Genomic DNA, 57,671 nt, shown 5'->3' on the forward strand with positions numbered 1-57,671 from the left:
CTAGTTCTGCTTCAGAGTATTTAGAAGGATCTAGTTGGATACCTCCTTTTCCTCCGCCATAAGGAAGTCCGGCTAACGAAGTTTTCCATGTCATCCACATAGCTAAAGCTCTGGCAGCATCAATATCAACAGTAGGATGATAGCGTAGACCACCCTTATAAGGACCTAAGGCGTTATTGTGTTGAACTCTGTAGCCTGTAAAAATTTCCACTTCACCGTTGTCTAACTTAACAGGGAAATGCACTACAATTTCGTTGTTAGTGATACTTAAAATTCTTTTTATATTAGGATGTAGATCAATATATTCAGCAGCACTATTAAATTGCTCTAGTACATTGTCCATCATGTTTCCGCCAGAGGATTTCTTTTTCTTCTCTATTTGTTTTGTGAGTGTTGTCATGTTTTAATTTTAACAAGTTTCTAAACTTTTATTTTCATTTATCTATTTTTCTGTGAATGGTTGTCATACAACTTTTTAAACCATTGCCATTTCTTGTTCTAATTCTTGTTTTGCAGTTGTATGTTCTGAACTTTGCTCATATTCTTGTGAATATTCGCTACAAGACCAGACTTTACTCTTTAGTGATGTTAGTACACATCCATTTTTATGATGGCAATCATTGCAGATACTCATAGTATTTGGTTTCATTAGATTTACAATTTTTTTTACATCGACTATAAGTCAATCTGCATGCCAATACCAAACACTAGGTTATTAATAAGCCCTTATTTAAGTATAAACATCAGTTAATCAGATATTTATTATTTAAAGTAAGATTTTGGAAAGAAATAGCAATCGGTACAATATATCCCAGGTGGGTGATTTTGTATCGATTATAAACAGTTTGGTCTAGTTGAATTAAAAGCGGCTAAACTTCAGAATTTGAAGCAGAATTCCGGCTTTTGATTTTCAGGTCAAAATAGAACCAGCAACCGCTCAAAAGATTTAGCTAGGATTTCGTTGATTACTAAGTATGCTCTAATCTTCAAGTTTTAATCGTATCGTTTTACGATCGATCCCTAAAATTTCGGACGCTTTTGTTTTATTATTGTTAGTTGCTTGTAGTACTCTAAGAATATGTTGCTTTTCTACTGCTTTAAGCGAAAGAAGTGTTTCTTCTGGAAACGTAATGTCATATTTAAGTGAATCGGGGAGATGCTCAACATCCACTTTACCGTCGCTCATTATCACAGCTCTTTGTATCACATTCTCCAATTCTCGTATATTTCCAGGCCAATCATAGCGCTCTAAAACCTTTAAAGCTTGTTGTGATAGTTGGATGAAGCGGTCTTTGTATTCTAACCCGTATTTTAAAAGGAATTTTTCTACCAATAGTGGAATATCTTCTTTACGTTCCCTTAAAGGAGCTACTGCAATTTCAACTACTGTTAGTCTATAGTAAAGATCTTCTCTAAACGCTTCTTTTTCTATCATAGCTTTCAGGTTGCTATTGGTGGCAGCAATAACACGAACATCTATTTTCTCTGCTTTTTGAGCACCTACTTTTACCACTTCTTTTTCTTGAAGTACTCGCAAAAGACGAGACTGAACAGCGGTAGAGGCATTCCCGATTTCATCTAAAAATATGCTACCTCCGTTGGCTGCCTGAAAAAACCCATCTCGATCTTTGTCTGCCCCCGTAAAAGCACCTTTGGTATAGCCAAATAACTCACTTTCTAACAGATTTTCTGGTATGCCACCACAATTCACGGCTATAAATGGAGCTCTTGAAAATTTACCTTTGTAATGAATAGCCCGAGCCACCAATTCCTTACCTGTTCCGCTTTCTCCTTTGATAAAGATGGTAGCCTTATTGTTTTTTACTCGTTCAATAATTTCTATGATGGATTGTATTTTATCTGACTTTCCTATAATCTCACCATAGGTGTTGTCTTCGAGCTTTAGTTCTTTAGTGTTTGGAACATCAGAGTTATTTTCAGTTTTTATTGATTTATGTATGGCAGTTTTCAACTCTTCCTTAGTGAATGGTTTTGTTAGGTAATCTACAACGCCAGATTTGATTGCCTCCAATGAATCCTGAACCGAGGGATATCCGGTAATAACCAAGGTTGGTAGTTTGGGATAATGTTCGGCTACAAATTTGATGAGCTCAGAGCCATTTATTTCGGGCATTTTTAGGTCAGTGATGAGCAAATCAATCTTGGTATCTCTCAAAATTTGTACAGCTTCTTTAACTGAAATAGCTTTGTAGGTATGAAAATTCCAGCTTTGCAGGTGTCTCTGCAATAACTCAAGGATATCGATATCATCATCAACGATTAATATATTTTCTTTTTTGAGTTGCATTTTAATGAGATTTTGGAAGTTGTACTGTAAAAATAGCTCCTTTATCCTTTCTATTTTTTGCAGTGATCGTGCCTTTATGACTAGTAACAATTCCATGCACTACACTCAATCCCAACCCAGAACCCTCACCAGTGGGTTTGGTAGTAAAAAATGGCTGAAAGACTTTCTCCATAGCTTCTTCTGGAAATCCAGGGCCTTCATCAGATATTTTTAAAATAATGTGATCTTTAGATTCTGACACTTCTATGTTAACCAGACCGTTTTCAGGCGAAAAATAAATGGCATTAATCACTAAATTAAAGATGATTTGAGTGAGTTGAATTGTATCAGCTTTCAAAAATAACTCCTCATCTTTGATATTTAATTCATATCTAATTTTTGATTTTTTGAAGGAAGCATCCAGTAAATTTAAAGCGCTCTTTATGTTTGGAACAATATTAACTTGCTTCATTTCCTGAGGCATTTCGCAGGCAAAAAACATCAACTTTTTGACGACTTCTCTGGAAAAAATGGTGTTTTCAATAATCTTATCTACATCACGACTTATTTCATGCTCATCAGATAATTCATCTTTTAATAATTCAGAAAAACCAAGTATGTTGGCAAGTGGTGTGTTGAGCTCGTGCGCAATACCCGCAGTAATTTCTCCAAGAATAGACAACCTGTCGGCTCGCTCCATTTGTCGTTTTAGCGATACTTCATTTTCAAGAATTTCCTTGCGTTCTAACAGCGTACCTATTTTTAAAGCCACATTGTCTAGCAATTGCTTTTCTTCTTTTAAGAAAGAACTTTTATTATCATCTAAATAAGCAATAATGTGTCCGGCGGGCTTGTTGAATATGAGAATTGGAGAATTTAGATTTATGTCACTGCCAGGTAGGAGAGCAGGGGATGAATAATTGTTTGTCTCAATGAAAATTCGTGTCTGCTCGGGGAATTGAAAGCCTTTTTTTAAACTTTTGGAAATAGCTTGAAAAGTTTCATCCAGTTGTTCAAAATCAACATTAACAATAATGGATGATACCTCATACAAGCAGGTCAATTCTTTGATGCGTTCTTTTAGGGCTTCTTCGGTGGTACTCATCCTGTAAATCTTTTAAAGCTGGTTTGATGTTTTATAACTAAATATGAAAATTATAATTCAAACCCTGTTTGTCTGATAACATTCAGCCAATTTACAATTTAGATAAATTATGAAACGATAAGTCATCATTTAATTTTCACAGCTGCAGAGAATGTAGAAGTGTTTATATAGATAATTGACATATCAGGATATTATACTGATATTAACTATTTCAAATGATAGTATTTAATCTTTTTTCGCTGAAGTATTGATGTTTTTAACACGACTTACTTTATCATTTTTTGAAAGAGAAAGACGTACAATACTGTTTTCAGTTGCTTTTAATTCGTGCGGAATGCCGCCGTCCAGCGCAATAATACTTCCTTGTTTTAGCTCATGCTTACCTCCGTGAACACCAAAGACTATTGAGCCTTTAAACACTTCCACAACTATGGGGAAGGGGGTTTTATGTTCTTTCATGATTTGCCCCTTTTGAAAAACAATCCGTATTTCTTTAGAACTTTTTGTTTCCAATAAGACTTGAATCGCTGGTTTATTGTCGTTATAATCCAAAGCTTCGTTAAGTGATGCTATTTTCATAGTGTAATATATTAAAATGAGTTATTATTCAATTTGAAGATTGATATTTTATTTATTGGCAACGCCAAAGAGTTTAAAAACTCCCGCTCTTCAAAACCAGATTCACAGATGGAGTCAAGTATCTATCAGAAGTTGCTGAATGTTTTTGGCTTGTAACCGATGCTTCGGTAATCGCAAAGAGCTTAATGGGTAAAAGCGAGTTTATTACCATTGACTTTAAACGATTATCTAAAGCAGAACAAATCAAATCTATTACAGAAGCTGTAATTCTTTACAGTGATGGAAATAATAATTTATTAGAAAAACACGGCTACTTTGCTATGGATTTTCCACTGGATGAATTGCGCTTATTTTTTGTAAATGATACGCTTATGTTACCTAGCGAATATTAATACAAATGATCCTTTGACGGTCTAATTTTTAAAACACCTCTGGTATTCAGAGGTGTTTTTTTATCGCTTGCTTTCTGGTATTCAGAAAAATGCATTATCTTTAATTTGCTGAAAATTCAGCATTAAAATTTAATAGGGATATCTACTTTCCACTTTCGCCGATATCCTTAAAGCGAGAACACTAACATTACGGAAAAATTAGTTTTCTAAACTGGCAATGGGTTGCTGATGTTAATCAGAAGCCCTATTGTATGGATTTTTGTCCCCGTTGGGGACGAAAAGGAAAAGCAAGAGGGTAACACGCTGCGCGATGTTACGGATTCCTTTTCGTATTTAAATGACTGATAATTAGTCTTTTATGAAACAAGTAAAATTCTAAAACTCAGGAATTTGCGACAAATGCCTTCACAACTCCCATGTTTAGGGAAGTTTTTGCGACAAATCGGCGAGATATGAACTCTTTTACTGGCATTAGATTTAAAAAGGATACGGCCAAACGCTTTCAAAACTTTTCACGTCAACACTTCAAATCTCACACTGAAGCTTTGGAAACTATGTTAGACTTTTTCCAGGATAATGAGATCTCTCCTAAAGAAAAATTAGGTCCATCAGCTAAAACATTAGAGACTAAACTTTTGAAACGTATCAATGCGGTCATTGCCATTATGCGGGATATGGAAAAGAGTCAAACTAAACCTACTCTGGCCATGTTAGAATCTTTATTTCAGGCTGAAAATCAGCCTCATAAGCCTTCTAAGCCCACTTTGATTGTAGAAAAGATAATAAAAGAAAAGAATAAAAATAATTAGCTCAAATAGGCTTACTAATCTTTTAAACTTAGACACATGTACATAAGCATTACACCACAGAAATTAGGAGGTAGTTATTCTCAAAGCTCTGCAGATTTTGTGGCTTATCTTGAGAAGGAAAACCTAGACTTAACCACTGATACTTTAGTCAACGATGACTCTAATCTAGAGTATTTCTTCAGTCAACATGAAGACCAGGTTTCTGCAGGTGAAGTCATCAAAGCCATTGACACAAACACGGCTAAACTCAAGAAAACTGAGCCTAAATTCTATTCGATTACTGTAAGCCCTTCTAAGTATGAGCTAAAACGCTTACAGAATAATACAGAAGATTTAAAACGTTATACGCGTGAATTGATGAAGGAATATGCGGCCTCCTTCCACCGAGAAATCAACGGACGACCCATCTATGTTGATGATATTAAATACTTCGCTAAAATTGAACATCAGCGTCGATTTAAAGGGACGGATTGGCAGATCAAAGAAAATCAACCCTATGCTTCTCAAATTCTTGAGCTAAAAACTGAGCTAAGGCAAATTGAAGAGGGGAGGAGGGAAGGCGATCTAAAGACTTTAAAACGTAAAATAGCGGATTTAGAACACCAAGCTCCACATCAGCAAAACGGTAAGCGCATTGTTCAAGGTATGCTCAAAGCTGGTGATCAGAGCCACATCCACATCATCGTCAGCCGAAAAGATGACTCCAACTCCTATAGTCTTTCTCCTGGAAGCAAGCATAAAGCTTCTGTTGTAAAAATGCACGGGAAACAAATTAAACGCGGCTTTGATCGTGATAGGTTTTATGAACGTGCTGAAAAAACCTTTGACCGACTCTTTGCTTATCAACGTAACTATGTAGAAACCTACAGAGCAAAAAAGGATTTCATTCAGTCTCCTCATATTTATTTTGCTTCTCTGATGAAACTGCCTAGTAATGAAAAAGCAATGGCATTTAAACTAATGCGAGAAAGGGGAGTTCCAACACTTCCCAATATTCCAACAAGCAAGGCACAACTAGCACTACGAATTTTTAAACGCTTAAAACGAGGTGCCGAGTTAGCTATTAAATCAAGTTCTATAGGCATCTAAATCAAATGGAAAATTTAATGTCAATACTTATATTCATTGCATTAACTAGTGCTGTTTTCTATGTGATGTATCGCCTCTCTAACTATGCTTTTCTGATTAATTGTATGTTGATTATTTTAATCTTAGCTTATCTGTCAAATGACCAGCCATGGGTGGTAATACTTCTCTATATAGTCTGTCCACTTTTATTGATCAATACAGTTTGTTATGTCTTTTTACATAAGGAAACTCCTTCTAGTTCTACAGAGAAAAAATATCAAGTTCGTTTTAATACCGTTAAAGGAACATTTAAGCTAGATAATATAAAGCGGGGAGCTTCTATTATTGGCTCTGCTGGTAGTGGTAAAACTGAAAGTGCGGTATATGGCTTATTAAAACATTTCCAGACCCACGGCTTTTGTGGTATCATTCACGATTATAAAGATTTTGAATTAACCGAAATGGCTTATCCCCTTTTTAAGCATGGTCACATTCCATTTAAAATTATTTCATTCGATACCATCAATCATAGAGTTAATCCCATTGCTCCGCGTTATTTGGAGAATGAAGAGAGCGTTAATGAAGTATCAAGGGTGTTGATCGAAAATCTCTTGGAACAACGAGAATCGGGGACCACAGGGACGACTAAATTCTTTAATGACGCTGCTGAAGGTTTGATTGGTGGATTGATTTGGAAGCTTAAATCAGATTATCCTCAATTCTGTACACTGCCTCATCTCATTGCGATCTATCAATACCTCGATACCGATAGCTTAGTACAGTTTCTGAAAACCAATACAACCTCAAGAGCAATGGCTGATGCGTTTATCAGTGGCAAGGATTCAGAACGCCAAACGGCTGGTGTTAAAAGTACCCTGGCCAACGCCCTCAAGCGTATTAGCACTCAACGTATTTTTTTGACCTTGTCTGCTGATGAAGTGCCACTAAACATCAATAATGAAGCGAATCCTGCCATCATCTCCATTGTTAATAATCCCAAGTTTGAAACCTCTTATTCTCCTGTGATTGCAACCCTAGTGCATACCATCACTAAACAAATGAGTGTACGTCACTCAAAGCCATCTTTTTTAATGATGGAGGAGGCCCCGACCCTTCGTTTACTGAATATGCATCGCATTCCAGCGACGCTTAGGAGTTATAATATCTCAACGGTATACGTGATGCAGGACAAAATCCAAAACGATATGATGTACGGAGATAAGGCTAGTAAGGCCATTTTAAGTAATTTGTCCTACCAATTTTTTGGTAAAGTTAATGATCCAGATACGGCCAAATACTATGAGCGCTTTTTTGAAATCATTAAAGATCCCACCAAAAGTGTAAGCAGAGGTCATAATCTTGATTTTGACACTAGAGTGACTACAGGTGAAAAGGAAATTCCAAAAATCCGAGCGGATGTATTTTTTAGATTGAAACAAGGCGAATTCATAACCTATGCCGATGGAATAGATAAGAAAGTACACTTTAAGTTGCCTACAATAAAAAGAGAACTACCATCCTCTAAACAGTTTTCTGAGTCTGACCTTGAACTTAATTTTGAGAGGATCTATACTGAGGCTAGATCAATCTTTGAATAACCGTTTATATAGTTTAATAAACAGTTATATCAAATACGTAAAAATCCTTAACCTATTATACATACTTAATTATTCGACCCCCAGAGTTTTTATAATAGTGCTATTTAATACACTATCATATATTTTAATCTATGACTGGTCTTGAAAAAGAAACCTATAAAGTGTATTAAGAAACACTTTTGGATGTATTTATCATTAAATAACGTATATCGATGTCCGAAAGAGCATCATAATGCACTTCAATAGAGTTATAAATCAGCATAAACCAAGGAGAGAAACCCTTAAAGAGTAACAAAATACTTTCGTAATATTTAGATGGTTAAAAATCGTTCAGGTATTTCATCAGCTTGTTATAGCGGGCCTAGAGGATCACAAGCGCTTTGTCAGACATGTTTGGGGATTTAAGGGACAGTTCTTTACATTTAAAGGATCTGGTATAGATTTATGGCTTTGAAATCAATTAATTCAGAAATAAAAGAAAAAAATAACAAGAGTAAATTTTACTTCTAAGTTTTAAACAAAGGTAAATTTAATGTATATTTACCCTCGTTTTAATCACACGAGTACTAATTACCTATATTTTAAAATGAAAGATTTTAATAAAAGTATACCCTATAATAACTTACCAATGCTACCTCCTAATGCGATCTTAGAAACCACTAGGGTATTACGTAAAACCATCGAAGCGAGTAGAGCTTTAGCTCAACTTAATGGTATGTTAACTAACTTGCCAAACCCTACATTATTTTTAGATACGATTCATTTACAGGAAGCAAAAGCTAGTTCTGAAATAGAGAATATCATTACAACTAATGATGATTTATATAAAAGTTTAGTTGCTGATAAAAAATTTGAGAATTCTGCAACTAAAGAAGTTATCAGTTATAAAGAAGCGCTTTGGAGAGGATTAAAACTCATTGAAGACCGACCTTTTATTTCAACCAATCTATGTATTGAAATTGTACAAACCATCAAAAAAAATACGGCTGGTATTAGAGCAACTCCTGGTACATCCCTAAAAAATATCAAAGGAGAAATTATTTATACTCCTCCAACTGGTGAAGCCGTAATTAGAGAAAAATTAGCCAATCTTGAGACTTTTGTAAACGGTGAAGATGAAATAGATCCATTGATCAAAATGGCTATTATGCATTATCAATTTGAAGCCATACATCCATTTAGTGATGGCAATGGCAGAACAGGGCGAATCTTATTATTACTTTATTTGAAGCTCAAAAATTTACTAGACTCACCTGCTATTTATTTAAGTGATTTCATTATCAGGAACAAAGCAGACTATTATAAAAAATTACGAAAAGTTACCGAAAACAAAGATTGGGAAGGGTGGATACTTTATATGCTTGAAATGGTAGAGTATACTGCTAATAAAGGATTAGAACGCCTAAAAGATGTCACTAGATTGATGCAGGAAATGACTGCAGAGATTAAAGAAAAATTACCTAAGGTATATTCTAAAGAGCTTGTTGAAATACTTTTTCGATTACCCTATACCAAAAGAAAGTTTTTAATAGACGCCGAACTAGGTACGCCAAAAACTGTGGGGAATTATCTCATGGATTTAGAAAATGCTGGGTTTTTAATTTCTGAAAAGGTGGGTAAAGAAAAACTTTATCTCAATCATAGATTAATGGCTATTTTGGAAACTTCATAAGTTGAACTGAAACAAACACTTAAAACTATTTCTGAGATTAATTTTTACCGGCCTCAATTTAAACCTATGGTTTGCTTAAACATATCTTACTAAGTAAGTGGATAGGAATTCACTAATCATTAAATCAAAAATTTTGATATTTAGAAGTGTGATTTGTAAAGCGAAAAAATTTTAATTTAAAAGATATGGTAGTGAGATAAAATTGTGTATTATAATAAACATTTTAGGTTTTTTTCTTATATTTGTGTATTATAATAAACATAAGGATGATAGACGCAGTGACTATAAAGGAGGTAAAACTACAGCTTGGTGAGCTTTGTAAGCAGAAAAGACAAAGTTACGACATGTCTCAGCAAGACTTGGCCGAAGCGCTGGAATTATCAAGATATACCGTACAGAAATTCGAAAATGGTAAAAATGCCACCCTAGATACCGTCTTAAAAATCGTCAACCATTTTGATTTATTAGGGAATTTATACCAGGCCCTTAAAGACTTAGAAAAGAGTAACGACATAAATTCATTGTATTAAGATGGCTAAAAATAAAATCATAGACGTTATTTTGTTTGGTCAGGAAATAGGCAAAGTGGGTTATGATATAGATAAACAGGCTTCTTATTTTCAATACAATCCGGCCTATTTGGAGTCCAATCAATACTCCAAAATATTCCCTTACATATTTAAACGAATAAAACCAGTTCAGGTATTTAATCAATTTGAAGGAGAAACCTTCAGAGGACTGCCGCCAATGATTGCTGACTCTCTGCCGGACATGTTTGGAAATATTATTTTTAAAGAATGGTTTGAAGCCAAAAATAAAGCGCTCAGGAAAATTACGCCTTTGGAACAGCTGACTTATGTAGCCAATAGGGGAATGGGGGCGATCGAATACCAGCCATCGGCAAAAATCCCAAAAACATCAACGATTCATATCGATGAGATCGTGGAGGTCTTAAAAAAAGTGTTGGATGTAAAAAATGATACGACTGCAGAAGCTTTAAATGATGCAGCCCTTTTAAATATTTTCAAGATAGGAACTTCGGCTGGGGGTGCACGGCCCAAAATATTGATTTCAGAACATAAAGAAACGGGGAAAATAATTCCTGGAGATCTAGAGTATTCAGACGCATACAACCATTACCTGGTCAAGTTATCTATGAATGAAGACTGGGGCTACAACAAAGAAAAAGTAGAATATGCATACTACCTCATGGCTCAGGAAGTAGGGATAAACATGATGCCCTCAAAGTTAATAGATAATAAACACTTCGCCACCTTACGTTACGATAGGCAAAATGGAGAAAAACGTCATGTACTCACCGTATCTGGCCTCACGGGCTGGGATTTTAAAAAGCCAGAGAACAGTAACTATGAAAATGTATTTAGGTTAGCTTTAGATTTAAAAGTATCTCATAAAGACATTATCGAGCTGTTCAGGCGTATGGTGTTCAATGTGATCTATTATAACATAGATGATCATTTGAAAAACCATTCATTTATCTATAATAAACAAACGAACAACTGGTCCTTATCTCCGGCATACGACATTACTTATCCGTTAAATATTAACGCCAATTACACCAATATTTCCAGGGCCTTAGCAATTAATGATAAGAGAGCAGACATCACCCTTGAAGATGTGCTGACCATAGCAGAAGCCTATGCCATCAAAAATCCAAAAGCTATTATTAGTGATGTACAAAAAGCAAGGCGAAATTGGTTCGATATGACCAACCAATTAGATATTCCACAAAAAATAGCTTCGTCTATAAATAAAGAATTTAAAGATCTTATTTAAAATAGATGGTTAAATAAGCCCAAAAAGCCCATAAAAGGGCTTTTGGCTTTTTTGCAAAGATAGTTTATGGTAAATACTAAGGAAAAACTCCTGTAGTCTTAATTCGGGTTATTGATAAATCGATGTGATATATTCACTTTCAAATTTCTCTCACCATAACGTTCGTTGAGTTCCAAAACGGCTCTGCGATCCTTTCCTAATGAGAATTTAGGAAGGACGTAAATTAACTTTACCGTTTCATTGGCCTCTACTTTTGAAGGTAAATTATATTTAAAAACGGGTTCTTTGTACAAGTCCTGCAAGGATTTCTTTTTCCCTTTTTTTCTGGTTTCTACAGAAAATCTTAGGAAATTAAGATCATAATCCAGGCTGGATTTATTTTTGATCTCAATTACAAAGTAGAGTTCTTCTTGATCAAAAACAATGTTCTCAACCTTTAATACGATATCTTGTTTTCGATTCCTGATTCTACCAATTCTTTGATTTCTTTTGATCAGATAGGAGCTGAAATACCTATAGTAATAGCTTCGATTGTTCAATTGATCTACTTTCTTTTTTTCAGTAACCCTGCTTAGATCTGCTGAGGCTTCATGACCAATACTGCTAGAAGGTGGAATAAAGTAATTGAGTTTATCAAGCTCTTTCCTGTATTTAATAACATAGGAAAATACTGTACCATCGTTATTCACCACTAGTAGATTACTCTCCTTTCCTGGTTTCGCTTGTAGTAATCCAAAATATTGGCCCTTCTCGCGATTGTAAGTAAAGACAAAATTTTCTGAACCTGTTATTCCTTGACGAATAGGATCCGGAAAGAATAAAGCGACGTTTTTGGTATCGTTGGCATAAATGGTGTCAAGCATATTAAGGCTGTGATTAGTCTGAGATAAGCCGTGCTTTGACAGTATGATGAAAAAAATGGTTAACGCTGTAGTGATGATTTTAGTTTTCATGGGTAAGTGTTTTAGTGATTTATAATTCAGGTTTTAGTAAGACTTCATAGTTATTGAGAACTGTAACTTTTACATTTCGATTATTGCGTTGAAATATGTTTTTAAACCCACTGACTTGTGGCATTCCGGCAATGTTGATATCATCCACCATATCTCCAATAACTTCTGTCGATAATTGAGCTCTAAAATTATTTTCTACATAAATTCCTTCACTCCCGTCTTCAAGATCAAAGGCCTTGAGCTCTACAGGATGATTCATGATGCTTTGAATTTCAATTAGCACTCTATTCGGCTGAAAACTTATAAAACCATAAACAGGGGTATTTCTGGGGATGTATTTATTCTGTATGGTCATAGCCTTAGTCAAGCGCATTCTTAAACGTGAGTTTGCTTTTACGACTTGATTTCCGTCAACAACTGCATGAAGAATAGGATCTGTTTTATCCAGAAATATGAGGTCTTTGGCTTTAGGATTTGAAGCAAAGAATAATTGGTGTTCCAACCCCATTTCTTTGGCTTCTGTTTTAAGCTGTTCCTTGAGACCCACTGAGTCAATTTCAATTTGACTAGGGTTTTCAGACTTTTGTTTTCCTAGATTCTGATAGTTAACATTAGAATATCGACTCCTCTCAACATTAGTGATACTATCCAGGAGTCGATCTTTTTGAAGGTTGGCTAAATTAGAATTGTAAAACCCAAGAGAATCGATTAGGTTTTCATCGTATACACTTGGTGCATTCGTCTCTCTTTCCTCTTTTATGTCATCAATGGCATCCAGTTTGGAATTGTATTCTTTTTGCTCCTCTTTTAATTCTGGGACAGCTGTCTCTTTAAGATTTAATTCTTGAGATTCATCTTCTCCTATAACTAAAAAGGAATAGGAAATGATGAAAATGACGACTGTCATTAGAACAGCTGTAAACACAATTTTGTTTTTTTCTATTTTCATTGTTCTTGATTTTAGAGTTATATAATATTTTAAGTCTTAATTCTTTTAAGTGACTTTTCGAAATATTCTGAAATGAGTAAACCGTGTGGATTATTTGGGAAATGACGATCTACTATCATGAGACGGCCAGTAGAGATAAGCTCATAGCGATCTATTGAAGCCCCACGATTGATTTCAAATACTGTGGTTGTTTGAAATCTATAGTCATCGCCTTGTTCTTCTATCTTAGAATCAATGCTGACTACTTTTTGGACTAAAGAAAATTGTAATAACCGATTATACACTCCATCCGCTTTCTTTTGGCGATAAAGGTTGTCTACGCTACTATTGCCTAACCAAAGCGCCTTCTTCAAGTTTTTTTCATAATTACTTGCGTTAATATTGTAGAAATAGGTGTGAAAAAGGTCAAGATGAGCCAACGCTTCCACCTTAAAATTTTCCTTTTGCGTAACCAATTTTAAGGGAATAATACTTCCGTCTGTATTAATTGCAAAAGCGCTATTCATGGCCTTTCTGTGAATTGAATATGCGGTATATAGAGAAATTGAACACGATATAAACGCGAAAGCAACTACTGTTAGGACTATAAACCGATTCGTTTTTAATACGCTGTAAATGTTTTTATAGGAAACTTTCATTCTTGATAAGATTAACTGGTGAATAATCTGAGGGTAAAGGAGGTAGCACGTTTATAGAGCTTAAATTTTAGAAATACTATGAAGCCTATCGATCCTAATTGAATCACAGGAGCAAAAAAGCCCTGACCCACATCAGTCCCAAAAAGATTTGACCAGAAATTAGTGTTGATTTCATTATAGAGTGCATTAACAAACACATTAACTAAGAAAAATGCAGGCACTAACATGTAAACCGCTGCATATAATTTGAAAAATGTATAGCCTAAGGATCTGAACTTTTCAAATACTGCTAGACTGAGCACAAGTGGAAAAAAAGTTTGCATGATGCCTAAAAGAAAAAAGCGCTCAGCTAAAAAAAGAGGGTAGATGAAAAGATCAAGGATCCACAACAAGATGCCTATAACAAAGGCTACTAATTTAAATCCATACAAAGGGGTGACCAGGGCTTCATATAATAGTGTCATCGCATTTTTGGTAGCATCTATCAAATTGACATCCTCCTCTATGGATATCTCTTGTAATTGAAGCGGAATTAAAGCTGGAGCAGTATCTCGAAATTGATTCTCTATAGAAACTAGTATGTTATCGAAAAATCCTAGCACCTGAGTAGAAAAAATAACGACGATAACCACTGCAAAATTTTTAGCTAATTCTGAAGGGTTTAGCCCCCAAGTATAGCCCTCATTTTCAGCAACACCTTCATTGTACTTTTTTAAAATATTGATGAGAAAGAATAGAACAGCTAGTGCTTTCATTCCTCCGATGGTGTATTGTGAAAAATCACTGTCTTTGATGGTTTGGAATACCGCATCTACATATTCCAGGCCGATCCCTAAAATTATTCCGGAAGTCATTTTTAAAACCCTGTTTCTCTGTTATTGATTTTATCCTGCATTTTCCGAAAGGAAATAATATCTCGATAGCGCTTCGTTTTTAATGTAATAGTAGAAACCATTTCAATGGATTCTAATTCCTTTTGTTTTAAAACTCTTGCCCGTTCTGCATCACTCATTTTTAAAAAATCACTTGATAAGACCTGGTCTATAAAGTCCATCGTTTCTAGGGAATTATCAATGATGCTATTGAATGAATTGGTAACGCGATTGATTTCTTCAGGCTTGATGTAAGGTGAGCTTAAGATATTTTGTAAGTCACTTTGCATGACACTGATCAAACGCTGATTGTTACGCCCAATCTCCCTCACGGCTTTCAATTGCCTAACCACCGTATTGACTTTCTCCAAATTTTCTTTTTGCTGCTTTAAAAATTCAACTGTCTTAATCAGTTGTGTCGTTTGCTTTGCAGATTCTACTAGCGATTTTACTAAACTGACAAAATTGGTATTATCGTAAACCGGCATTCCTTGAGCGTTCGCTTTTTTCTGCATCAGGAAAAACAAAGCGATGGTGATAATTACAAGTTTTGATTTCATAGGATTATAGTTTAGAGGTGAATTCTTTTATGGCCTTTTCCATGTCATTAGTCTTTTCATAGAGCTTCATGATTTCTTCATTTTCTCGTCCATCGGTTAAGTAAGCAGCGTAGACTTCTTTAGGAACTTCCAGACGAAACACATTGCTTTCTTTTCCGATTTTGATAAACATTTCGGTGTATTTTCTTGATCCAGTAAGCTGGTTTTTTATCGATTTCAATTGGTTCATATCATGACTAGTCAAATGAAGTCGCTTGACTAGTTCTTCATAGCCTTTTTCATTATTCAGACTATAAATGACTTGTGTGTTTTCAAGTATACTGGATGAAGTAGAATTGTTAGGAAGCTGATTAATCGATTGTAATATGATACCTATCGCACCATTTTGCTTACGTATAGCTTGATAGTAAAATTCAACACTTTCTAATACGTTTTCAAATTTGAGCTGTTTGGCAAACTCATCAAATAAAATAATTCCCTTTTCAGCTCGGTTTTTCCAAATGGTTCGTTGTATGGCCGTTTTGATCAGCTTAAGCATCACTGATAATATTTTTTTGTTGTCTTTAACTTCATCAAGTTCGAAAACAATCAAGCGTTTATCCTCGATCTTATAGGTTTGATCTTCGCTGACTTCAAACAAAAAACTATAGATGCCATCTCCCACGTACTCAGACATGACGTGTAAAAAACTGGTGATATTGAAATAATCTGGATGAATATTGAGCTTATTTAATAGGTCTTGCTTATGTTGATTTATAAATTGATAAAAGCCGTCTAGTGAGTGATTGTCGTCTGTATTTTCATAATAATACCGTAGTATCTTTTTGATCGAAACTGATTCTGCTTTGGTTACTTCTAAATCAGAAGCAAACAGTTCAAAGAGGAAAACGGATAACTCTTCTAAACGCTCAGGGGAGAGATCCTTTGCTTCATTGATATAGAAGGGATTGATCCCTAGATTTTTTCCGCTTTCGTAGCGAAGTACGGTGTACTGCTCGGGATATAACTTCGCAAATTTGGTATATGACCCTCCTAAATCAATAATAACCAGACGCACTCCGCTTTCGAAATACTGTCGAAGGATGTTATTGGCTAAAAAAGATTTCCCTTCACCAGTTGGAGCGAAAATGGCAAAATTTCTAGCCTTGATTCTTTTCTTATCCTCATCCCAGACGTCTTTCAAGACTGGAATGTTATGTTCCCTATCATTAAAGATGATTCCTGTTTGATCGGACTTATAATTACTGTTATTGATATAAAGACAAAGAGCATGCTTTAAATCTGTGACATACAAATCATCATTCGAGAAATTAGATGAAAAGCAGAAGTAACTATTGAGGAAATAATTTTTTCTTTCCTTGCCTCTAGGATAATAGGGGATAATGTCCAAGTCTTTAAACTCTGTTTTAATTTTTGAACTTATCCTGTTGAGGTCCTTGGGAGTCTTATCCCAGAAAATGACGTTGAAATGTCCTCGTATAATTCGAGCGTTATCATCTGCATTAATTTGATCCAGTATATGTTGAATCTTCTCGAGAACTATTTTGTTTTGTGAGCCAAAATTGGAGCTTTTACTTAGCTCTTCTACTTTTTTGTCCAATAACTTGCGCCACTTATGCTTATCATCTAAGTAAAGTATTTGATTCACAATATGGTTCTCGTTTAACGTAAGCCCTAAGCCATCAACAAAGCCTTGATGAAATATAAAATCATCTGAAGTGAATTTCTCATTAGGCTTGCTACTCTGTACACTTTCGCCAAAGCACAGTTCGCTATTGATGGCTAGGGCATCAAAATAATTTTCTCCAATATTGACGTGGTTATTGTCAAGTATAATGTCAGTATCAAATCCTGTATTGAATCCATTAAAATAGGTGTTTGTCAATTCTAGAATCTGCTCTCTATCGAGTGCAGTGAAGTTTAATTTTCGACTATTGTTGACAAATGAAATGGAGTCACTAACTGAACTGATAAAACTTTTTAAGTTGTTTTCTAGCTCTTTAACTTTAGTCTTTGAGACTTTGAGCAGAGGGTTAACGTATTTAGGGTTATTAAGAGCTTTGTTTTTTGTGACTATGAAAAATAAATAACACTCATGATCAATGTAGTCTCTCCCTCTAAAGTAGTCTCGCGTAGCTTTTTCTAAAAATGTACGATTCGGGAGTTGATCCGAGGAAAACGATCTTTTTTGATAAACATCTTGTTTATGGATTACTGTTCCAACCGGTAATGATTTAAAGGCTTGAAACCAGGATCCATGAATGTCCTCGAAGTCTTTTTCAGAGAGAGAATACACTTCTGGAAGATGTCCTTTATAGCAGAGAACAATGTTTCCATTGTTGGCAAAAACAATATTGTCCTGGATGTCAATGATTGGATGAACTGCAGATAAATTGATCTTAGTCATAGCTTAAGTTGGAATTTCTTTTGTTACTAATTGTTTTTGGAAATGCCTTTCCTAAATGGAACAACTGAGGTTGATGTGTTATTTTGGTTAACACACCATATAATGACGTATTAGCAAGTACTACAATACTTATAATGCTCAAACTAAAAGAGAAGATGATCAAGAGTAGAGATGCAATAACAGAAATCATCATTAATGCAAATAGGGATAGGGGTAAACCAAAAATGACTGCTTTTTTCCTGATGTTTTTATATACCTTATATTTCTTCATCAGACCACAATAGTTACTAAGTAGGTGAATATTCCAACAACAGCTCCTGCGATTAAAACAAAGACAAGAACGCGGGTTATACCTTTCTTTAAATCTGCATTCTCACCAAAAAAATGTCCAGCATTAAATAGAAAACCTACCAGAAAAATGATACCCAGTAAAATGGGAAACACATTTCTAATCGTATTGGAAACATCTTGAACTGAATCTTCAATTCCACCAATTTGAGCAAATAGAGCTGGGGAAAGCATCAATAAAATAATTGAGAAATAAACTGATTTTTTCATAGCGTTAAAGTTTAATGTTATGATGTTTTTTAGCTTTTTAAATTTACATATATTTGAATATAAAGCATTGAAAATCAATATTTTAAATAAAAAATAATATTTGCATTTGATTGAATTTATTTGATGATATTTTGCATCAAATTCTATGGCTTTTTGAAATCGTAATGACCAGAATTGAAAATTTGAAGTATAAAAAAGAGCTCGAAAACGTCAATTTTTTGGTTGAAGTTGAAAAAAAGTGAATGGATTCTTTTTTATAAATCATCCGAAACTGATACAACTTATGTGAAATTATCAAAAGCACTGATATTCAGATTTAAATTGATTTTCAGAACTAAATTCTAGTAAGACCAAAATGTTAGATCTCAAATTTGTAGAGTCAATTTTGTAAAAGACTAATTATATTCAATTCAACGATTCAGTTATGAAAGAATTAAGCACAGCAGTCATCATTTTGATCAAGGAAATTATCCAGGCTATCGGTGAGTGTATTAAAGCGACGAAGTCAAAAGCTCAATAAACAAAGCTTTACCACTATTTTCGTTTATCTACAGCCTCTTCATCAAAAGCTATTAAATTGAATAGCTCTCGCATTCGGCTTCGTACTCGATTGCCGTAGCGTTCTTCAAGTTCTTCTGCATTAAGATTAGTTGTAGCATGTGTTTTAATCTTTTTTCTGGATTTTAAATACAAATCGTAGCGCGACAGAAGGACTTCTCCCATAACGTTTAAATCTTTGCCATAAAACCTGCCCGAGGGCTCTACACCTAAATCATCAAAACAATACAACTTAGAATTACCGAAGTCCTCCACAGTTTTAAAGCCTAAATGATTAAATCCAAATGTGACATTACGACAAGGGATGACTTCATAGGGGCGTTGCAATGGAACGATATGCCGGAGTAATTTCATCAAACTGGTTTTACCACAGCCTACTGGGCCCGACAACAGAATCCCTTTTGTTGGATCAATGCCGTATTTATCGCAATTGGTTTTATCACGGATAAAGTAATTGCAGAGTTTGATAAGAATTGACTCGTCGTCTTTGTAAATTTTAAACTTCTCACCGAAGAGGAGTTTACCTTTTTCGTTCAAGTAGATGAGAATTTTATCAAAATCATAGCGAACGTTTTTCCCATCAAATTCACCCAGAGAATATTCTTTATCTCCTTCCATTATTTTAGAGGGGTTGTCCATAATTTTTGTGTTTAGTAGTCCGTAAGTTGTCCTCAATTTGGGACGCTTGCTTTTTGTTTGTTTCGTTTTTTTCTGCAAGTAATTCGGTTCTATCCATCCAATTAATCGCTAGGCCATGCCAGTCTCTAATGGGTTCCCCGTCACTGGTCTTCCAATGCTTAGCTTCATAATGGTTGAAGAATTTTTTTGCTTCATCGATTTCAAATCCATTTTTTTCAAAAAAAAGAAAAACAGCCTGCCTGCCTTTTGGCTGTTTATTAATATTTACCTGTTTGTTATTGTTTATATTAGATACCAACGCTTGTCCACTGATGGGACGGTGTGGGTCCACTACTTGTCCAGTAGTGGGACACTGGTGTCCTAGTTGTGGTTCATTTTTGGGACTGTAGTGTTCCGCAAGTAGTTCTAGTTTGGGATCGTAATGTCCCATATCTGTACCACTATTAGTATCAAGAACAGACATCTTAATCTTACTGCCTTTGAAAGGATTATTCGATGGAAAATACCAGAGGTAACTCCAGGCATCTAAATCGGTCACACATCTGTGATAGGTTGATTTTGAACCTAATTTGGCTAGTCTCATGATTTCATGTCTACTGACGTAAAATTCATTTGCAAAACGACAGCTGTTCCACTCCTGAAACAAAGCCATGTATAAACTGATATGGGAAGGATTTAGGCGATCGTCAGAGTGGAATTTTTGAAAAGCTGCGTTGAGAAGCTTTATGTAATTCATAGCCTTAAGAATTAAAATCGTGATGAACCCGATTGGCTTCCATGACGCTTTGAATTTCTGTGGCATCATAGTAAATAATTCCTCCTACTTTGGTATAGGGTAATGTCCCATTAATCCTCAAATTTTGTAAGGTTCCTGGACTTATCTGTAATAAATCCATCACTTCTGAAGATTTCAGGTATTTTTTTAATTGTCCTTTACTTTGTTTTGTAAGAAGGATTTTGAGTTCTTCAAGTAGTTCTGTTTTAAAATCTCGAAGATCGTCTGAGGTGATAATTGATGTTGGCATAATAAAACAAATTTTATGGCTAACACATTCTAATTGATAGTGTCTAGCCTGGTTTAACTTTTGTTCTATAAAATTGATGCTTTTTAGCTGGCATCATTCACCACATCACTCGTAGTACGTTAGAATTTAACTTTTCATTGAAATTGATTGATAATACTACTATTTATTGATTTTAAAGAGGTTTAGCTTATAAAAAATCTGATTGTAATTTAGTAGGTAAACTTGTTCGTAGTTCCTATTGACGTCGACAATTTATTTTTCATCGTCTTGCCGCATTTTGGCCTCTAAATCACTAGCAATTTGGTATAAATATTTAGTCCTGGGATCTTTTCTGGCCTTCATTTCACTATAGGTTTTATAGTAGTTATCAAGTTTGATATTAAAGAAATCTTCAAAAGCTGAAACGATGGTTTTTAGGTCAACTGTTCCGTGGTTAATATCGCCTTGTTGATAAAGGCCGTAGATGATTTCTACCAAGGATACTTTAGAGCCAGACCAGACCAGTAATTTAGGTTGACGCTCACGAAAGTTGCCACTGCTGCCTGGTTGAATACGTTCTAATTTTTCTCTGATGTAATGAATAAAGCGATACAAGGCTTGAATCTTAGCCCATAACATATCGTGACTTGTTGAAAATTCTGGATTTTGATAGTAATTGATGCTAGGGCTAAACGAGAAGTCTCGTTTCCCTTCACGACTGAAAAATTCATGATCTAAGTAATTGTGGTTTTGCTCCATATAATTGACAAAGCTATTATTGGCCGAAAAAAACTTATTTATTTTTTTAATCTCTTTTTTTAAAAAACGTACTTTGAATGAATTTCCAGCTTTAGGCAGAGATAATTCACAAGACCTGACCTCGGTGAAATAAATCAGGTAACTCATAGGGAAAGGCTTGATATTTCTAAAAAAATCAATTTCAGAAGTAGCATCTTCAAAATCTTCTTTATCAACTTGTTTTTGAAGAGCCGATAAGGTCTTTATACATAAGTTTATGCCGTCATCAGCCTTCTTTAAATCAGGTTTATCTGACCTAATGATAGTTTCGATCTTCTCTCCAAATGTCGACATAGCCTTCTCAAACATGAGATTCGTTTTAAATGAAAACAAATAATACCGTTGCTGCGCTTTTTTCAATATGGCTTTTTAAAGGGGCACTATTAAAATCTGTATTTAGTCTAATCTTTCCTTAACCAGTCTAAGGCCTCTAGTGCAAAATTGTCACGGGCTTGTATGTAAGCACACTTCTCGACAATTTTTGCACCTACTTTACGCTTTTCAAATCCAGCGGTTAGTCCAAAATCAATTCTGGACTGGCTTAGGTCTTTGGCTCTAAGTATGGTTTGGAATAATAGCTGCCTATACACATTGTAGGTTCTTGCATAATTATAATCCATGCCTACTATGGCTGGCGCATAGATAGCATTTGAATTTTTGTAGCAGAACATAACTCCTGCTAATGTTCGCTCAGTGTCTTTTAAATACAATGAGATAAATTCCCATTGAGGGGATGAATTCATATGCTCAAATAAAGCATAAGGATAACTAAAGGTGTTTAATCCAATGTTATTGGCTTTTACAGCTTGGTAAAGTTGAAAGCTTTTGTCCAATTCAGTTTTTGAAAGGTTTTGTTGGATCTGGATTTCAACCTGGTCACGGTAAGCTTCAATATCATCTCTATAATGCTTTCGTGATCGCTTACTAAGGGTATTTATATATTCCTCTTGAGTGTTCCATTTAAAATTGGAGTATACTGCGGACTCTGGCATTGCAACTTGTACAAATCCCTTTTTATGCAAAAAGGATTTTATGGACTCATTTTTGGTTGGGAAGTCTCTGAGTATAACATATTGAGCATTTAAGCGCTTTTCTAATTTTTCTAATTGATCTAAGAATAAATTAAAGGCCTCTTTCCAATAGGGTGAACCTTCACATAGATAAAGATGATCTCCTTCTGTGATCATGGAGCCTAAGCAAAGACAGGTGCTGGTATGATAATAAGGTTTATCTTTTCTAATCTTTTCAAGGGCAATGGACACGGATTGTGGCGCAAGCATATCCTCTTTCCAAATTCCGAAGGAGACAAAAGTGGCGAACACGCATTTTTGGTTCTCATCTTTGACCACAAAATAATAAAATTGATTATTGTGTTCACGATACTTTTGATCGCTCATGATCTTTTCTAAATCTCTTAACCCATTCCAATCGTAGAAGCCATTCTTTCCTACAGTAGTGTTCCATAATTCAGTTTCGATTTCAGTGATAGAAGAGAAACTCTGCAAGTTGAGTTTTGAAGACCTAACCTTAGATCGGTGAGTAGGTTTAGTTCTTTTTCCAAAGGCAAAATTGATGCGTTCCAAGGTAGTTCCTGTCTCTTCTAAGGCTTTAGGGAACTCTTCAGCTAAAGCATCTGTAAGTGCTTTGATTTCTTCCTTTTGATTATGCCTAGAGATGGTAATTCGCATCCCCGTATTCTTTACCGGAACAGCAGGAAAAAAGCCGATGTTGACATAGAAACCTAATCTCATAAGTCTGCTCATGAGATTAAATCCTGTTTCTGGCATACCTGCTCCAATATAAAAGACGGGAGAATCATTATCAACGATTATCGGTAAATCTGTTTGGCTAAGACACTGATTGAAATACGAAATACGTTTTGAAAGTTCATCTTGCAGCGTATAGATCTCATCGCTCAGATGGATTTTTGCAGAGGCTATTGCAGCTCCTACAGACCCAGGTTCCAATTGTACTGAGAAGGTGAGGGGACCGCCGAAATTTTTGACGCGTTGTTGAATTTCCTTATCCTTACAAACCATTACAGCTCCACTGGCTCCAAAAGTTTTACTCATGGTGCCAAATAAAATCACCCGATCTGGTAATTTTTTTAAAATGCTCATGACATAGCCGCTTCCGTGTTTTCCTTTCCAGCTCATACCATGTACATCATCAAAATAGATATGAAGTTGAGGATATTTATCACAAAGCATCATTAATTCTTCGATTGGAGCATAGTCTCCAAACATAGAATACATGCCATCGGCCATGTACCAAATCTTTTGACACCTGGATTGGAGCTTTTTAATCTTATCCTCCAACATGTCTAGGTTATTGTGCCGAATCATTTCAACAGGGACTGATCTCAGTTTTAAAGGAGCAACTGCACTTTGCAAACTCCAATGGACCTGGTGGTCCAGGATAACTCCATCTCCATCATTGACAACCGATGGTATAACTCCGAAATGTCCCAGAGTACTGTTTTTTGTTATGACTATCGGGTGACCGTATATTTCAGTCATCAAACTTTCTAATTCTGCATAAAGCGGATGTGATATATAAGACTTTGAAAGAGGGAATTCTGTTCCGTAATTTTGAATGGCCTCAATAGCCCCTTGTTTTAATCGCTCATCTTGTTCCAGTCCTAAATAGCCTGTGGTCCCAAAGTGGAAAAGCTTTTTGCCTTTGATTTGCACTTGACGACCATTCATATAATCTCCTTCGGCATAAAGATGAATAGCTCCCGATTCTTTTGCATTGGTCATCACTGATACCACAGTATCGAGTAAGTTGTTGTGTTTAATTTTTGCCATATTCCTAGAGTTTAGTCTAGTGAAACTATAAAAAGATTCTGTTAGTCAGACGTTTAGATAGAAAATATGCCTAAGAAGTCAAATCTTATATTTTAAAGTCAAATACTTTCAAATGCTACCAAAATATGCGGTGTGCCACGATATCTTCATGTATATATTAAGTAATCGTTATTAATTTTTTATTTAAATTGTAGAAATAATAGGGGACATTCCATGAAAAGAGGAGAAAAGTATGCACACTTCTGGATAGAAGAGGGCATTCTAAATTTTGTTTATAAACCAAATGCTGTAATTGATCTCGAAGCAGCTAAGGCCGTTGTAAAAGCAAGAATTCGTTTTCAAAATGAAATCTCCTATCCTATACTTTGTGACATCAGACAATTAAAATCAGCAAGCAAGGCCGCCAGAGAATACTTAGCCGAAAGCGGGTGTCTCAAAGCTCTTGCTGTTGCTATTGTAATGGAGAGTGCGTATTCAGGAACATTATATAAAGCTTATGTCAATATCAGTAATCCCTCAGTACCCACACAGGGATTTAATACCATATCAGAAGCTTTAAATTTCTTAAATCAATTCAAATAGACTCCTTTAAACTTATGCAGTTATGTCTACAACTGATTTTAAAACTAGAGTTCATCAAATTTTAGAGTTCATAACTGAAATCACTCTTGGCAATTATACGTATACGTTACCCCTAAGAAACCAAAAAGATGAATTAGAACAAATAGCAGTATCTCTGAATACGATGGTTGAAGAAATTGATACAGCAGTTCATCAAATTAACCATGAAAAAAGCAAAGAGGTTATAGAAAATATAGTTTTTAACCTCGATTGTAACTTTCACATCACCTCTTATTCCACTAATATCAAAGATATTCTTGGGTACTCTGATCTGGAGATTTTAAATAGGCCTGTCAAATTTTTAATCAACGGCGACTCCAATTTACCTGAAGACTTGCAAGACCTTTTAGAACATACCTTAGAGAGCGAACCTCCATTCAGAGTTGAGTTTAAGCACCGTGATGGCCTTCAATGGAGTGGCTTAGGACGACTTTATGTAATGGTGACCGAAGGTAAGAAAACATATAGCTTATCAGTGTTTAAGACTATTTATACCCATGATAAGTTCAATTTAGGCTTAAGTAATAAGCCCCGTTCGTCTACTTTTCCTAGTGAATACCGAAGTTTGTTATTGCAAGACCAACGGATTTTGGTGAGAAAACTGCATCAGTATGTTATGGAACGCCTGGACAGGCCTTTACCGAAAATATCTATCATTGGCAGAGAAATAGGCTGTAGTGTCAGCAAGATTAAGACCATTTTCAAACGCTTTTATGGAGATACTATATATGCTTACCATAGAAAAAAACGCTTAGAAAAAGCCCGAACTTTAATTGAAGATACAAGTACGCCCCTAAATGAAATTTCAGAAGAATGTGGGTTCTTAAGTCAGGCGCATTTTTCGAGAACATTCAAAAAAATGTACGGTTTACCTCCTTCTCAAATCAGAAAGTTTTAAACAAAAACCTCTCAGGATAAATTCAAATCCTTTAAAATCAAATCAAAAGCTATTAAAAGTTTAACCTTTATGCTCTCGAAATAGGGCATCAATGAAATTTAAAGGCTACATATATCAATTTATCAGGTTCGCATTTATCGTGTTGATGTTTTATGCAGCTATCCATAAATTGATGGATTTTACTCAATTCTACAATGATCTTTTAAATAGTCCATTATTTGGAAATAAACACCTAGCTCGATTCGTTTCAGCTTTCGTTCCTATTGTAGAATTGGCGATTGCTGGGCTTTTGATATCTGCAAAGTATAAAGAATTTGCGATGTATTTAGTCTCTGGTCTCATGCTTCTTTTCTCGCTTTACATCATCTGGATCATGAAGTTCAGTGCGGATATGCCTTGTTCTTGTGGCGGAATCATTAATAATTTGACCTGGCAGGAGCATCTCCTTTTTAATACGGGATTTCTACTTTTAGGAATTCTTGGAATTTACATTCAAACTAAAAAGCAAAGGAAGTTTTATAAAGAATAGTATTGCGCAATACTTAGAGCGCCTAAAGCCTTAAAGTAAGGTCTAGGCATATTGTTTAATTTAAATTTAATTATGATGAAAAATTCAAAATTTTTAATGCCCATGTTGGCATTCGTAATGGCCATAGGAATGGCATTTGCTAATACAGCAAATGAGCAGTCTTCTGGATGGATCAATTTAAATGGCGTTGCTACTCAATTGAGTACCGACCCATGTCAAGGCCAGGGTGACACCTGTAAAGTAATTTTTGAGGGGGACGACGAAGAACGAGTTTTCCAGGTTTACACCAATCAAGGTTTACAGGTACCTAAAGCTTCAGGCATAACGAATCCTTATTTAATACCAGGAATGCCGCAGTAATTTGAGTTAAGCCCCGAGTCATCGGGGCTTTTTTTTGTTTTTGAATTAAGGTAAAGCGACAATCTCTTTTTTGTTAGCCTTTGTAAACATCTCTTTTGCAAGGGTCTTTATATCCTTAGGGCGAATAGATTCAATAAAATTCTCCACTTCACTTTTCTGAGGTGGTATTGTATTAAATTGATAGTAGTCATGAATTATACCTAAAGTTTTGACCGGATTTTGTTCCCAGCTATTGATGTATTTAGGACGTATGCTGCTGATTTTTATTTTATCCAACTGTTCTTCACTCAATTCTTTTCTTTTTAAGTCTCTAATAATTTTATCTACTTCATTTGAAACCTCCTCAACTTGTTCTTCTAACGTCGGAATAAAGACAGAAATATTAGCCTGTTCAGATACTTTTTGGTAGTAATAGGAAGCTTTCCAGTAATACATCGCTTTGTTTTCGACATACCTAATTTCAAATAGTCTATCGCTCAATGCCTTTTTTAAGATTTCAATTTTTAGTCGGTTTTTCCAGTCAGATGGATCTGAACGTTTGATGTATTTTAAAGCTAGCATGGCATTGGCGTTGGGAATGGATGACACTTTGATTGTTTTAGTAGGTCTCCTTTGCTTGGATGAACTCGTGGATGTTAAGTTTTTTGAAACTCGTTCTTTATTATTGGGTCCAACAAAGCGTTTTGTGATGTAAGGAAGAAGTTGTTCTGCTTTATAGGAACTACTTATCAAAATGGTAAAATCCTCTGAGTTACCAAAAATCATATCATAGACATGATAGGCATTTTGCATAGTGATTTTTTTAGAAGCCTTATATTTTTCATGAACCCCAAGTCTTTTCCTCGGTAGTTTTAAAATTTTATTCACCCGTGCTCTGGTGTCAGAAAAACTTCTGTCAATGCCTGGATTTAAATAGCTTCTCCATTGGTTAAGTTGCCAATCTTTAAAAGCTAAACTATCCTTTCTAGGTGAGTCTATGTAATCCTGAAGTAAATCAAAAAAAACAGATAGATTCTGACTACCCAATTTTCCTTTTATTCCGCTTTCGGTTTCCGTGACATAAGGAGCTATCTTTTGAATGGAATTTATAGTCATGACCTCTTTCAATTCGTACTTATTCAATTGACCTACCCCAGCATTTTGAATGACCTTTGGAGCAAGCATTGCTTCATAATAATTTTCAGGATCTACATCATTAGCTCCAAAATCCTGAAATGCATGAAATTCTAAGAACTCTCTTTCCTGATCTAAAAATTCTTTGATAATCACTTTCTGTCCATTGGCAAATTCGAAAACTCTGGATCCCAAAGGATCTTTTTCTAATTCCTTATAATCAGTTTGTTGGTTTTGTTTCTTCGTAAGAAAATTCGGATCGTATTGAGTTAGCCATGCTTTTGTTTTTTCTTTCCAATAGGCTTCACCAAAGTCAGAAGAGAAGGGTGCAATGACTAAAAAATCTTTTGTAGGCTGATCTAGTAATCTTCTTAAAGCTCTATTGAAGTCCTCCATACTAAACTTTTGCCACCAAGCTAAGAGTTCTTTTTTTTCTTTTGCACTTAAAGATTTACCCAAACTCTTATTTTCGAGAAAATCTTGCCATCCTTTTGAAGATTTAGGCTCTGAAAGGTTTAAAGCCTCAAGCTTTTGGTTATGTATCTTAGACCACTCTTTTTTTGAAATTCCTTGATATTTAAGGAGATTCAACAACTTAAACGTTTTCTGTATTGATTTTTCTTCTTCACCCAATACGGATTTTATTGTAATATCAAGTACTGGAAAGTCAACATAACGTCTTACTACTGTTCTTGTTGGTGAATTGTAGGAATCAAGATGTTTCCAAAAAAAGTTACCAATGGTTTGATTTAATATAGGTTTTAAATATTCCCATTGGCTCTCAGATAACTTAGATTTACTTAGGTCCTCCTTCTTAAATAGATGTATTTTAACTTCAGATCTGAACTCTGGATCTTTGATTTGATTATCGATGGCCATAAATTTTGGAGGGCCAGTGGAGAGTGTTTCTTTACAAATTTTCGTCTGAATAGGTTCAGACTTATTTGAGGTTGAAAATTTTTTTCGTATTTCAGTTCTAATATGATTTAGATCATCTATTTCACCAACGACCACTAAAGTGCTTAGTTCTGGTCTGTACCACTTTTTTATAAAATCTTTCGCTTCCGAAATCTTAAAATTTTGGATATGTGACCACATTAAATCTGGTATAATGGGGGTAGCAACGCATTCTGAAAATTTAGTTCTTATCATATGGTCTTGAAAAGTGCTAAGTCCAAAATATACTTTTGCTCCTTCTTGATAAAGTGCTCCTTTCTCTGCTTCAAAGTTTTCTTTAGTCGGAAATAACTCACCAAACAAAGTCTCTTTTAAAAAGGTTAAGCCTTGATCTTGGAGAAAAGCATTGGAAGCAGGAAAATAAAAGTAAAAACTCGTATACTTATGACCTGTGGATCCACCATAGTTAAATGATTTCGACCTGATTGCCTCTTCCAGTTTTCCATTTTCATTATAGGCTTTGGTACGAAAAGCTGTAAAGGGAAGGTGTTCTATAAAGTGAGCAAAATCAAATTCATCTTTTTTTTGTCGATTAGATCCAGATCTTATATGTATATCCATATAGATTTGACCATTAGCCTTATTCATTGGCTTTATATAGTAAGTAAAGCCGTTATCTAGGGTATCCATAATAACAGGGGCATCGGCTTGACTAAAACTTAGACTGAATTTAAAAGAGAGGAGTAGTATAAGTAGTAGTTTCATAATTATTTTATTGTGTTTAGTAACCTTCATTTTGTTCTAGATTTGGGTTTTTCATACGTTCAACTTCTGGGATGGGGTAAAAAATATCTGTGGGATTCCAGAGTGGTTTTTTGACAGATAAGACTTCGTTTACGGTTTGGGTTCGCTTAAGATCCAACCACCGATGTCCCCATTCAGCAAAGAATTCTTTCCTTCTTTCTGTGAGTATCAATTCTATTAATTCATTTTCAGAAAGGCCTGGATTAGTTTCAGACACCAAATCAATCTCAGATCTTTGGCGTATTTGATCTAAATCTTCAATTGCTCCCGATAGATTTCCTTGTTTAGCTCTCGCTTCAGATCGAATTAGATATTGTTCTGCCAATCGAAATACAGTAGAGTATTCCGTGATATCCCCACCTGAGTTATCAAATTGAATTTTGTATTTAAAAGGAAAGTTATAGTCTCTGGTTTCATCGCTAAAAGTACCAACCCAATTGATAAATCTTAAGTCATTTTCCTCCCAGATGTCCATGAAATCATCTGATAATTCTACGGGACTGCTATTAGCGAAAATGATGACAAACAAATTTCCTTCTCTTGTATGGCTAAATGTACCTCCCCAGCCTTCGGGAGAAATTTGCCAAAGGGCTTCTATGCTGTTGATAAGGAAAACATCATCTAAATCTTCATTTAAATTATACAAGTTACTCGATGAAATGACTTGTGAACTATATTGTTCTGCCTGTACCCAGTTCTCTTGATATAAATGTACCCTCGCCAGTAAGGCCCTCACGACAGACGAGTTTATATACTTACGGCTATCTTCTGGATAATTTTCATCTGTAAGTTCAAGAGCATCATTGAGATCAATTAAGATTTGAGCATTTACATTTTCAGGTGAGGCATTCGCTAGTTGTGCGTTGATTTGATAATCGGTATCTAAAACCAGGGGTACATTTTCGTAAAGATGGACTAGGTAGAAATAGGTGAATGCTCTTATAAATTTGGATTCACCTATAAGTCGATTTCGAGTTTCATCGTCTAAACTAGTAGAATTTTCAGCACCTTGTATGAGTGAGTTAGCCATATAAATGGTACTATAAGCACCAGACCAAAGACTAAGATTGTAATCATTTTGAGGTAATACCTCGTTTTCTGAAAATTCAATCATATCTGGAATTGGATTGGTGATTTCAAAATTGTCGCCAGATAAGCCTGATAAAAAAGTGACAGACCTATTTCCGCCAGCCGCAAAGGAGGTGTTAAAAAGTTGACTATATAACCCATCCAAAGCACTTAATGCTGATCGATTATTCGTGAATAAAGTCTCTCCTGTAATTCTATCGTTTGGAACGTCAACTTCTACAAAGGATTCGCAGGAAGCTAAAAAACTTACTAAACCCAGTAAATAAATCGCTTTTATGAGTGTTTTGTTTTTAAACATAATTCTGATTTTTTAAAAATTAATTTCTAATCCTGCCGTTATTGTTCTTAGTTCAGGCAACTGACTACTTCCAGGAGATTGTGGATCTAAACCTTGATAATCTGTAAACGTGAAGAGATTCTGTCCAGTAACTATGATTCGTGAGGAGCGAATTAAAGAAGGTAGAAGCGGAAGTTGGTAACTTAAAGCCAGTGTTCGCAGCCTCACAAAAGAAGCATCTGTAACTAGGAAATTACTATTTAATGCATCGTTATAAGCAAAATTAGAAGACAGCAATTGTGAAGCTCTTTGTGTCACATTAGTGTCTCCTGGATTTCGCCAACGGTTATCAAAATCACTTTGCAAAACGTTTGACATTCTCCCTGGTGCTTGTCTAAACAACCGTGGTCCATCTTGCCCCACAAATTCTAAAAGAAATGACAGGCTCAAATTTTTGTAATTGATTTGATTTTGTAATCCTGCAAAGTATTGACGGCCAACATCAACGGTAACCACCCTGTCTTCAAAATTTAAAGTACCGTCCTGATTAGCGTCTTCTACCCTAAATAAACCCGTTTCTGGATCAACCCCATTAAATCTATAAAGTCTAAGTATATTAAGTGGTTGTCCTACTTCATAAATGTTGGCGTAGGGGGAATCTTCAATTCCTGGATAGGCAACAAGCTTATTTCTAGGAAGGGTTAAGTTGAAGTTTGTTTGCCAACGCCAGTTGGACGATTGGAGGCTAATCAAAGTACCTTCAATTTCCCAACCTGTGTTTTCCACAGTTGCTGGTAAATTGGCTTGTACTGAATTGAATCCAGTTAGCGCTGGAAGACTAAAGCCAACTAATTGATTGGACGATCTGTTCCTAAACCAACTCACTTGAAATCGAATCCTGTCTTCTAAAAAGCCCAGTTCAATTCCAGCTTCCAATTTTTTATTAGTCTCCCAGGAATAATCTGGGTTAACCAGTTGGGTAGGGAATAAACCTCCAGGAGCAGGGGTGGGTGAGTAGGTGTCTAAGTAGCCGTAATCTTGAATCTGATCGTTACCAGTAATCCCATAACTTCCTCTCAATTTTCCAAAACTTAACCAGGATAAGTTTTTAAAAACATCTTCCTCAGAAAATATCCAAGCCGCACCTATAGCTCCAAAATTGGCAAATTGTTTACCAGGTCCAAAACGCGAGGAGCCATCCCGCCGTCCTGTAAAATTAAGTAGATAGCGCTCCTTGAGATTAAGACCTATTCTTCCAAAAATAGCATTGTATCTGTATAGGATTTCTTGATTGTTGGAGACAAATACAGACCCTGCCGCCGCTAGATTACCTACCAATTGTTCATTGGAATAGCCCACTCCGCTTGCCCTTAAATTTTTGGATCTCTGTTCCTGGAAAGTGGCGCCTACTAAACCATCAATTTGTAAATTTCCTATCTCCGTACGATAGTCTATTTGAGGTTCAATGATCCAAGAGTTTCTATTGGTCAGCGAATGACTGGATCTGGCTTGTGCATTATCCCTAAACGAAGGATCTAAGGCTTCCACTGGATTTTTTACCAATTCTTCATTGTTTAATGCGGTATAGCCTGCATTGACTTTAACCAATAATCCATTGATGACTTCAAAACTTAATCCGAGGTTGCTTATTAATTGTTGAGTTTTAGCATTACTTCGATTTAAGGTCACAGCCAGTGGATTGGTCCAGGTGGAATCCTCCCAGTTTAAACTACCGTCATCGTTATATAAAGCTGGGGCATTGGGTGGAAGTAATAAGGCGTTACTTACAAAATTTGTACTGTTAAACTGATCATTCACATCAACACCATAGTTAACTGAGATCCTTGCTTTAAACCGATCGTCATCTGTTCTATGATTTAGAGACAAACCTGAGGACCACTTTTCATAGCCAAAGTCGCCAGGGAAAACAGTCCCTGTTTTGAAATACCCATTAGACATTTGGAAGGAAGTATTTTTACTTCCTCCAGAAAGCATCACATTGGCATTGGTGGTTTCTGCGGTACCACCAAAGATGGTTTCTTGCCAATCTGTATAGCGGTCTCTGTCCCAAAGGAGAAGGTCTTCTGCTCTTACAGGTGTTGGTTCTCTATCATCATTGGCAAAGGCTTCTTCTCTCAACTGTATGTAATCTTGGGTGTTGAGAAGGTTTAAACGGCTTTCAACATCACTTACCCCAGTATACACCCTGGCACTAACTTTAGTTTTTTGATTATAATTCTCACCATCCTTGGTCGTGATTAGAATGACCCCATTGGCTCCTCGAGATCCATAAATAGCAGTAGCATCGGCATCTTTAAGGATTTCTATGCTTTGAATGTTAGAAAGATTTAATGTACTTAAGGGGTCGAGACCAGTGGTTGTAGAAGTAGTTAATCCACTAAAACTATTGAGTGGACTGGAGTCTATAGGCACCCCATCTATGATATACAGGGGTAAGTTTCCATTGTTTTCAAAACCAGTTCTTAAACTGCTTTGACCTCGGATTTGTATTTGAGAGGCTGCACCTGGGATCCCCGTTCTTTGTACTACAGAAACCCCAGCCATTCGGCCTGCTAAAGCATCTATGGGACTTACCACGGGCTGCAATTCTATATCTTCTGCAGTAACCCTAGATATATTCCCTGTACTGTTACGCTTGGTGGTGTTGTAATACCCAGCATTGATTTTAACTTCTTCAAGGGCAGCAACATCTTCTTCTAGCTGTACGTTGATTTCTCGTTGGCCATTGATTTCTCGAGCAACCGTTTTAAACCCAACATAGGAGAATACCAAAGTGCCATTGGATGGTGCTGTAATGCTATATCTACCATCTTGATTGGTCACCGTACCCTGTGTTGTATTTTTTAAGGACACCGTTACACCAGGTATGGGGAGTCCATTTGGATCTTCTACTACACCAGTGATTTCGTTTTGTTGAAAGGGCAGGGGAGTAGTTCTGGATTCTGCATGTGCAGATAGTGATAGGAAGAAAAATAGTCCTCCCATATAAATGAGCGCCACCCGTTGGAGGCGCGAATACTTATTTTTCATAATTTTACGTGAGTTTTTAAATGAAACCTAGTTTTATTTAAGCCCAGGCCTTCCCCGCTAGACTGCAATCCTAGGGGAAGGCTTTTTGGCTTAATACCTTTTTTTAAAAAGGGCTAATTCAAATTTTCTTACATAGACAAACATTTAGATCATTAAACAATAGTCTCTGTGATGAGACTTTAGTTCCTATTGTAAAAGTGCCCAGAGTCTCAAGGAGACCCCACCCAAGACTGTTACTAATAATAGGGAATGTAACAGCGCCCCACGGGATTATTGGTTTGGTTTTCCTGTTCCCGCAAACAGGTTGAGGTTAGACAAATTATAGCAGTTTCTTCATTTTCCTTTTATGAAAATTGAAGCTGCAAGCGAGACTTTTATAAATTTTAGAAGAGAGCCTTGAAAATGCAAGTGAGGATAGACGCAAAAAAGGGCGTGAGAACTCAACTTACCGCATTGGGGTACTGGTATACCATGCAACAATAAGCAAGCTCACGCCCGGGTCGTGAGCATCCTAGCTTATCATCTCGTTGCAAAAAATTACCAGTTTTCAATGCGAGATTCAAAGCGAATGCTTCTAATATTTTACTTTAAGAAGTTTCGCAAATATATTAATGTATGGTAAATATATAAAATAATTGATTTGTAGCTCATAAAGACTACAGTTTTTTTGTTAAAGTTTTTGAGATTGCTATTTAATAGGGATACAAAATGGATACTTCAAAATTAAATAAGCTATATCTTAAAAGATTCGGAGAAAATGTACGTAAACGAAGAATTGAATTGAACCTTAGTTATAGACAACTTGCTCAACAATGTGATGTAGATTTTAGTGCTATATCGAAGATAGAGAAAGGTTTAAAAAGCTTTGAATTTTCTACGATTATCGAACTTGCTAAAGGACTAGAAATTCATCCACGTGACTTATTAGACTTTGATATAGAATCAGATGATTTTATTAAAAATTAAAGTTTTGAATAGATCTCTAGTTTATAACCATCTACAAAAACTATTTTATTTAGAATTTTATTGTTTTTAAAGTCGTACTCAACCTCCACAAAGAATTTTTCTAAGGCATAAAGAGCAAACCTAGATTTAGGTTCTAATCTGTAAATAATGAATTCACCTTTTGTAAATAGCATTTTATATTGATCTTCATTTTTTAATAATTTGTATTCTTTTAAAGTCATCATGGTAATTAGATCTTGTTTTTATTTAAGGTTAAGCCAAATAACTTAAGGTATTCAGAGTAATCAAACCACCTTGAAGATTTCCTATTATCACTATTGTGTTTCTCCCATATCTCCATCTTTACTTTTCCGTTTTCATAAATCAAATAGACACTATCGTTTGAAAATTGTAGTAGGAAATCATTTTTTTCTTCTTCACTAAATAAACGAAAAACGTGTTTTTTGAATTTTGACATAAATCTCGTTTTATCAATTGAGGGTTTATTTATGTACAGAGATGTATAGTCTCCAGAATCACCTTTAATAATTAATTCATAGAACTCTTGATGTTCCAACAGCTGAGCACCTTCAATTTTTCCAATTATGTTTTGAGATTGAGTTAGGTTTATAAAAATTAAGATGATATTAACTAAAGCGTATTTCATGACAATTATTAAATATTGAAATCCTTTAGGATCATAATTTATCTAATTTACAAAATGAAATAATTTGTTTTAAATTTTAGCATAATTAATTATTCCTTATATTTATGCTTTTCCGTTATTTGATTCAATTTTACAATATAATTCGCTAATCAGTTAAACATTTGATGTAAAGTTGTAATTTTATAAATATATAATTAATTAGAAGCAACCTTCAAAGAAATTCTTAAATCAAATAGTTGTTATTAAATATCAACAATAACGATTTAAATATCTGATTAAAATAATTTTACTAATATATATCATACAATCTTGAAACGATATTACAGCCAAAAATAGTAAACGGATAAATTTAGTAAGAACTAATTAATACTAACCAAAATTAAAATATGGAAATTGACAAAATTGAGATATCAAAAGTTGATATTGAAAATAATCAGGTCGAAAAAATTGATTCAACACTTTACGGCGATGAGTTAGTAAACTACCTAGAAGAGTTATTTCAAATTGTAATTGACGGAGGTAGTGGAAGAAAATTTGAATTTGAGAGAAAAACAACAGAGGTTAGAGCTCAAATCACTAAGATTAATAATCAAGAAGATTTTACCGAAATAACTGATGTAATAGCGCAAAGACTACTAAATAGTGAAAGTGATGCTCAAGAACGAATGGATGCATTGGGAATAATTATATTAAAAGGAATAGTTGTCCAAGCATTAATTATTGATGAAGATCAAGAAAAATTCATAATCTGTAAGGCTGATCATAATGATTTCTTGGATGAAGTAAATTATGAGTTAACAAGAGGTCTTCCTATTAAGAAAAAAGCTTTTAAAGCATTTGTCTGTGAACTAAATGAAGAAGACAATATTAATGATGTTCTGGTATACGATACAAATCCTAAAGATACTAAATATTGGTGGGCAGATTTCTTAGAATTGGAAAAGGTCTTTACAGACGAATATAATACAGAAAAGGCTTTTAATGCGATAGATAAATCTGTTTTTAATGGAATTAAAAAGAAACATCCACAGGATTATACATATTTACGGAATAGTACGGTAAGATATTTTCGGTCTAATGATAGGTTTGAAATGAATGATTTTTTAGACAACGGAATTGGAAATTATGAACCTTATGATAATGAATTAAATATAAACGAAGTAAAAGATAAAATAAGAGAATTACCAACAAAAAAAAGATCTCCTTTTGACAACCAATTTAACATAATTAAAGAAAAGGTTACAGCCAGATTTAAAAGTACAGTAATACTTACAGAACAAATTGATCTACAAATAAAACAAGATATTCCTGAAGATGTAATTTTCGCTCACGAAGATCCAGATGGTACTAAATATGTGAAAATCCGCTCTGAAAAAGGATACAAATTTTTCATAAAAGATAATGAAGAAAATTAATGAGTATAATTGGTTTTATAAATAGAATTTTTCCTGATGCAATAAAATCGAAAGATTTTGAGAACGATGAACGCTTTGAAATATCATATAAATCAAAAACTTTTGAGCCTCAAAATATAGAGTTAATTGAGGAAAGCTTCAATTTTTTAAGTAATGATGATTCTTTATTATTGACAGTAATTTTTGGGAATTCTGAACCGGTAATTTTGAATTCCCAAAATGTAGACTTTAATAAATTTATTGAAGAATTAGAAGGTGAATTTGAATTTCAAGATGAAGAAGAAATTAAAATTATTATTTTAATAAATAAAAATAATGACCAAGGAGTTATTAATATTTATGATTTTGCCGCCTTTAAAAGAGAATTGATAAAATTAAATTTTGAACAATTTCTAAACGTATTCGATAGAGCATTTAAGAATAATGAAAACATCATTTTTAGGGTTCATAATTTAGAGTTAGAATTTTATTCTTCGACAATTTTTTTTGTTCCATTCAGAGAGATTAAACATGAAAAACTTATAAAAAAAAATGATCGATTTTTACACATCAAAAAGCTGAACACTGTAAGTAATTTTGATTCTAGCGATAAATATGAGCTTTCTCCAATAGACTTTGAGTTATCAAAAGAAAACTCTAAACATATAGACATTTGTGAGATCTTCAAACTATATGCATTAGTTTTATCAGTTATTTATCTTTTTGATATAAGTTCAGTTTCAGGCAATATCTTAGAATATAAACTGAATGGATATAAATCTTTCAAAGGAAAAATTGATATTTCTAAACTTAAAAACTCCAAATTAAACTCATATTTACCGATATTTAAGTGGGTTTTTAAAGGAGGAAGCCTAACCGATAAAATTGGATTATCAAGAAATATTATTTCTCTTCATTTTGAGGATAAAGATCAAATTTATTTAACAGGAAATCCTTATTTGTCAGTCCAATCCAGTTTTAAATTATATGAAAAAGATAATATAAAGCAATACATTGAATTAAGAAATAAAATTTCAGAACAATTAATTGATTTTAATAATAGAGCAAGCAAAATTGTGGAGAATTTTGCAAATGGATTTCAAAAAAGTTCACTAGCTCTATTAAGTTTTTATATTTCGACGATCGTAATTAGAGTTTTAAGCAAAGGAGATTTCTTTAATGTTTTCACATTAGACGCAATGATTTTATCAATTGCATTTTTAACAGGTTCTTTAATTTATTATTTTGTTTCGAGATGGGAGATAAAAAGTCAAAGAACAAGATTTGTCAAAAGTTATCAAAATTTGAAAAATCGGTATCAAGATTTATTAAATGAAGATGATATAAATAGAATTTTAAATAATGATTCAGATTATCAAGATGATCTCGACTTTATTGATAATAAAAGAAAAAATTATAGTCGTATGTGGCTGATTATTTTGAGTATACTTTTTATAACCTCAGTGATACTCCATTTTATTTATAATACACATAACTTCTCAAATACTGAATTATACCAAATAATTTATAAAATTTTCAGATAAATTTTACGAAAATATGGTTATCCTGTAGTTGGAATTAATTAAAAAAATGAGTTCAATATTTAAATCGCATCCTATACCGAATGGAAATAGTTGGACCATTACATCTAAGCTTGGACATATTTTAAGAACGGCCGAAGAAAAGTATGGTGAAAGGGATAAGTCATATACAATACTAGGTGTGGAGTTTACGACCAATGGAAATCCACAAATTTGGTATCCTGACGACTGTAAACATGTTGTTATTCAGATTACAGAAAATTGCATAAATGACATTAACCGTGCTGTATTTCAAGTTGCTCATGAATCGATTCATTGCTTGTGTCCGACAGGAAGTCAAAACGCAAATGTGTTAGAAGAAGGATTGGCAAATTTATTTTCTATAATTTACTGTCGAGAAAATGGACATGGAAACAATTGGACATCCAACGCACAGAGCTACACAAACGCCAGTAACTTAGTAGAAAAACTCCTAAGTATCGATGCAGATATAATAAAAAAGCTAAGGGCAATTGAACCGACACTATCAAAAGTAGATAAAGATTTGATGATTAGAGTCAATCCAGATATTACTTCAGAATTGGCTGATAAATTGACCAAAAAATTTTAAAAAGAACAATTAATGCTAACATCTGTAACCTTTACATAGCCCTTCTAAGGCTTTTTTAAGTTGTTTGGATTGAGGTTTTGGGAGATGAATGACTCTAAGTTTTAGTTTTTCAGTTTATGCTCTCTTGTTATTGAATCGTATTATATTTAAAGATGCGTTTTTGCATAGATAGTTGAGTTAAATGTCTATTTTTACGGAGATGTGAGAGTTAGTGGTAATTCTTACATATCAAAATAGACTACTAGAATTATGGCTGAATTTTATCACGTATCTAGGACTAATTTGGCAGACATTAATAAGTTTGAATTACAACATTTTAGCGGACACATTGAAACAGAAGGGTTTTATTCTGCCCAAGAATTTAGAGAATATAAGTCCAAGAACTTTCCAGATGGAATTTCAAAACACGGAGAAATGCATTTACATAAACCATATAAATCAATTGGACAACGATTAGAATTTACTCTAAACGAATTGACTCTTGAAACTACATTTGAACTTGTAAGAAAATTGAAATTCCCAGAAAGAAAATCTAGATTTGAAATTACATTTGGTTGCCTGACAGTCGATGACGCATTAAAATTGAAGACTAATACTTTTGGTAACATTGGAGACATTTATAAAGTGAGGTGTCATAAATATTCTGTAGCCGATATGAATCTTGTTAGACAGGCGGGCTGCATTATTGGATTGCAAGTTGTTGCGGAAAAGTATTGGGGAGGACAATCATCGCCATTCCCATTTTGGGAAGTTTTAATGGAAAATCCTGTAACAATTCTGGAAAAGATTTAATTATAAAAAAATAATACTGCACCAATTAATAAACTTTTGTGTGGTTGGAACAGCCTGTTTCGACTCATCGGAAACCGAACATGAATTCCCTGTTGAGGGCCTATCCCGATATCTTCATCGGGGGATCTGGAGCCACTAGGGTCGGCCTGGTTTTCTTGAAATATTATCTAGGGGTAAAATGGTGATTTTGTCTGGATTGTAGGCTTGGTTAACTTGTAGAAATCCTCTAAACAATGAGTTGTTTTTATCCCTTTTCATGGCTTTTGTAGTTTTGCCTAAGTTGGGTTTATGCTTTTGCGTTATTTGGCTAATTTTATAAAAAGATGTGGTTTTGGTGTGGGTATTTGTTATGAACTTGTATTTTTAGGGATGTATAATGAGTTGGGAATAAATTTAAAATGAAGTTTCAGGAAAATATAAAAAGTTGGAAAAAATTCCCAAATGTAGACACTTTAGGCTGCTATCATTGTCTTGGAAACTACATACAACTGAATGAGTTTGAGGACGAAACTGAATTTAAAAAGGCAGTATCAAATCCGAGCGCAGATAAAAATAGATTCAGCACCTATTTGCATGAACATCAACATTATATTGACCAAGTAAGTACATATTGGGGAATATTAAATATTTATAGAATATTTAGAGCCTTTAACACTTCAATTCTAGGTAATGAACACGATTTTCATCATTATAGAAATTTAATACTTAACCTTCAAAGGGATTACTTTTTAGAATATTACACCGAACAATACAGTTTAGTTGAAGGTAGTTATGCTGATCCGTGGAAATTTCAATTGACTGTTGGAATTCGTTTTAATTTTGAAGGAAAAGTTAATGAGGATAAACCAATCCATTTTATAACTTTTAGTTCAAGTGATGGACAAAAAATAAGTAGAGTTCCAATAAGTGTCGTATCACTTCTAGAAACAACAGCAACGTATATCGAATATAGGTTTCTACTTGATGAAGCTTTAAAATTAGAATCACCTTATAAGGAATTACAATTAAAGGCACTATCTGCTAAAATTGAGAAGAAGCTTTATCATCCAAAATTAACTTTATACTCAGCCGCTGTTCATCTAACGTCCGTTTTTTTAAAAATCAACGACCCAATTTTAGGATATAAAATTTCATCTGTTTTTGCCAAAATAGCTCTGAATATACCTGAGTCTTTATTTGATGATGTTTTAATTCCTAAAGATTTATCCAAAGATGAAGTTTGGTTAAATCGCTCAAAGAAATTTATGAACAATTTTGACAGAGGCTTTTTGTTCTATTTACTTATTAGAAATTATTCTGAGACTCTCGGAGAGGTTAAAGGTTTAGAAATAGATATTGAGAAAATCTTATCTGCTTCACATTTACCAAATGAAGAAATAATTGAGAAGCTAATTTTTGAAGAAGTTACCAAACTAGATGTTGAGATATTAATGGAAAGAAATTGTTTCAATAGACAGATTATAGATAGAGTGTTTTTCGGAAATAAATTTCGGAAATCAACAGGCCTTGGACAACAAAGAATTCAAGAAGATTTATCAGAATTTATTAGAGATAAACCCCATTTAATTTTTGCATCAACTCTATTTGATTATGAGAATTTAGAGTTAAAACCTATTGTAGACAAAGTTATTAAACAACAGGAAATATCAAGAGAAGAATGGTTCAGACTCTACACATACTGTGAGAAAAGAATTGATGGGTTTAATGAAATTTGCGGTATATAAAACTTTGCACAATAACTAAGCCTTCGACGCGCCGATAGGCCAGCCTTCGATAAACTCAGCAGAGCCCGCTGAAGACACTGTTGAGGGGCTGCTCCAATATGTTCATCGGGGATCCATAGCTAGAAGGTTGGCCTGGTTTTTTAATTTAAGAGGACTGTTCTTTAAAATAATCCCTTGTTTCTTGATCCTTACAATAGATATAACAGCCTTTCATTCCTCTAGTCATTAGAGTTCTGTAGGTGTTTTTGATAATCTCTTTTAAAAGGGATTTCCAATATTCTGGATCTTTTTTTATACCGCTTTTCCAACCAAATACGGTTCGGTCACCTTTATCTCTTTTAGCGGGTTGAACTAATACCTCTCCATTTCTTACAATAAGATCTTCTCCTATAATTACTCCTATGTAGTCAAGTTCAAGACCCTGAGCAGTATGAATGCATCCTATTTCTGTAACTGATTCCTCTTCTATGACCCACTTTCCCCCATAGTCTGTCATATTCCACTTCATATTAAATCCAAATTCTTCTTCTTTAAAATCAAAAACATCAGGATTTTTTTTACTGTCCCAAGGCCAGCAATAGCCAGCAACTAACCTTGCTTTATTATTTACTTTATTCTTTTTGAAGATTTCTTGCTGAAGAGCTAATGGATCATCAAAAACTCTAAAGTCGTATTCATAGTCCAGGCTTTTTAAATCAAAATTTGCAGTATCTCTAATTTGAAGAACATTGTCCAGCCAAGCGAGGTATCCATCAGAGCCATTACATCTAAATTGTGATTCAAGCTTAAGTTTTGTAATGCCAATATTTCTTTCTTCAGCAAACTTCTCTATCAAATAGGATTCACCGTAATCATCTACAGAAACACGTTGATTTTCATCAATAAAGAATACTGATGACAAAGCAGTTTCAATAATTTCAATGATTTGGTTATGACCTCTTTTTAAAAAGCCAGTTCGTTCTGTTAGGCGATGAGCCTCATCCACTATAAGTGTATTTATTGCATTTTTTGGAGCATTTATAAATGTACCTGAGCCAACGAACAAGTTTTTAAGTTCGACCTTCTTTTTAGTTCCTGATAGTTTCTCAAAATAGACATCTCTAGGTGCTGACGTTTTGGTCACATATTGGGACATTTTACCCCTTCTGTTCAATTCTACCAACAAATTAATAGCTACAACAGACTTACCAGTCCCTGGACCACCTTCTACAATCAGAACGTTTTTATGTTTTTCATTTGACTTAATACCTAAATCAAGAGCTGTTTCGTAAACTACTTTTTGGTCATCAATCATTACAAACTCTTGATTTCCCTTTATCATGTTTTTTAGGCTATCAGCAAGACTTTTAGTAGGTTTAATTTTACCGTTGTCAATGCGAAACATAATATTAGAGTGATCGCCTTCCTTTATAAAACGTTTGATGAATTCCCTTAGTTTTATTGCATCAGGTTGAAGAAAAATAGGCGCTTTCTCTATGTAATAGCTATAAAAATCACTGGTGATATTTGAGTCCGGTTCGTAGTTATGAAGATAAGCACAGGGATATAAATTTATATGTTCTTCGTCTACTGTCGCGTTAAAGGATTGTAATAAAGCAGCATAAGACCAAGCCTGATAGGAGGGATGACTTGTTTCTGTAATTCCATGCTGAAATCTTGTTTTGACAATCCCATCTTTTAAAGTGGCTTCAGCTTCTTGCCATTGCTTTAATTCAATAATAATAACGTTTTCTTTTCCATCGGAGGTACCTGATACTATAAAATCGACTCTTTTTGATGTTTGTGGTAAATGATATTCAATAGAAATACCACAATCTTTAGGGATTTCATTGTCATAAAGTACCCTATCCATATATTGAAGTGAATTTTGAAAAGATCTAAGCTCGTTACTAGCTACTTTTTTACCAGTACGTTCCAATATATGTTTTGAAACGATATTATGTATGTTATTGGTTAAGACATCATTACTAAAATCCTCTTTAGTCTTATTGTAAACAAGCATAAGCTTTAGTTTTGGTTAGTGGTTACAATTTATCATATTTAGTACTGACCCCTTTAGATTTTGATATTGGATATTTTTTTGAATTCAACTCTATCTTTTCCAAAATAACTGATTCTAGGTCGATCTCTAAGTCTGTAACTAGATATAATAAAAAAGAAAAAATATCAGCTACTTCGTGATCAATTTGTTTTTTGTTCGCTGACGAAATCTCTTTCCAAAGAAAACATTCTAGCAATTCACTAGCCTCGATTGACAATGCCATAGCTAGGTCTTTTGGTTTATGAAATTGCTTCCAATCCCTTTCTTCTCTAAATGTTTCTAAAGCTTTAATGATAAGCTTCAAGGAAGAATTTATTCCCTTATACAACACAAGTCGAAGTGAAGCTTCCTTTTCGACTTTAGAAAGGCATAAGATCTCGTTTTCAAAAACAATAGCCTTATCTACACTGTTCAACTTTATCGACTTGTATCCATTTTCCTCTAGAAATTGATTTATTCTATTTTCAAGTTCCAAAATTGGAGTGATCTTATCTGTTGAAAATAATATATTAAAATTACCTTTTTCATCTAAAAAGCCGTCATAGGCTGAGGCTTCTTTATCATTTCTTGGGAAGTGAATACTTATCATGATTTGGTTTTTAAAGGGCTTTTTTTGCTAATTCATACTCCTCTTGAAAAGGCATACCGAGATCTGAAAGCATTTCGGGGATGCCGAGCGCCCAACTCACGTAGTAATAAGCTAAAGCTTGATAACCTGACATTTTCTTATTAATAGAAGGTACCTCGTAATTTCCTTTTGATGGATCTATCCCAGTCATTCCAAGCGTAGCAAATTCAAACGCTATTTTTTTAATGTCCTCTTTGGACCTAGAATTAAAAAAATCTAATGCACCAACCATATACATTACAACAGCAGTATTGATCTCATCACTACCATGTGACTCTATAAATTTTCTACGTTCTTCAACAATATAATCAGGTTCTTCACTTTCTACACCATATGGGTCCGAATTGACTTCATCGATTACATCTTCTGCAGTTTTTGACTTATTTGTATTTTCTTTCTTAAGCTCAAATAAACCATCTAAATCTAAGTCTTCAGCCCAATGTTTTAAAAGTTCATACTCTTCTGAAGGTTCTTTATCTTTCGAGTATTCAAGGTACTCATGATACAAATTTTCAGCTTGGTTTCTTTCAATTTTATTTGATTTGAATTCAGGAACTAAATCAATTCCGTAGAATTTTTTGTACCAAAGGGCATGGACCAAGTTTAATATTTTGGATTTAGAAACGATGGATTTCGGCATAATATTAACTACTTCCTTGTCTGTTGTCGCCTTAACTCCGTCTGATATAATTTTATACAATGAGAGTAACTGAACTGGCCTTGCTTTAGGATGATTTTTATAAATATTTTGCTCAATAAACAGGTCTATTGGTGTATTAAAAACCTGAGAATTCAAACCATTAAATAGAGATGTTATTAACTTTTTAATATTTTCTGAGGGTATTCCTTTCTTCGAAAGGCCTGCCCTGAAATTACTCAATTCCTTAAAAAACTTATCGAGGTGTGATTGATTTGAAGTAAAAAGAAAATTATTCTGAATTTTTCGAGCCTCAATAATAAACTCAAGGTGATATAACTCATGTAGCATCAAATGAGGAACAGTCAAATCTTTTTTCTTATAAAGTAACCTATGGTAATCCTTGTTTTTATACTCTGCGACTTCTAATTTAGCAAGAGTATCTATAGTGTTCGAAAGCTCAATTTTGATTTTTTTCTTCGACTTTTTTATCAAATCATCTTTTTGTTGATGAATATCAGATTCTACTTCAGGTAAATTATTTTTTGTCAGTTCTTTTGAAATTTCTATTGCCAACTGTTTCGCATTCTCATATACTTCTTCTTTGGGCTTTGAACATTTCAGAGCTGTTACAACCTTATCAAAGGCAAAATCCATTTCACCTTGATTGTAATATACTAATGCTAAACCATATAAAGCATTTGGGAATTTAGAATTCACTTTAATAGATTCTTCAAAAAAGCTCTTGGCCTCATCCAAATGATTCTGTTGAGCTAAAAGACTAGCTATATTAGATAAAGAAAGATAATCGTCTGGATCGTATTTTAAAGCAGTATTCCAATAGCTTAAGGCCGATTCTAACTCAGATCTTTCATGCTGTAAATTTCCCATTAAAATAAGCGCATATGTATTTTTGGGATTCAACTTTAAAGCTGAGATTAAAAAATTTTCTGCTTGTACGATATCACCAGTTTGAAAATAAATTTGAGCTAATATCCGATTAAGTTCAGAAGAGTGAGGATATTTTGTAAGTAGACTTTGAGCTTTTTGTAAAGCTTTATTTAAACTCCCTTTTTCACACAATCCTACTAGATTATTATGGACTTGATCTGGCATCAAGTTTATGTCATCTATATCAATTTCAGCTACACCATCGATTAAATTAAACTCAAAATCTTTATAGATTTTTTTTAATTCAGTTATCACATCCTCCTCCTGCTTATTTTTTAGGTTTAATATTTCAGTTAAAACTGATAAGTCAATCTTAATTTTCATCCTTGAGTTTTAGTGAGAAATACAAATGTAAAGGATTAAATGATTTTAATTTTTTAAAAATATTTTATTGTTACGAAAAGTAGAAAACTTGTTTAATGATCAAACCTTCTAATGAATTTGATTTATCATGTTCATTAGATATGTTTATCTCATAGATAGCTTAAAATGTGTAATTTTTTAGTTAAACCGTTATAAAATAAATATTTGTTGTAAATTGCTAGAAGATAGCTGACTAAGGCTTTTTTAAAATTTTTGAAATCTAATCTTTAATTTATGTCACATAATTTCTCCAGAAAATTTAAACTTCCAAACCAAGCTTATGAATTTCTAGATATCCCCACAAACGAAGAAGATATTTTAGCTTTTATTGACCCTTTCTTGATTGAAAAAAATAAATCTGATATTTTTATTAAAAAAGTTAGTCAAAGGCTTCAAGAATTTTTAAGAGAACTCAATAATTCTTATATTAAAATAAATGATTATAAAAATGGTATTCCATTTTTAAATCATCTGCATGAACCAAATGAATTCCACCTAGGTTATTCTTCATCTAATAAAGGAAAAGCAATTTCAAAATCAAAATCTGAAGAAATATTTTATGCACTAAGAGGTAACAGATTCGCCAGTCAAGCCTTTTCTATAACTAATGAAGCTCATAATGTATTATTACTTGTAAAGGGAATAGGACAAGATATTATGTCTGATATAATCTCAAATGTATGTAGAGATATTTTCTCAGAATTTACAGTTTCCATTTGCACAAAATATATGATTAGTAATGAATATTTGAAAAATGTTACTATAGAATATTATAATTCAAAAAGTAAAAAATGGGATACAAAAAAAGTAAAACTGCCATTTATTAATTCTAAGATAATATTGCTTCCAGCTGATATTTTATCTGGTAAGCGAGAATATTCGTCAAGATATAATTGGTTTATTTCTAAGAATTATCTTTCAAAAGAGGTCCTAGAAAACAAAAGACCCTCAAATAGTAAAATGGTTACTGAAATGAAGGATGGTACCAAAAAAGCAATAATAAAGGAAATTTATAATCAATATAGAAAACCGAAAGATGAATTGATTGAATTTGTATTACAATATCCTAATTCTCTAGATGAATTTATGGAATATGCAAAAGTTCATTATCCTAAATTGAATTTAGATAATTTAAAATAATAAATATACCTCATTCGGTAAATTGCAAAAAAAAACGGATGTTTTAAATATAAGTGTAATTTTAAAAATATAAAAAATATCCAACAAGTCATTGTACCAAATTCTAAAATTCACGAAAACCATTGCTATTAGTAACAAAATAGTTGAAATATGATAGATATTTTTTAGTGAAAATTTTTGATTTGCTTATTGATAAGACCAAAAAAGGGAAGCCTACATTTGATGTAAAAATGTACTTTTAGGGATATTTAGCGAGTTGTGTAACATTTGACTGAAGCGATAGAATTTAATTTAAAATAATATCAATGGCAATATTTGGTGCAGGTTCTAATTGGGAAGGAAAAGAGATTAAAGAAGATTTTTTTAATAACGAAAATTACGTGATTGGTTGGGACATAAGTGATGGGGAAGATTTATATAACCAGATATCAAGCATAAAAGTTGGGGATATTATTTATCTGAAAGCTAATAAACCAGGTTCTCTTGATTTGAGAGTGAAAGGAATAGGTATTGTAAAAAAATCACTTGTTAATCAACTGTTTGACAAAAGAGAGAATTTATCGATAAACAGAAGAAATTTTGAACTTCCAGTAAGATGGATTGTGAAAAATGAATTTCATATTAGCATACCCTCAAATACGGGAAAATTAACGAATGTAAGAGCAGCTACTTTGTATGAAGAATTTTTGCCATTCGTTCAAGTTGAAATTTTGGACAAACTTTTTAACGAAATTAAATAATAAGCAAATGACAAATTTTGAATTAATTGCATTAGGTATTTCTTTGATAGCAATATTTGTTGCTTTTTGGCAAGGTTTTCTTGCTAAATCACAATTGGAAGAAGCTAAAAGAACAAAAACAGAAACGGAAAAAGTATTAGATGAAATTAAAAGCAAAGTTCAACGGGTTGAAACTATTTCGGATGAAACAAGAAAAGATGTTAAAGAACAAATATCGAAGCTAATTGATAAACAAGATGAAAACTTTAAAGTTTTATTAAATGCACCGAAAGAAAGTAGTCAAAATGAAATGTTAATGACTTTCTTACCTAAATTAATGGAAAATCCAGAAATGATGGAAAGACTAATTGATATCGGAAATCGGCAGAAATAAAAACGTTACACAATATTTGTAACCTTCGCATAAGCCACTAAACTCTAAAAATGAGTCGTTTTAAGCTCTTTCCAGGGCTTTTATAGTTTTGATTGGGTTGGATTTAGACTTTTGCGTTATGTGGTTAATTTTACAAAAACATGGGTTTGTAGTGTAATCTATCCATGTAAACGTTTATTTTATACACAATAACTAGTTGGTGACAATCTATAAAATCAAAATTCTGAATGATAAATGAATATCAAAAAAGCATAAGAAAACAATTTGAATATTATAAATCTGTTGGAGAAAAAGCTTTTGACCAACTTGAAGAAAGGGATTTGTTTTGGCAATTAAACGAACAATCAAATTCTATCGCAATAATAATAAATCACCTTTGGGGAAATATGAAATCTCGTTGGACTGACTTTTTGACTTCAGACGGAGAAAAAGAATGGCGGAGTAGGGATTTGGAATTTGAATCAGTCATCAAAACCAAAGTTGAACTAATTGAAAAATGGAATGATGGATGGAAGTGTTTGTTTGAAGCATTGGACTCTATAACTAAAGATAATTTTGATACAAAAGTCTATATCAGAAATCAAGAGCACTCAATAATTGAGGCGGTAAACCGACAATTAGCCCACTACTCCTATCATATTGGTCAATTGGTATATATTGGAAGAATGATTAAAGGAAATGAGTGGGATGGCTTAACTATTCCAAAAGGCAATTCAGATGAATTTAATAGAGAAAAATTTTCAAAAGGTAAACATAAAGGACATTTTTCTGACGATTTAAAATGATAGAAAACTGGCTATGATTGAACGTAAATAGACTCTTTGGCTTAATTCAATGCTATTTAGCTATCTTTAGTCTACGGCAGAAAGAATCTTGCGGATCTCCGCTACGAAATCATATCCAGAGACTTTACTCTTCAAATGAACTTAATGTTTAATCAGAATTTTTTACTATTTTTGCAAAGTGGAAAAAGCAACTTACATAAGATTATCTAACACTCAAATAGATAAGGTAGGGAATGCTATTGTTTACTTGTCCAATAAAATTCCTAATTTATCCAAAACCAAAGCCTTAAAGCTTATCTATATTTTAGACGAGTTGTCTATCAAAAAGAGTGGGATCCCTTACTTTAATTTGAAGTATAAAGTTTGGAAATTCGGGCCAGTTTCTGAAGAAATCTTTATTGATCTATCATCAGAAACTACCTTGTTAAAAAAGTATATTGAAAGATCTTCTGATGAAGGTACAACTATAATAAGACCAATTTCTGATTTTAATGACGATGAATTCTCAGATAATGATATTGATTTATTAGATTTTGTTGTTGAACGATTCGGTCAACAAACAGCTAAAGAGTTAGTTTCTTATACACATAGGAAAACCTCGCCTTGGTACAACACTGCTCTGGAAAACTCCGTTTTACAATTATTAGAAAGCGAAGAGATAAATAATACTGAAATTCTCATTGACATGGGTTTATTAGTAAGTCACGATGATAGAAAAAAAATGGTTTATGATGATTATCAGGAATCACACTAGAAATGTTTGAGGAAGGTAATATCATTTATTTTGACCCATTTTATTTTAAAAATGGTAATAAGGCTAAACCAAAATATTTTGTAGTTCTCAAGAATCAAGATAATTTAAATATCCTGGCATCTCTCCCAACAAGAAAAGATTCTATTCCTGCTAAAGATGAAATTGATGCTGGTTGCATAGATCTGCCAGACATTAATTTAAACTGTTTTGTAATTTCCCACTCTGAGGAAGTTACAGATTGTGGCAAATGTTTTGATTTTAAGACTTATATATACGGACATCAAATCGATATGTACGATACCGAATATCTAAATGAGATTTATCCTATTGAAAATTCTGATTACGAAATTTGGGGTAAGATGAAAGGTGACATATTTGTTGAATTAATTAGTTGCCTAAAGGGTTCTAGAGCTGTTAAGAGAAAATATAAAAAGCTTTTAAACCAGTGATAAAGTAATCAGTTATTCTAACCATTTACAAGCCACTATAATTTTAAAAATAAAATGTTTTTAAGTCCTTTTCAGGGCTTTTATATTTTTGATTGCGTTAAAATCCTAGACAAATAAATAAAATTCTACATTGCAAGTTAAAGTTAAGGTGTTCAAAAGAATACTTATCACCTTAAGATTTAGATTTTGTAAAAATGCATAATAAAAATTCAGAGTATCATTATCGAGCTGTATTTCTGGTGCCTCCAAGCGTTCATTTATTAGACCTAACAGGACCTGCCCATATTTTTTATGAAGCTAAAAGTTATGGTGCACCTATTGAGATCTCTTATGTTAGTCTTAGTAATGAATCAGAAGAAAAATCAACTGCCGAAATATCTTTAGGAAAACTTAAGCGCTTTAATGATTTCGTTTTAGGTCCAAATGATTGGCTTATTATTCCGGGACTGGAATCTGAGCTTTTGCTGAATGAGGTCTTTTTGAAGGAACACGTTCAATTCTACGAGTGGCTGCTGCTACAACATCAGCAAAAAGCGAAGATATGTGCAGTATGTACTGGAGCATATCTGCTAGCTAAAGCAGGCTTATTAGATGGAAAGAATTGTACTACTCACTGGAAATATCTTAGCGATTTTAGATATAGATTTCCTGATGCTAAATTATGTGCAGACAGACTATTCGTAAAAGATCAAAATATTTACTCTACAGCAGGTATTTCTTCAGGTATTGACTTATCACTCTTTCTACTTGAAGAGCAATTCGGATCTGTTGTCGCTTCTGAAATTGCCAGAGAAGTTGTAGTCTATCTCCGCAGAACTGCCTCTGACCCCCAACTAAGCGTTTTTTTACAGTACAGAAATCATATCGAAAACCAAGTGCACCAAGTTCAGGATTTATTGGCTCAGAATCTGAACAAAAAATTCACTATTGAAGATCTAGCGGAACATGCTTATATGAGTCCTCGTAACTTGACAAGGTTATTTAAAAAAACGACAGGTATTACCATCGGGAAATACATCGAAAAGCTAAGAGTAGAAAGGGCTATGCATCTTTTAGCAGAGGGCAAAAAAATGGATGAAGTAGCAAGTGAATGCGGTCTCAAAAGTACAAACCAGCTTCGGAGCTTGCTTAATAAATATAAAGCTTCTATTCATTAACATACTCCTGAAATTTATTTGTCCTTATTCTGCGCATCTTTGTCCTTTTTGATCCTATCAACTTTTTTAGATTTGATTTATCAATTAAAGATGATATGAAAAAAATAATCTTAATATTTCCTTTATTGTTTTTTATATGTGCTGCGATAGCGCAAAATTCTAGCTCAAAAGAAGACTCTACCTACATCTGCCCGCCTTGTGATAACTCTTGCGATCAGGAAGTGTATTCAGAACCAGGTATTTGCTCTCAATGCAATATGGCACTGGTAAAAAGAGAACTACCTAAAACTATTGCGTTTTATCTGCAGGATGGGGTAGAAGTATTGGACTTTGCAGGACCTCTTGAAGTTTTTTCTTATGCGGGCTATGAAGTATATACAGTTTCCAAAAACAGGCAACCTATAAAGTCACAGGGAGTGCTTACCATAACTCCTGATTACAGTATAGATGATGCTCCTCAGGCAGATATTTTGGCCTTCTTTGGAGGCAATGCCAGCTCAGCATATGAAGATGAAAACATAATAAACTGGATAAGACAACAGCAAGGGGTACAGTATTACTTTTCTGTATGTACAGGTGCCTTCATATTAGCTCAGGCAGGTATTCTGGATGGAAAAATTGCTACTACCTTTCATGATGCATTGCCCGATCTAGAAGCTGCGTATCCGGCAATAGATGTAAGGAAAAATGTTCGCTTTGTAGATAATGGTAACATCATTACCACAGCGGGTATCTCTGCTGGTATAGACGGAGCATTGCACCTGGTAGCTAAACTTAAGGGATTTGAGGCTGCCAAACGTACTGCATACTACATGGAATATGACAACTGGGAAGTTGGAAACGGTCTAATACTTTCAGACGATGATCCATATCCAAAGCAGATTTCTTATAAAAAGCTTCAAGAGTATGAGGGGGAATATGAATACATAAATAATTCTTCTCTACTAATTTTCGCCTCGGAACTTGATACCACGCTTTATGCGCTCATTGATGGTGCCAAGTATCCTTTAAATTATATGGATACTAATAAGTTCACTGATATTCAGGGTAAGCCTGTCATTTTCCAAAGAGATAAAAAAAGTAAAGTTAAAAGTTACAAAACTGAAGGAAAGACATTTGCTTTTCTCAACGATGATTTTGATAGGTCGATAGTGTATCCTAGAAAAGAATTATATGGCATTCCTGATTCTTATGCTTATCAGGTGCCGAAAGACCTGAATGATGGTTTATCGGTAGGGAATTTAGAAACTACTTTTGATAATTCTCAACCTATTATTGAAATGGTGAAAGAAACCATTATGGGACACTATCCAGATGTGCATAGTATACTCATACACAAAAATGACAAGCTAGTATTAGAGGAATATTTCTATGGTTACGATAAGAACACACCTCATCAATTGAGGTCTGCCACTAAGCCATTTATTGGCGGAGTCCTTGGAATTGCTATTGACAAGGGGTTTATTAAAAGCGAGGACGATAGACTTTTGCCTTATTTCAATTCCAGATATCAGGAAATCGCAAATATGGATGACAGGAAAAAAGATATAACCATTGAAAATTTCCTAAGGTATCGGCACGGCATGGACTGTGAGAATAATAATCCTGAAAGCGAAGGTTATGAGTTGAAAATGATGCAAAGTGAAGATTGGGTCAAACATACACTTGATCTACCCATGGTCAAAGAGCCCGGTCAAACCTCATCTTATTGTACAGGATGTCCTCTCACTTTGGGTAGTTTAGTCGAGATTACCACTGAAAAAAATATCGAAGATTTTGCGGAAAAGAACCTATTTGAACCATTAGGAATCTCGAATTACGACTGGACTTTTGAACCAAATCAGAAAAGCATAAATATGTTTAGTCAAATGTATATCACCCCGAGGGACTTAATAAAATTAGCTAAACTTTATAAAGATGGCGGTAAGTGGAAAGGTAATCAAATTATTTCTGAAGAATGGGTTAATAAAACATTTGATACAGAAGAAGGAGATTACGGATACGGATGGGAACATAAGTATTTCATTATTGACGGCAAGAGATATAATTCTTATTTAGCTACTGGAAATGGAGGGCAGAAAATAAACATTTGGCCAGAATTGGATATGATTACGGTATTTACAGGCGGAAATTATAATTCATATGCATTGTATGGTAAAAGTACTCCGCCCAATGAAATGATTCCTAAGTATATATTGAAAGCTTTGGAATAATGCCAGCACATAACAAAGAATACAGATAAAAAACAATTGTTTTTATCTATTTATTTGAAACAGAATTAATGTAAACTCATGGATTTTTTATACCATAAATTACTAACTCGTGTGCAAAACCATTAGAAATATGTCGATATAGAAATCTTTTTAGTAAATTTAAAATGGTCAAGATAAATTGACTCTTTAACCAGTCTTATAATTAATAATTATTATTAATCCGGGCCATATTTTACCTAAGATTTTAATGATATAATTAAAATCTGATTAAAAATTCAAAACTGGTCATTTTACCTCTCCCTAAAAAAAGGAATGGATATTCGTATTTTTACAATTCTTTGATATCTAGTTCTTTTACTTTTGGCATAAAATTTCCCAACAAATTCAAAATAATGTCCAAATTATATTATAAAAGAAATTTATTTTCCGTTGATCATTTTCAAAAGAAAAAATCAATTACAGTATTATTTCTTATATTTTTATTAGCAAGCTGTAATGAAAATGCTAACACTAATACAGGCAATTTATTTAATACAGCAGGTGCTTCAAAAGAGATTAATCAGGAGCAAAACAAATATTTAAAGTATAATTCGAAGAGTATTACTTTAACCAATGCAACTATTATTGATGGAACCGGTGATACCATAAAACAAAATCAAACACTTCTTATTGAAAATGGTGTATTCAAATCAATAGGAAATGATGGTGAAATTAATATTCCTAAGATCTCAAAAATAGTTGATTTAAAAGGGAAAACAATCATTCCAGGTATTATTGGGATGCACAACCACCTTCATATACCCAGGTTTCCTGATGTTGGTGAAATAGCATCCAAATTGTATTTAGCATCAGGGGTAACAACTATTCAGACCTGTGGTGCAGCCTCTCCTTATAAAGAGTTAGAGTTATCAAAAAAGATAGCTGAAGGAAACGTGGTAGGTCCTGACATTATTCCTAGTGCTCCGTTTATTACAGGATTAAGTGGTAATCCTAATATGATTATTCCCAGAAACGAAACACATTTAAGAGGTACCATGCAGCACTGGTTAAGGCAGGGAGTAAAGTGGTTTAAGGTTTACAGGAATATAGCTCCAAACGATTTAAAAATCGTGATTGATGAAGCGCATAAAAATGATGCTAAAGTAAGGGGACATTTATGTTCGATTACCTTTGAAGAAGCATCCAATTGGGGAATTGACGGCATAGAACATGGATTAAACAGCACAAGTGATTTCAGAACAAATAAAGAATTTGGTGTCTGCGTAGGTGGTAGAGAATATATGAATAAAATTATTATTGGAAGCAAAGAAGTTAAAGACTTACATAAATTAATGATAAATAACGGAGTCGCATTAACTTCTACTCTTTCCATTTACGAGGCTAGTATACCTAACAGGGCTTATGCTGATGAAAGGACTTTAGAAGCTATGTCTCCCTTTTTGAAAAATGAATATAAGGAAAGAAGAAAAACGTTTGATGCAAATCTGAATAACCTAACAAGAAACAATAGCTTAAAACGCATCATGCAGTTTGAATACCAATATTTTAAAATGGGTGGCTTGCTATGCAGTGGTGTAGATGCAGGAAGACACGTTCTTCCTGGCTTTGGTGACCAACGCAATTATGAACTTCATATTGAAACAGGCTTTTCAACCGAAGAAGCTATTCAAATTATGACTAGTAACGGAGCCAAGGCATTGGACCGTTCTGATATAGGGACAATTGAAGTAGGTAAAAGAGCTGACTTAGTTATCTTGGATGGTAATTTAAAGGAAAATTCAGCTGTAATCAAAGAAGTAGAAACCGTATTCAAAAATGGGATTGGGTATGATTCTGAAATCATACTATTAGAAACAAAAAACAAATTCGGTCTAGAATGAAATTCCTCATATTACATAAAATTGTAACTTTAGGTATAACATTCTTAATCCTTTCTCCTTTTAGTTTTTCAGCACAAACTGTCGAGAACCTTATATATTTGGGGCAAAAACCGCCTAAAATTCAGCCTGAATTATTTGCTCCCGATATCATTTCTAAGAAAAACAAATCACTATTTGGCTCGGTGTTTAATAAAGGCGGAACTGAATTTTACTATGGGGTAGATGTAAATGGAAAATCAGAGATTTGGTTCACTAAGTTAGAAAATAAAGAGTGGACTAAGCCTGAAACATTGCTTTCTCTCAATCATTATAATGCTAACGACCCTTTTCTTTCAAATGATGAAAATCAGCTGTATTTTATATCTAATAAAGCTAACTTGAGCGATACGATTAGTGATAGTTATAACATTTGGTACATCGAAAGGGATGGAAAAGATTGGAATCTAGAAATATTTAAGGTAGATACAACTGTCAATTCCGATAGGAATGAATATTATATGTCATTTACTTTAGATGGGAGTATGTATTTTTCTTCAAATGTTGACGCTCCGCCTGATAGTCAGCATAACTTTAATATTTATAAGTCAAAATATAAAAATGGTGCTTTTCTTAAATCAATACCAATGGATGAATCCATAAACACAAAAGATTATGAAGCAGATGTATTCATTGCTCCTGATGAGTCCTATATCATTTTTTGTAGCATAAGAAAAGAAGGTTACGGTCAAGGTGACTTATACATCAGTTTTAAAAATGATGATGGTAATTGGACAAAAGCCAAAAATATGGGAGAGATTATTAATACCGAAGGACACGAGCTTTGCCCATTTATAACAAAGGACGGTAAATATTTTTTCTACACTAGTAATAAAAAGATTTACTGGGTTGATTCGAAAATTATAAATTCTTTAAAAGACTAAATAAAAAGTGATGCCATTTAAGTTTAAAATAATAGCATTTTGTGTTATTAGCCTAATTAACACATCTGTTTCTGCCCAACAAAAGTCTATTTCTATCACCATAGATGATGTGCCTAACACTTCAAAATATGAAAAAGACAATTTCTCTGCCACTTTGCTAAATGTTTTGGATTCTCTCAAAATACCATTTACCATTTTTATCAATGAAAGTAAAATCACAAAAAATAGTTTTGAAGCAGCGAATAAGAAACTGTTGAAGAAGTGGATTGAAAATGATCAATCGATAGTTGGAAACCATAGTTATAGTCATTCTCGATATTCTGAAGTGGGATTTGATAACTTTATAAATGATATTGAGCAAGGTGAAATATTGACCAAAAAATATGCTTCTTTATATGACAAAAATCATAAGTATCTACGTTTTCCATATAATGATTTGGGTCAAGATTCTACTCAACATCTACAAATCAGAACTTTTTTAGAATCAAGAAACTATTTAATAGCTCCATTTACAATTGAAAGTTCCGATTGGATGTTTAATTATGTATATGAATACTATCTCAACAAAAAAGAATATAAAAAAGCCACAGCCATTGGAAAGCAATATGTCGAAAAGACTATTGAGTTGGTGAAATTTTATGAAGTACTGAGTGAATCAATTTATAATCGCCCTATTAACCATATCTATTTATGTCACGACAATTCCATTAATGCAGATTATTTGACCCAAATTGTAGAAGGATTTGAAAAAGTGAATTACAAGATTGTAAGCTTTAAGGAGTCACTAAAAGATCCAATCTACCAGCAGAAAGATTTCTACTACCAAAAATGGGGTATCAGTTGGTTATATAGATGGATGAGAAGTTCAAAAGAACGATATGCTTGGATGGGTCAAGCACCCGACTTATCAGACATTGAAAACACATATAACAACATTTTGATCAATTAACGTGGATTCAGTGTTAGTAGAAAAATCGATAGGCAGAAAGGATAAATGCATAAAACGATTTATATAAAAAATAGACGAGTTAGTTCTAAATTTAAGTGTTTTGGTTTAAATCAAACATTATGCTTAATCGAAAACTTCGTACTTTAAATTCCCTTAATTATCATACACTAAACCCAATATGGAAGTTCAAATAATATATGCTTTATTCAATATCTTAACGCTACAAATTAAGAAGGTGGATTTTATTCCAAAGTGTATATCGAATTTATTTTTGAAAAGGAAAAGTCATAGAATAACAATTATGAATCAAATCTTTTTTAAAAATA

Annotated in this window: 52 protein-coding genes and 1 pseudogene (1 of these 53 running past the window's edge); 28 read left to right on the forward strand and 25 right to left on the reverse strand. The window is 33.7% G+C overall.

Features of this window, described 5'->3' with window-relative positions:
- From F598_RS0106945 to F598_RS0106960, 4 genes are all read right to left on the reverse strand, one after another.
- Positions 1–400, reverse strand: the 5' end (the start) of a protein-coding gene (locus F598_RS0106945; RefSeq protein WP_019038311.1) for a Glu/Leu/Phe/Val family dehydrogenase. Its footprint begins 902 nt before the window's first position; 400 of the gene's 1,302 nt are visible here — the first part of the coding sequence; its start codon is at positions 398–400; its stop codon lies off the left edge, out of view.
- A gap of 579 nt (positions 401–979) precedes the next feature.
- Positions 980–2,308, reverse strand: coding sequence for a sigma-54-dependent transcriptional regulator (locus tag F598_RS0106950; protein WP_019038312.1), 1,329 nt, complete (start codon positions 2,306–2,308; stop codon positions 980–982).
- Between the two features lies 1 nt (position 2,309).
- Positions 2,310–3,392, reverse strand: coding sequence for a sensor histidine kinase (locus F598_RS0106955; RefSeq protein ID WP_019038313.1), 1,083 nt, complete (start codon positions 3,390–3,392; stop codon positions 2,310–2,312).
- Between the two features lie 225 nt (positions 3,393–3,617).
- Positions 3,618–3,971: a cupin domain-containing protein gene (locus F598_RS0106960; RefSeq protein ID WP_019038314.1), complete on the reverse strand. Its 354-nt coding sequence runs from the start codon at positions 3,969–3,971 to the stop codon at positions 3,618–3,620.
- Positions 3,972–4,066: 95 nt separating this feature from the next.
- On the opposite strand from F598_RS0106960, the pseudogene F598_RS15595 reads away from it, so the two are divergent.
- The 7 genes and pseudogenes from F598_RS15595 to F598_RS0107000 all read left to right on the forward strand — a co-directional run.
- Positions 4,067–4,363 (forward strand): annotated as a pseudogene (locus F598_RS15595) (DUF6876 family protein); the annotation flags it as partial.
- 452 nt (positions 4,364–4,815) lie between these two features.
- Positions 4,816–5,172, forward strand: a complete 357-nt coding sequence (locus F598_RS0106975) for a BfmA/BtgA family mobilization protein (protein WP_019038317.1) — start codon at positions 4,816–4,818, stop codon at positions 5,170–5,172.
- A 36-nt stretch (positions 5,173–5,208) separates the two neighbouring features.
- A complete protein-coding gene (gene mobB / locus F598_RS0106980) occupies positions 5,209–6,261 on the forward strand; it encodes a MobB family relaxase (protein WP_019038318.1) in 1,053 nt (350 codons plus the stop codon).
- 17 nt (positions 6,262–6,278) lie between these two features.
- Positions 6,279–7,838, forward strand: coding sequence for a type IV secretory system conjugative DNA transfer family protein (locus F598_RS0106985; protein WP_425413759.1), 1,560 nt, complete (start codon positions 6,279–6,281; stop codon positions 7,836–7,838).
- 586 nt (positions 7,839–8,424) lie between these two features.
- Complete coding sequence (locus tag F598_RS0106990; protein WP_019038320.1) at positions 8,425–9,510, forward strand: Fic family protein; 1,086 nt, start codon at positions 8,425–8,427, stop codon at positions 9,508–9,510.
- Between the two features lie 266 nt (positions 9,511–9,776).
- Positions 9,777–10,040: a helix-turn-helix transcriptional regulator gene (locus tag F598_RS0106995; protein WP_019038321.1), complete on the forward strand. Its 264-nt coding sequence runs from the start codon at positions 9,777–9,779 to the stop codon at positions 10,038–10,040.
- A 1-nt stretch (position 10,041) separates the two neighbouring features.
- Positions 10,042–11,307: a type II toxin-antitoxin system HipA family toxin gene (locus F598_RS0107000; RefSeq protein WP_019038322.1), complete on the forward strand. Its 1,266-nt coding sequence runs from the start codon at positions 10,042–10,044 to the stop codon at positions 11,305–11,307.
- 98 nt (positions 11,308–11,405) lie between these two features.
- On the opposite strand, the gene F598_RS0107005 is transcribed toward F598_RS0107000, so the two are convergent.
- The 12 genes from F598_RS0107005 to F598_RS0107075 all read right to left on the reverse strand — a co-directional run bounded on the left by F598_RS0107005 (position 11,406) and on the right by F598_RS0107075 (position 24,053).
- Positions 11,406–12,260 (reverse strand): DUF4138 domain-containing protein, encoded by an 855-nt coding sequence (locus F598_RS0107005; RefSeq protein WP_019038323.1) that lies wholly within the window; start codon positions 12,258–12,260, stop codon positions 11,406–11,408.
- A gap of 19 nt (positions 12,261–12,279) precedes the next feature.
- Entirely contained in the window at positions 12,280–13,209 is a 930-nt protein-coding gene (gene traM, locus F598_RS0107010; protein WP_019038324.1) for a conjugative transposon protein TraM, read from the reverse strand.
- A 29-nt stretch (positions 13,210–13,238) separates the two neighbouring features.
- Positions 13,239–13,847, reverse strand: coding sequence for a conjugal transfer protein TraK (locus tag F598_RS0107015; RefSeq protein ID WP_026302569.1), 609 nt, complete (start codon positions 13,845–13,847; stop codon positions 13,239–13,241).
- A gap of 11 nt (positions 13,848–13,858) precedes the next feature.
- Positions 13,859–14,701 carry a hypothetical protein gene (locus F598_RS0107020; RefSeq protein ID WP_019038326.1) on the reverse strand — a complete coding sequence of 281 codons (843 nt, stop codon included), beginning with the start codon at positions 14,699–14,701 and terminating at the stop codon, positions 13,859–13,861.
- A gap of 2 nt (positions 14,702–14,703) precedes the next feature.
- Positions 14,704–15,279, reverse strand: a complete 576-nt coding sequence (locus F598_RS0107025) for a conjugal transfer protein (RefSeq protein ID WP_026302570.1) — start codon at positions 15,277–15,279, stop codon at positions 14,704–14,706.
- A gap of 4 nt (positions 15,280–15,283) precedes the next feature.
- The gene (locus tag F598_RS0107030; RefSeq protein WP_019038328.1) at positions 15,284–17,686 is read right to left on the reverse strand and encodes a TraG family conjugative transposon ATPase; all 2,403 of its coding nucleotides are present in this window, start codon (positions 17,684–17,686) and stop codon (positions 15,284–15,286) included.
- 270 nt (positions 17,687–17,956) lie between these two features.
- Positions 17,957–18,244 carry a hypothetical protein gene (locus tag F598_RS0107040; RefSeq protein WP_026302571.1) on the reverse strand — a complete coding sequence of 96 codons (288 nt, stop codon included), beginning with the start codon at positions 18,242–18,244 and terminating at the stop codon, positions 17,957–17,959.
- Between the two features lie 534 nt (positions 18,245–18,778).
- Positions 18,779–19,441 (reverse strand): P-loop NTPase family protein, encoded by a 663-nt coding sequence (locus F598_RS0107055; RefSeq protein ID WP_019038333.1) that lies wholly within the window; start codon positions 19,439–19,441, stop codon positions 18,779–18,781.
- The gene (locus F598_RS0107060) at positions 19,425–20,177 is read right to left on the reverse strand and encodes a hypothetical protein (RefSeq protein WP_019038334.1); all 753 of its coding nucleotides are present in this window, start codon (positions 20,175–20,177) and stop codon (positions 19,425–19,427) included. Before F598_RS0107060 ends, F598_RS0107055 begins: the two co-directional genes overlap by 17 nt.
- 4 nt (positions 20,178–20,181) lie before the next feature.
- Positions 20,182–20,466, reverse strand: a complete 285-nt coding sequence (locus tag F598_RS0107065; protein WP_019038335.1) for a helix-turn-helix domain-containing protein — start codon at positions 20,464–20,466, stop codon at positions 20,182–20,184.
- A 252-nt stretch (positions 20,467–20,718) separates the two neighbouring features.
- A complete protein-coding gene (locus tag F598_RS0107070; RefSeq protein ID WP_019038336.1) occupies positions 20,719–21,552 on the reverse strand; it encodes an RteC domain-containing protein in 834 nt (277 codons plus the stop codon).
- A 92-nt stretch (positions 21,553–21,644) separates the two neighbouring features.
- A complete protein-coding gene (locus tag F598_RS0107075; RefSeq protein WP_019038337.1) occupies positions 21,645–24,053 on the reverse strand; it encodes an aminotransferase class I/II-fold pyridoxal phosphate-dependent enzyme in 2,409 nt (802 codons plus the stop codon).
- Between the two features lie 213 nt (positions 24,054–24,266).
- On the opposite strand from F598_RS0107075, the gene F598_RS0107080 reads away from it, so the two are divergent.
- The 4 genes from F598_RS0107080 (at position 24,267) to F598_RS0107100 (ending at position 26,461) form a co-directional block, all read left to right on the forward strand.
- On the forward strand, positions 24,267–24,635 hold the full coding sequence (locus F598_RS0107080) for a DUF7793 family protein (protein WP_019038338.1): 369 nt from the start codon (positions 24,267–24,269) through the stop codon (positions 24,633–24,635).
- Between the two features lie 22 nt (positions 24,636–24,657).
- The gene (locus F598_RS0107085; protein ID WP_019038339.1) at positions 24,658–25,572 is read left to right on the forward strand and encodes an AraC family transcriptional regulator; all 915 of its coding nucleotides are present in this window, start codon (positions 24,658–24,660) and stop codon (positions 25,570–25,572) included.
- Positions 25,573–25,663: 91 nt separating this feature from the next.
- Positions 25,664–26,101 carry a MauE/DoxX family redox-associated membrane protein gene (locus tag F598_RS0107090; RefSeq protein WP_019038340.1) on the forward strand — a complete coding sequence of 146 codons (438 nt, stop codon included), beginning with the start codon at positions 25,664–25,666 and terminating at the stop codon, positions 26,099–26,101.
- 75 nt (positions 26,102–26,176) lie between these two features.
- Positions 26,177–26,461: a DUF6520 family protein gene (locus F598_RS0107100; protein ID WP_157594972.1), complete on the forward strand. Its 285-nt coding sequence runs from the start codon at positions 26,177–26,179 to the stop codon at positions 26,459–26,461.
- Between the two features lie 45 nt (positions 26,462–26,506).
- Here the strand turns inward: F598_RS0107100 and F598_RS0107105 are convergent, their stop codons facing one another.
- The 3 genes from F598_RS0107105 to F598_RS0107115 are packed head-to-tail and all read right to left on the reverse strand — an operon-like array spanning position 26,507 to position 33,692.
- Complete coding sequence (locus F598_RS0107105) at positions 26,507–29,236, reverse strand: insulinase family protein (RefSeq protein WP_169334100.1); 2,730 nt, start codon at positions 29,234–29,236, stop codon at positions 26,507–26,509.
- Positions 29,237–29,252: 16 nt separating this feature from the next.
- Positions 29,253–30,662 carry a RagB/SusD family nutrient uptake outer membrane protein gene (locus F598_RS0107110; RefSeq protein WP_019038344.1) on the reverse strand — a complete coding sequence of 470 codons (1,410 nt, stop codon included), beginning with the start codon at positions 30,660–30,662 and terminating at the stop codon, positions 29,253–29,255.
- Positions 30,663–30,674: 12 nt separating this feature from the next.
- Positions 30,675–33,692: a SusC/RagA family TonB-linked outer membrane protein gene (locus F598_RS0107115; protein WP_019038345.1), complete on the reverse strand. Its 3,018-nt coding sequence runs from the start codon at positions 33,690–33,692 to the stop codon at positions 30,675–30,677.
- Between the two features lie 708 nt (positions 33,693–34,400).
- Between F598_RS0107115 and F598_RS0107120 the strand changes: the two genes are divergently transcribed.
- Positions 34,401–34,658 carry a helix-turn-helix domain-containing protein gene (locus F598_RS0107120; RefSeq protein WP_019038346.1) on the forward strand — a complete coding sequence of 86 codons (258 nt, stop codon included), beginning with the start codon at positions 34,401–34,403 and terminating at the stop codon, positions 34,656–34,658.
- Here F598_RS0107120 and F598_RS0107125 read toward each other — a convergent pair.
- Together F598_RS0107125 and F598_RS0107130 are read right to left on the reverse strand one after the other, a co-directional pair.
- Positions 34,655–34,882, reverse strand: coding sequence for a hypothetical protein (locus F598_RS0107125; protein WP_019038347.1), 228 nt, complete (start codon positions 34,880–34,882; stop codon positions 34,655–34,657). The two genes, F598_RS0107120 and F598_RS0107125, sit on opposite strands and share 4 nt — an antisense overlap.
- Before the next feature lie 5 nt (positions 34,883–34,887).
- Positions 34,888–35,304 (reverse strand): hypothetical protein, encoded by a 417-nt coding sequence (locus tag F598_RS0107130; protein WP_019038348.1) that lies wholly within the window; start codon positions 35,302–35,304, stop codon positions 34,888–34,890.
- A gap of 386 nt (positions 35,305–35,690) precedes the next feature.
- Here F598_RS0107130 and F598_RS0107135 point away from each other — a divergent pair, with 386 nt between their 5' ends.
- The 4 genes from F598_RS0107135 (at position 35,691) to F598_RS0107150 (ending at position 39,641) form a co-directional block, all read left to right on the forward strand.
- Entirely contained in the window at positions 35,691–36,719 is a 1,029-nt protein-coding gene (locus tag F598_RS0107135; RefSeq protein ID WP_019038349.1) for a nucleoid-associated protein, read from the forward strand.
- Positions 36,719–38,242 (forward strand): hypothetical protein, encoded by a 1,524-nt coding sequence (locus F598_RS0107140; RefSeq protein ID WP_019038350.1) that lies wholly within the window; start codon positions 36,719–36,721, stop codon positions 38,240–38,242. Before F598_RS0107135 ends, F598_RS0107140 begins: the two co-directional genes overlap by 1 nt.
- A gap of 46 nt (positions 38,243–38,288) precedes the next feature.
- Positions 38,289–38,849: a hypothetical protein gene (locus F598_RS0107145; RefSeq protein ID WP_157594973.1), complete on the forward strand. Its 561-nt coding sequence runs from the start codon at positions 38,289–38,291 to the stop codon at positions 38,847–38,849.
- A gap of 249 nt (positions 38,850–39,098) precedes the next feature.
- Positions 39,099–39,641 carry a hypothetical protein gene (locus F598_RS0107150; RefSeq protein ID WP_019038352.1) on the forward strand — a complete coding sequence of 181 codons (543 nt, stop codon included), beginning with the start codon at positions 39,099–39,101 and terminating at the stop codon, positions 39,639–39,641.
- A gap of 135 nt (positions 39,642–39,776) precedes the next feature.
- Here F598_RS0107150 and F598_RS15715 read toward each other — a convergent pair whose 3' ends face one another.
- Positions 39,777–39,899, reverse strand: coding sequence for a hypothetical protein (locus tag F598_RS15715; RefSeq protein WP_281163566.1), 123 nt, complete (start codon positions 39,897–39,899; stop codon positions 39,777–39,779).
- A gap of 140 nt (positions 39,900–40,039) precedes the next feature.
- Here F598_RS15715 and F598_RS0107160 point away from each other — a divergent pair, with 140 nt between their 5' ends.
- Entirely contained in the window at positions 40,040–41,365 is a 1,326-nt protein-coding gene (locus tag F598_RS0107160) for a hypothetical protein (protein WP_019038354.1), read from the forward strand.
- A 145-nt stretch (positions 41,366–41,510) separates the two neighbouring features.
- Here the strand turns inward: F598_RS0107160 and F598_RS0107165 are convergent, their stop codons facing one another.
- The 3 genes from F598_RS0107165 to F598_RS0107175 are packed head-to-tail and all read right to left on the reverse strand — an operon-like array spanning position 41,511 to position 45,946.
- Positions 41,511–43,367: a DUF2075 domain-containing protein gene (locus F598_RS0107165; RefSeq protein ID WP_019038355.1), complete on the reverse strand. Its 1,857-nt coding sequence runs from the start codon at positions 43,365–43,367 to the stop codon at positions 41,511–41,513.
- A gap of 22 nt (positions 43,368–43,389) precedes the next feature.
- The gene (locus F598_RS14925) at positions 43,390–43,995 is read right to left on the reverse strand and encodes a nucleotide pyrophosphohydrolase (protein WP_019038356.1); all 606 of its coding nucleotides are present in this window, start codon (positions 43,993–43,995) and stop codon (positions 43,390–43,392) included.
- 10 nt (positions 43,996–44,005) lie between these two features.
- The gene (locus F598_RS0107175) at positions 44,006–45,946 is read right to left on the reverse strand and encodes a tetratricopeptide repeat protein (protein WP_019038357.1); all 1,941 of its coding nucleotides are present in this window, start codon (positions 45,944–45,946) and stop codon (positions 44,006–44,008) included.
- Positions 45,947–46,219: 273 nt separating this feature from the next.
- Here F598_RS0107175 and F598_RS0107180 point away from each other — a divergent pair, with 273 nt between their 5' ends.
- From F598_RS0107180 to F598_RS0107230, 11 genes are all read left to right on the forward strand, one after another.
- On the forward strand, positions 46,220–47,125 hold the full coding sequence (locus F598_RS0107180) for a hypothetical protein (RefSeq protein ID WP_019038358.1): 906 nt from the start codon (positions 46,220–46,222) through the stop codon (positions 47,123–47,125).
- Positions 47,126–47,430: 305 nt separating this feature from the next.
- Positions 47,431–47,865 carry a hypothetical protein gene (locus tag F598_RS0107185; RefSeq protein ID WP_019038359.1) on the forward strand — a complete coding sequence of 145 codons (435 nt, stop codon included), beginning with the start codon at positions 47,431–47,433 and terminating at the stop codon, positions 47,863–47,865.
- A gap of 7 nt (positions 47,866–47,872) precedes the next feature.
- A complete protein-coding gene (locus tag F598_RS0107190; RefSeq protein ID WP_157594974.1) occupies positions 47,873–48,238 on the forward strand; it encodes a hypothetical protein in 366 nt (121 codons plus the stop codon).
- Between the two features lie 227 nt (positions 48,239–48,465).
- Positions 48,466–49,023: a DUF1572 family protein gene (locus F598_RS0107195; RefSeq protein ID WP_019038361.1), complete on the forward strand. Its 558-nt coding sequence runs from the start codon at positions 48,466–48,468 to the stop codon at positions 49,021–49,023.
- A 178-nt stretch (positions 49,024–49,201) separates the two neighbouring features.
- On the forward strand, positions 49,202–49,777 hold the full coding sequence (locus F598_RS0107200) for a Panacea domain-containing protein (RefSeq protein ID WP_019038362.1): 576 nt from the start codon (positions 49,202–49,204) through the stop codon (positions 49,775–49,777).
- 2 nt (positions 49,778–49,779) lie between these two features.
- Positions 49,780–50,226, forward strand: a complete 447-nt coding sequence (locus F598_RS0107205; RefSeq protein WP_019038363.1) for a hypothetical protein — start codon at positions 49,780–49,782, stop codon at positions 50,224–50,226.
- Positions 50,227–50,420: 194 nt separating this feature from the next.
- On the forward strand, positions 50,421–51,383 hold the full coding sequence (locus F598_RS0107210) for a GlxA family transcriptional regulator (RefSeq protein ID WP_019038364.1): 963 nt from the start codon (positions 50,421–50,423) through the stop codon (positions 51,381–51,383).
- Between the two features lie 95 nt (positions 51,384–51,478).
- The gene (locus F598_RS0107215; RefSeq protein ID WP_019038365.1) at positions 51,479–53,596 is read left to right on the forward strand and encodes a DJ-1/PfpI family protein; all 2,118 of its coding nucleotides are present in this window, start codon (positions 51,479–51,481) and stop codon (positions 53,594–53,596) included.
- Between the two features lie 392 nt (positions 53,597–53,988).
- A complete protein-coding gene (locus F598_RS0107220) occupies positions 53,989–55,476 on the forward strand; it encodes an amidohydrolase family protein (RefSeq protein WP_019038366.1) in 1,488 nt (495 codons plus the stop codon).
- Entirely contained in the window at positions 55,473–56,396 is a 924-nt protein-coding gene (locus F598_RS0107225; protein ID WP_019038367.1) for a PD40 domain-containing protein, read from the forward strand. Before F598_RS0107220 ends, F598_RS0107225 begins: the two co-directional genes overlap by 4 nt.
- Positions 56,397–56,406: 10 nt before the next feature.
- Positions 56,407–57,345 carry a polysaccharide deacetylase family protein gene (locus F598_RS0107230; RefSeq protein WP_019038368.1) on the forward strand — a complete coding sequence of 313 codons (939 nt, stop codon included), beginning with the start codon at positions 56,407–56,409 and terminating at the stop codon, positions 57,343–57,345.
- Positions 57,346–57,671 lie beyond the last annotated feature (326 nt).

Origin of the sequence: Psychroflexus tropicus DSM 15496 (assembly GCF_000378765.1) — a bacterium.
GTDB classification, from domain to species: Bacteria; Bacteroidota; Bacteroidia; order Flavobacteriales; family Flavobacteriaceae; genus Psychroflexus; species Psychroflexus tropicus.

Coding starts and splice junctions, on each gene's coding strand:
- F598_RS0106950 (WP_019038312.1), bottom strand. CDS start 2,308: ATGCAACTCAAAAAAGAAAATATATTAATCGTTGATGATGATATCGAT.
- F598_RS0107055 (WP_019038333.1), bottom strand. CDS start 19,441: ATGGACAACCCCTCTAAAATAATGGAAGGAGATAAAGAATATTCTCTG.
- F598_RS0107180 (WP_019038358.1), top strand. CDS start 46,220: ATGTCACATAATTTCTCCAGAAAATTTAAACTTCCAAACCAAGCTTAT.
- F598_RS0106975 (WP_019038317.1), top strand. CDS start 4,816: ATGAACTCTTTTACTGGCATTAGATTTAAAAAGGATACGGCCAAACGC.
- F598_RS0107165 (WP_019038355.1), bottom strand. CDS start 43,367: ATGCTTGTTTACAATAAGACTAAAGAGGATTTTAGTAATGATGTCTTA.
- F598_RS0107160 (WP_019038354.1), top strand. CDS start 40,040: ATGAAGTTTCAGGAAAATATAAAAAGTTGGAAAAAATTCCCAAATGTA.
- F598_RS0106955 (WP_019038313.1), bottom strand. CDS start 3,392: ATGAGTACCACCGAAGAAGCCCTAAAAGAACGCATCAAAGAATTGACC.
- F598_RS0107145 (WP_157594973.1), top strand. CDS start 38,289: ATGAGTTCAATATTTAAATCGCATCCTATACCGAATGGAAATAGTTGG.
- F598_RS0106960 (WP_019038314.1), bottom strand. CDS start 3,971: ATGAAAATAGCATCACTTAACGAAGCTTTGGATTATAACGACAATAAA.
- F598_RS0107040 (WP_026302571.1), bottom strand. CDS start 18,244: ATGAAAAAATCAGTTTATTTCTCAATTATTTTATTGATGCTTTCCCCA.
- F598_RS15715 (WP_281163566.1), bottom strand. CDS start 39,899: ATGAAAAGGGATAAAAACAACTCATTGTTTAGAGGATTTCTACAAGTT.
- F598_RS0107025 (WP_026302570.1), bottom strand. CDS start 15,279: ATGAAATCAAAACTTGTAATTATCACCATCGCTTTGTTTTTCCTGATG.
- F598_RS0107015 (WP_026302569.1), bottom strand. CDS start 13,847: ATGAAAGTTTCCTATAAAAACATTTACAGCGTATTAAAAACGAATCGG.
- F598_RS0107130 (WP_019038348.1), bottom strand. CDS start 35,304: ATGAAATACGCTTTAGTTAATATCATCTTAATTTTTATAAACCTAACT.
- F598_RS0107185 (WP_019038359.1), top strand. CDS start 47,431: ATGGCAATATTTGGTGCAGGTTCTAATTGGGAAGGAAAAGAGATTAAA.
- F598_RS0107070 (WP_019038336.1), bottom strand. CDS start 21,552: ATGTTTGAGAAGGCTATGTCGACATTTGGAGAGAAGATCGAAACTATC.
- F598_RS0107125 (WP_019038347.1), bottom strand. CDS start 34,882: ATGATGACTTTAAAAGAATACAAATTATTAAAAAATGAAGATCAATAT.
- F598_RS0107075 (WP_019038337.1), bottom strand. CDS start 24,053: ATGGCAAAAATTAAACACAACAACTTACTCGATACTGTGGTATCAGTG.
- F598_RS0107030 (WP_019038328.1), bottom strand. CDS start 17,686: ATGACTAAGATCAATTTATCTGCAGTTCATCCAATCATTGACATCCAG.
- F598_RS0107115 (WP_019038345.1), bottom strand. CDS start 33,692: ATGAAAAATAAGTATTCGCGCCTCCAACGGGTGGCGCTCATTTATATG.
- F598_RS0107225 (WP_019038367.1), top strand. CDS start 55,473: ATGAAATTCCTCATATTACATAAAATTGTAACTTTAGGTATAACATTC.
- F598_RS0107100 (WP_157594972.1), top strand. CDS start 26,177: ATGAAAAATTCAAAATTTTTAATGCCCATGTTGGCATTCGTAATGGCC.
- traM (WP_019038324.1), bottom strand. CDS start 13,209: ATGAAAATAGAAAAAAACAAAATTGTGTTTACAGCTGTTCTAATGACA.
- F598_RS0106985 (WP_425413759.1), top strand. CDS start 6,279: ATGTCAATACTTATATTCATTGCATTAACTAGTGCTGTTTTCTATGTG.
- F598_RS0107230 (WP_019038368.1), top strand. CDS start 56,407: ATGCCATTTAAGTTTAAAATAATAGCATTTTGTGTTATTAGCCTAATT.
- F598_RS0107150 (WP_019038352.1), top strand. CDS start 39,099: ATGGCTGAATTTTATCACGTATCTAGGACTAATTTGGCAGACATTAAT.
- F598_RS0107110 (WP_019038344.1), bottom strand. CDS start 30,662: ATGTTTAAAAACAAAACACTCATAAAAGCGATTTATTTACTGGGTTTA.
- F598_RS14925 (WP_019038356.1), bottom strand. CDS start 43,995: ATGATAAGTATTCACTTCCCAAGAAATGATAAAGAAGCCTCAGCCTAT.
- F598_RS0107210 (WP_019038364.1), top strand. CDS start 50,421: ATGCATAATAAAAATTCAGAGTATCATTATCGAGCTGTATTTCTGGTG.
- F598_RS0107215 (WP_019038365.1), top strand. CDS start 51,479: ATGAAAAAAATAATCTTAATATTTCCTTTATTGTTTTTTATATGTGCT.
- F598_RS0107065 (WP_019038335.1), bottom strand. CDS start 20,466: ATGCCAACATCAATTATCACCTCAGACGATCTTCGAGATTTTAAAACA.
- F598_RS0106990 (WP_019038320.1), top strand. CDS start 8,425: ATGAAAGATTTTAATAAAAGTATACCCTATAATAACTTACCAATGCTA.
- F598_RS0107195 (WP_019038361.1), top strand. CDS start 48,466: ATGATAAATGAATATCAAAAAAGCATAAGAAAACAATTTGAATATTAT.
- F598_RS0107080 (WP_019038338.1), top strand. CDS start 24,267: ATGAAAAGAGGAGAAAAGTATGCACACTTCTGGATAGAAGAGGGCATT.
- F598_RS0107120 (WP_019038346.1), top strand. CDS start 34,401: ATGGATACTTCAAAATTAAATAAGCTATATCTTAAAAGATTCGGAGAA.
- F598_RS0107105 (WP_169334100.1), bottom strand. CDS start 29,236: ATGAAACTACTACTTATACTACTCCTCTCTTTTAAATTCAGTCTAAGT.
- F598_RS0107175 (WP_019038357.1), bottom strand. CDS start 45,946: ATGAAAATTAAGATTGACTTATCAGTTTTAACTGAAATATTAAACCTA.
- F598_RS0107020 (WP_019038326.1), bottom strand. CDS start 14,701: ATGACTTCCGGAATAATTTTAGGGATCGGCCTGGAATATGTAGATGCG.
- F598_RS0107060 (WP_019038334.1), bottom strand. CDS start 20,177: ATGAATTACATAAAGCTTCTCAACGCAGCTTTTCAAAAATTCCACTCT.
- F598_RS0107205 (WP_019038363.1), top strand. CDS start 49,780: ATGTTTGAGGAAGGTAATATCATTTATTTTGACCCATTTTATTTTAAA.
- F598_RS0107090 (WP_019038340.1), top strand. CDS start 25,664: ATGAAATTTAAAGGCTACATATATCAATTTATCAGGTTCGCATTTATC.
- F598_RS0107085 (WP_019038339.1), top strand. CDS start 24,658: ATGTCTACAACTGATTTTAAAACTAGAGTTCATCAAATTTTAGAGTTC.
- F598_RS0107135 (WP_019038349.1), top strand. CDS start 35,691: ATGGAAATTGACAAAATTGAGATATCAAAAGTTGATATTGAAAATAAT.
- F598_RS0107220 (WP_019038366.1), top strand. CDS start 53,989: ATGTCCAAATTATATTATAAAAGAAATTTATTTTCCGTTGATCATTTT.
- F598_RS0107005 (WP_019038323.1), bottom strand. CDS start 12,260: ATGAAAACTAAAATCATCACTACAGCGTTAACCATTTTTTTCATCATA.
- F598_RS0106995 (WP_019038321.1), top strand. CDS start 9,777: ATGATAGACGCAGTGACTATAAAGGAGGTAAAACTACAGCTTGGTGAG.
- F598_RS0107140 (WP_019038350.1), top strand. CDS start 36,719: ATGAGTATAATTGGTTTTATAAATAGAATTTTTCCTGATGCAATAAAA.
- mobB (WP_019038318.1), top strand. CDS start 5,209: ATGTACATAAGCATTACACCACAGAAATTAGGAGGTAGTTATTCTCAA.
- F598_RS0107190 (WP_157594974.1), top strand. CDS start 47,873: ATGACAAATTTTGAATTAATTGCATTAGGTATTTCTTTGATAGCAATA.
- F598_RS0107000 (WP_019038322.1), top strand. CDS start 10,042: ATGGCTAAAAATAAAATCATAGACGTTATTTTGTTTGGTCAGGAAATA.